At 46.7% G+C, this 52,168-nt stretch carries 48 protein-coding genes, 1 pseudogene and 1 riboswitch (1 of these 50 running past the window's edge); of the genes and pseudogenes, 21 read left to right on the forward strand and 28 right to left on the reverse strand.

What is annotated here, in order from left to right; all coding sequences use genetic code 11:
• Together PBAL39_RS07880 and PBAL39_RS07885 are read right to left on the reverse strand one after the other, a co-directional pair.
• On the reverse strand, window positions 1-704 hold the 5' portion of the coding sequence (locus PBAL39_RS07880) for a tetratricopeptide repeat protein (protein ID WP_232282913.1). 76 nt of this gene lie to the left of the window's left edge; 704 of the gene's 780 nt are visible here — the first part of the coding sequence; it begins with the start codon at window positions 702-704; the stop codon falls past the left edge of the window.
• 101 nt (window positions 705-805) lie between these two features.
• Window positions 806-1,108: an HU family DNA-binding protein gene (locus tag PBAL39_RS07885; RefSeq protein WP_008240139.1), complete on the reverse strand. Its 303-nt coding sequence runs from the start codon at window positions 1,106-1,108 to the stop codon at window positions 806-808.
• A 252-nt stretch (window positions 1,109-1,360) separates the two neighbouring features.
• Between PBAL39_RS07885 and mutY the strand changes: the two genes are divergently transcribed.
• The 4 genes from mutY to PBAL39_RS07905 all read left to right on the forward strand — a co-directional run bounded on the left by mutY (window position 1,361) and on the right by PBAL39_RS07905 (window position 4,484).
• A complete protein-coding gene (gene mutY / locus PBAL39_RS07890) occupies window positions 1,361-2,413 on the forward strand; it encodes an A/G-specific adenine glycosylase (RefSeq protein WP_008240141.1) in 1,053 nt (350 codons plus the stop codon).
• A gap of 13 nt (window positions 2,414-2,426) precedes the next feature.
• A complete protein-coding gene (locus PBAL39_RS07895) occupies window positions 2,427-2,855 on the forward strand; it encodes a single-stranded DNA-binding protein (RefSeq protein ID WP_008240144.1) in 429 nt (142 codons plus the stop codon).
• Between the two features lie 109 nt (window positions 2,856-2,964).
• A complete protein-coding gene (locus tag PBAL39_RS07900; RefSeq protein WP_008240146.1) occupies window positions 2,965-3,522 on the forward strand; it encodes a LemA family protein in 558 nt (185 codons plus the stop codon).
• Window positions 3,522-4,484, forward strand: a complete 963-nt coding sequence (locus PBAL39_RS07905) for a DUF3137 domain-containing protein (RefSeq protein ID WP_008240150.1) — start codon at window positions 3,522-3,524, stop codon at window positions 4,482-4,484. The genes PBAL39_RS07900 and PBAL39_RS07905 overlap by 1 nt, the downstream gene beginning before the upstream one ends.
• Window positions 4,485-4,526: 42 nt before the next feature.
• Here PBAL39_RS07905 and carB read toward each other — a convergent pair whose 3' ends face one another.
• Entirely contained in the window at window positions 4,527-7,343 is a 2,817-nt protein-coding gene (gene carB, locus PBAL39_RS07910) for a carbamoyl-phosphate synthase large subunit (RefSeq protein ID WP_008240151.1), read from the reverse strand.
• Window positions 7,344-7,553: 210 nt separating this feature from the next.
• Window positions 7,554-7,871 (reverse strand): carboxypeptidase regulatory-like domain-containing protein, encoded by a 318-nt coding sequence (locus PBAL39_RS07915; protein ID WP_008240152.1) that lies wholly within the window; start codon window positions 7,869-7,871, stop codon window positions 7,554-7,556.
• A 100-nt stretch (window positions 7,872-7,971) separates the two neighbouring features.
• On the opposite strand from PBAL39_RS07915, the gene pnuC reads away from it, so the two are divergent.
• The 5 genes from pnuC to PBAL39_RS07945 all read left to right on the forward strand — a co-directional run bounded on the left by pnuC (window position 7,972) and on the right by PBAL39_RS07945 (window position 13,804).
• Window positions 7,972-8,616: a nicotinamide riboside transporter PnuC gene (pnuC, locus tag PBAL39_RS07920; protein WP_232282914.1), complete on the forward strand. Its 645-nt coding sequence runs from the start codon at window positions 7,972-7,974 to the stop codon at window positions 8,614-8,616.
• Complete coding sequence (locus PBAL39_RS07925; protein WP_008240154.1) at window positions 8,600-9,139, forward strand: AAA family ATPase; 540 nt, start codon at window positions 8,600-8,602, stop codon at window positions 9,137-9,139. The genes pnuC and PBAL39_RS07925 overlap by 17 nt, the downstream gene beginning before the upstream one ends.
• A 28-nt stretch (window positions 9,140-9,167) precedes the next feature.
• A riboswitch (TPP riboswitch) is annotated at window positions 9,168-9,309 on the forward strand.
• A gap of 52 nt (window positions 9,310-9,361) precedes the next feature.
• Complete coding sequence (locus PBAL39_RS07935) at window positions 9,362-11,833, forward strand: TonB-dependent receptor (RefSeq protein WP_008240157.1); 2,472 nt, start codon at window positions 9,362-9,364, stop codon at window positions 11,831-11,833.
• 6 nt (window positions 11,834-11,839) lie between these two features.
• On the forward strand, window positions 11,840-12,472 hold the full coding sequence (locus PBAL39_RS07940) for a thiamine phosphate synthase (protein WP_008240163.1): 633 nt from the start codon (window positions 11,840-11,842) through the stop codon (window positions 12,470-12,472).
• A gap of 15 nt (window positions 12,473-12,487) precedes the next feature.
• Entirely contained in the window at window positions 12,488-13,804 is a 1,317-nt protein-coding gene (locus PBAL39_RS07945; RefSeq protein ID WP_008240165.1) for an MFS transporter, read from the forward strand.
• On the opposite strand, the gene PBAL39_RS07950 is transcribed toward PBAL39_RS07945, so the two are convergent.
• The 9 genes from PBAL39_RS07950 to PBAL39_RS07990 all read right to left on the reverse strand — a co-directional run bounded on the left by PBAL39_RS07950 (window position 13,801) and on the right by PBAL39_RS07990 (window position 21,541).
• Window positions 13,801-15,549: an ABC transporter ATP-binding protein gene (locus tag PBAL39_RS07950; RefSeq protein ID WP_039866291.1), complete on the reverse strand. Its 1,749-nt coding sequence runs from the start codon at window positions 15,547-15,549 to the stop codon at window positions 13,801-13,803. The two genes, PBAL39_RS07945 and PBAL39_RS07950, sit on opposite strands and share 4 nt — an antisense overlap.
• Before the next feature lie 83 nt (window positions 15,550-15,632).
• Window positions 15,633-16,196, reverse strand: coding sequence for a ribosome recycling factor (gene frr, locus PBAL39_RS07955; RefSeq protein WP_008240167.1), 564 nt, complete (start codon window positions 16,194-16,196; stop codon window positions 15,633-15,635).
• A gap of 40 nt (window positions 16,197-16,236) precedes the next feature.
• Window positions 16,237-16,944: a UMP kinase gene (pyrH, locus tag PBAL39_RS07960; RefSeq protein WP_008240168.1), complete on the reverse strand. Its 708-nt coding sequence runs from the start codon at window positions 16,942-16,944 to the stop codon at window positions 16,237-16,239.
• Window positions 16,945-16,967: 23 nt separating this feature from the next.
• Window positions 16,968-18,089 carry an N-acetylglucosamine-6-phosphate deacetylase gene (gene nagA / locus PBAL39_RS07965; protein WP_008240169.1) on the reverse strand — a complete coding sequence of 374 codons (1,122 nt, stop codon included), beginning with the start codon at window positions 18,087-18,089 and terminating at the stop codon, window positions 16,968-16,970.
• A 93-nt stretch (window positions 18,090-18,182) separates the two neighbouring features.
• Window positions 18,183-19,022: a translation elongation factor Ts gene (gene tsf, locus PBAL39_RS07970; RefSeq protein ID WP_008240170.1), complete on the reverse strand. Its 840-nt coding sequence runs from the start codon at window positions 19,020-19,022 to the stop codon at window positions 18,183-18,185.
• A 99-nt stretch (window positions 19,023-19,121) separates the two neighbouring features.
• Window positions 19,122-19,952, reverse strand: a complete 831-nt coding sequence (gene rpsB, locus PBAL39_RS07975) for a 30S ribosomal protein S2 (RefSeq protein WP_008240171.1) — start codon at window positions 19,950-19,952, stop codon at window positions 19,122-19,124.
• Between the two features lie 18 nt (window positions 19,953-19,970).
• Window positions 19,971-20,357 (reverse strand): 30S ribosomal protein S9, encoded by a 387-nt coding sequence (gene rpsI / locus PBAL39_RS07980; protein ID WP_008240172.1) that lies wholly within the window; start codon window positions 20,355-20,357, stop codon window positions 19,971-19,973.
• Window positions 20,358-20,373: 16 nt separating this feature from the next.
• Window positions 20,374-20,817, reverse strand: a complete 444-nt coding sequence (gene rplM, locus PBAL39_RS07985) for a 50S ribosomal protein L13 (RefSeq protein ID WP_008240173.1) — start codon at window positions 20,815-20,817, stop codon at window positions 20,374-20,376.
• A gap of 370 nt (window positions 20,818-21,187) precedes the next feature.
• Entirely contained in the window at window positions 21,188-21,541 is a 354-nt protein-coding gene (locus tag PBAL39_RS07990; protein ID WP_008240175.1) for a hypothetical protein, read from the reverse strand.
• A gap of 136 nt (window positions 21,542-21,677) precedes the next feature.
• Here PBAL39_RS07990 and PBAL39_RS07995 point away from each other — a divergent pair, with 136 nt between their 5' ends.
• Genes PBAL39_RS07995 through PBAL39_RS08005 form a run of 3 tightly spaced genes read left to right on the forward strand, consistent with a single transcriptional unit; the run spans window position 21,678 to window position 24,011 of the window.
• Window positions 21,678-21,884, forward strand: coding sequence for a YtxH domain-containing protein (locus PBAL39_RS07995; protein WP_039866293.1), 207 nt, complete (start codon window positions 21,678-21,680; stop codon window positions 21,882-21,884).
• A gap of 8 nt (window positions 21,885-21,892) precedes the next feature.
• Window positions 21,893-23,290, forward strand: coding sequence for an MBL fold metallo-hydrolase RNA specificity domain-containing protein (locus tag PBAL39_RS08000; protein ID WP_039866242.1), 1,398 nt, complete (start codon window positions 21,893-21,895; stop codon window positions 23,288-23,290).
• Between the two features lie 28 nt (window positions 23,291-23,318).
• Window positions 23,319-24,011: a bifunctional 2-polyprenyl-6-hydroxyphenol methylase/3-demethylubiquinol 3-O-methyltransferase UbiG gene (locus tag PBAL39_RS08005; RefSeq protein WP_008240181.1), complete on the forward strand. Its 693-nt coding sequence runs from the start codon at window positions 23,319-23,321 to the stop codon at window positions 24,009-24,011.
• Between the two features lie 80 nt (window positions 24,012-24,091).
• Here the strand turns inward: PBAL39_RS08005 and pepT are convergent, their stop codons facing one another.
• Entirely contained in the window at window positions 24,092-25,345 is a 1,254-nt protein-coding gene (gene pepT / locus PBAL39_RS08010) for a peptidase T (RefSeq protein WP_008240182.1), read from the reverse strand.
• Window positions 25,346-25,372: 27 nt separating this feature from the next.
• Between pepT and PBAL39_RS08015 the strand changes: the two genes are divergently transcribed.
• From PBAL39_RS08015 to PBAL39_RS08025, 3 genes are read left to right on the forward strand one after another with little or no spacing between them, the layout of a single operon-like run.
• On the forward strand, window positions 25,373-26,074 hold the full coding sequence (locus PBAL39_RS08015; protein ID WP_039866243.1) for an outer membrane beta-barrel protein: 702 nt from the start codon (window positions 25,373-25,375) through the stop codon (window positions 26,072-26,074).
• Window positions 26,075-26,083: 9 nt separating this feature from the next.
• On the forward strand, window positions 26,084-27,838 hold the full coding sequence (locus PBAL39_RS08020) for a M14 family metallopeptidase (protein WP_008240184.1): 1,755 nt from the start codon (window positions 26,084-26,086) through the stop codon (window positions 27,836-27,838).
• Window positions 27,839-28,447, forward strand: coding sequence for a rhomboid family intramembrane serine protease (locus PBAL39_RS08025; RefSeq protein ID WP_008240185.1), 609 nt, complete (start codon window positions 27,839-27,841; stop codon window positions 28,445-28,447).
• Window positions 28,448-28,489: 42 nt separating this feature from the next.
• Here the strand turns inward: PBAL39_RS08025 and PBAL39_RS08030 are convergent, their stop codons facing one another.
• The gene (locus PBAL39_RS08030) at window positions 28,490-29,458 is read right to left on the reverse strand and encodes a hypothetical protein (RefSeq protein WP_008240186.1); all 969 of its coding nucleotides are present in this window, start codon (window positions 29,456-29,458) and stop codon (window positions 28,490-28,492) included.
• Between the two features lie 90 nt (window positions 29,459-29,548).
• Between PBAL39_RS08030 and PBAL39_RS08035 the strand changes: the two genes are divergently transcribed.
• Complete coding sequence (locus tag PBAL39_RS08035; RefSeq protein ID WP_008240192.1) at window positions 29,549-30,586, forward strand: dipeptide epimerase; 1,038 nt, start codon at window positions 29,549-29,551, stop codon at window positions 30,584-30,586.
• 11 nt (window positions 30,587-30,597) lie between these two features.
• Here PBAL39_RS08035 and PBAL39_RS08040 read toward each other — a convergent pair whose 3' ends face one another.
• Entirely contained in the window at window positions 30,598-30,795 is a 198-nt protein-coding gene (locus PBAL39_RS08040; RefSeq protein ID WP_008240193.1) for a DUF6358 family protein, read from the reverse strand.
• A gap of 1 nt (window position 30,796) precedes the next feature.
• Window positions 30,797-31,114: a rhodanese-like domain-containing protein gene (locus PBAL39_RS08045; RefSeq protein WP_039866294.1), complete on the reverse strand. Its 318-nt coding sequence runs from the start codon at window positions 31,112-31,114 to the stop codon at window positions 30,797-30,799.
• Between the two features lie 123 nt (window positions 31,115-31,237).
• Here PBAL39_RS08045 and PBAL39_RS08050 point away from each other — a divergent pair, with 123 nt between their 5' ends.
• The 3 genes from PBAL39_RS08050 to PBAL39_RS08060 all read left to right on the forward strand — a co-directional run bounded on the left by PBAL39_RS08050 (window position 31,238) and on the right by PBAL39_RS08060 (window position 37,066).
• Window positions 31,238-32,335: a DUF4407 domain-containing protein gene (locus PBAL39_RS08050; protein WP_008240195.1), complete on the forward strand. Its 1,098-nt coding sequence runs from the start codon at window positions 31,238-31,240 to the stop codon at window positions 32,333-32,335.
• A 67-nt stretch (window positions 32,336-32,402) separates the two neighbouring features.
• Entirely contained in the window at window positions 32,403-33,710 is a 1,308-nt protein-coding gene (locus tag PBAL39_RS08055; RefSeq protein ID WP_008240196.1) for a M20/M25/M40 family metallo-hydrolase, read from the forward strand.
• 56 nt (window positions 33,711-33,766) lie between these two features.
• Entirely contained in the window at window positions 33,767-37,066 is a 3,300-nt protein-coding gene (locus PBAL39_RS08060) for a S41 family peptidase (protein ID WP_008240197.1), read from the forward strand.
• On the opposite strand, the gene PBAL39_RS08065 is transcribed toward PBAL39_RS08060, so the two are convergent.
• Both PBAL39_RS08065 and PBAL39_RS08070 read right to left on the reverse strand, forming a co-directional pair.
• A complete protein-coding gene (locus PBAL39_RS08065) occupies window positions 37,041-37,556 on the reverse strand; it encodes a GNAT family N-acetyltransferase (RefSeq protein ID WP_008240198.1) in 516 nt (171 codons plus the stop codon). The two genes, PBAL39_RS08060 and PBAL39_RS08065, sit on opposite strands and share 26 nt — an antisense overlap.
• Window positions 37,553-38,116, reverse strand: a complete 564-nt coding sequence (locus PBAL39_RS08070) for a hypothetical protein (RefSeq protein WP_008240201.1) — start codon at window positions 38,114-38,116, stop codon at window positions 37,553-37,555. Before PBAL39_RS08070 ends, PBAL39_RS08065 begins: the two co-directional genes overlap by 4 nt.
• A gap of 80 nt (window positions 38,117-38,196) precedes the next feature.
• Between PBAL39_RS08070 and PBAL39_RS08075 the strand changes: the two genes are divergently transcribed.
• Complete coding sequence (locus PBAL39_RS08075) at window positions 38,197-38,781, forward strand: RNA polymerase sigma factor (protein WP_008240202.1); 585 nt, start codon at window positions 38,197-38,199, stop codon at window positions 38,779-38,781.
• Window positions 38,782-38,929: 148 nt separating this feature from the next.
• Here PBAL39_RS08075 and PBAL39_RS08080 read toward each other — a convergent pair whose 3' ends face one another.
• The 7 genes from PBAL39_RS08080 to PBAL39_RS08110 form a co-directional block, all read right to left on the reverse strand.
• A complete protein-coding gene (locus PBAL39_RS08080) occupies window positions 38,930-40,120 on the reverse strand; it encodes a DUF5009 domain-containing protein (protein ID WP_008240204.1) in 1,191 nt (396 codons plus the stop codon).
• A gap of 6 nt (window positions 40,121-40,126) precedes the next feature.
• Entirely contained in the window at window positions 40,127-41,464 is a 1,338-nt protein-coding gene (locus PBAL39_RS08085) for a glycosyl hydrolase family 18 protein (protein WP_008240206.1), read from the reverse strand.
• 23 nt (window positions 41,465-41,487) lie between these two features.
• Window positions 41,488-42,480, reverse strand: coding sequence for a glycosyl hydrolase family 18 protein (locus tag PBAL39_RS08090; protein WP_008240209.1), 993 nt, complete (start codon window positions 42,478-42,480; stop codon window positions 41,488-41,490).
• A 12-nt stretch (window positions 42,481-42,492) separates the two neighbouring features.
• Window positions 42,493-44,088: a SusD/RagB family nutrient-binding outer membrane lipoprotein gene (locus PBAL39_RS08095; protein WP_198139791.1), complete on the reverse strand. Its 1,596-nt coding sequence runs from the start codon at window positions 44,086-44,088 to the stop codon at window positions 42,493-42,495.
• Window positions 44,089-44,135: 47 nt separating this feature from the next.
• Complete coding sequence (locus PBAL39_RS08100) at window positions 44,136-47,648, reverse strand: SusC/RagA family TonB-linked outer membrane protein (RefSeq protein WP_008240218.1); 3,513 nt, start codon at window positions 47,646-47,648, stop codon at window positions 44,136-44,138.
• Between the two features lie 143 nt (window positions 47,649-47,791).
• On the reverse strand, window positions 47,792-48,871 hold the full coding sequence (locus PBAL39_RS08105; RefSeq protein WP_008240220.1) for a FecR family protein: 1,080 nt from the start codon (window positions 48,869-48,871) through the stop codon (window positions 47,792-47,794).
• A 77-nt stretch (window positions 48,872-48,948) separates the two neighbouring features.
• Window positions 48,949-49,365: an L-rhamnose mutarotase gene (locus tag PBAL39_RS08110; RefSeq protein WP_008240222.1), complete on the reverse strand. Its 417-nt coding sequence runs from the start codon at window positions 49,363-49,365 to the stop codon at window positions 48,949-48,951.
• A gap of 201 nt (window positions 49,366-49,566) precedes the next feature.
• Here PBAL39_RS08110 and PBAL39_RS08115 point away from each other — a divergent pair, with 201 nt between their 5' ends.
• The gene (locus PBAL39_RS08115; RefSeq protein ID WP_008240224.1) at window positions 49,567-50,475 is read left to right on the forward strand and encodes an AraC family transcriptional regulator; all 909 of its coding nucleotides are present in this window, start codon (window positions 49,567-49,569) and stop codon (window positions 50,473-50,475) included.
• On the opposite strand, the gene PBAL39_RS08120 is transcribed toward PBAL39_RS08115, so the two are convergent.
• Together PBAL39_RS08120 and PBAL39_RS08125 are read right to left on the reverse strand one after the other, a co-directional pair.
• Complete coding sequence (locus PBAL39_RS08120) at window positions 50,472-51,896, reverse strand: alpha-L-fucosidase (RefSeq protein ID WP_008240227.1); 1,425 nt, start codon at window positions 51,894-51,896, stop codon at window positions 50,472-50,474. The two genes, PBAL39_RS08115 and PBAL39_RS08120, sit on opposite strands and share 4 nt — an antisense overlap.
• 58 nt (window positions 51,897-51,954) lie before the next feature.
• A pseudogene (locus PBAL39_RS08125) lies at window positions 51,955-52,168 on the reverse strand (hypothetical protein); the annotation flags it as partial.

The raw sequence follows: 52,168 nt of genomic DNA on the forward strand, positions 1-52,168 counted from the left end.
CTCTTTTCGTAAGCTTCGATGGCCTCAGCATCCTTTCCCAAATTCTCATAGGCCGTGGCCAGATAAAAATAAGCGTCAGGGGAAGGCTTGATTTTAATGATGTCCTGAAACCTGACGATCGCTTTATCAAACTGACCTGACTTCATGGCAAATGTTCCCAAGCTCATATTTGCTTTAATGTTCTTAGGGTCTTTCTTCACTACGCCAAGCAGCATACCGATACCCGCCATTGGCGCACCCATCCCATTTACCATGGTGATGCCCAAACCTGTTTTTGCATCGTTACTGTTTGAATCTATTGCCACTGCATTTGTATAAGCCAGATTGGCCTTCTGCAATAATGCAGGCAGCAATACACTGTCGCGGCTGTTGTCAAACGCCTTCATAAAACTATCCCCGGCGTTCAACCAGTTCGTCAGTGTCGGCTCCTTGCCGGCAACGATCTCCAGATATAACGCACTCGGAACTGCCTGCGCAACATCATCCCACTTCTTCGCCAGCACCTTCGCCTCTGCAACCTTACGGTCTTCAGCAGCACTCTTATAAGCACCCTCCAATGTGGTAATTTCAGCTGCAAGCCCCGGATTGAGTGTATTCTTGGCCACCAATGAAACCTGTTCCAGGTTAATCTGCTCTGTTGCCGGTTGGGCGGGCGCCATTTGCCCGGTCGCAGGAGCAGCACCCCTGTCTTGTTTTGGTTTCACCAAACCCTTAATATCCCTCGTAAACAAAAATCCTATCAGTAGCACAATGGCCCCTATTAGAATAAATTGTCTGGATCGGATACTGTTTATCATGAGAATGATTAAGCTTCTACGCTAACTTTTTTTGAATTATTTTTTACTTTGTCAACAAACACTTTTGCTGGTTTAAAGCTCGGTACGAAATGCTCCGGGATAATGATTGCAGTGTTTTTAGAAATATTTCTAGCAGTCTTCTGTGCTCTTTTCTTAACAACAAAACTGCCGAAGCCCCTAACATATACATTCTCTCCACCAATCATGCTGTTTTTGATGACCTTGAAAAATGCCTCAACGGTTTCTTGTACATCTACCTTTTCAATTCCTGTTTTCGTTGATATTTCTGAAATAATATCTGCCTTAGTCATATTCTCTGTTATTAATTTATAGTGTGTTATTACTTTATAAGTGTTTTGGGGTTGCAAAAGTATTGCTTTTTAATGAGATAGGAAAATAAAAGATGATTTATTTGTCTCCTGATCCATCACCGAATTGCAAGTTTTATTAAAAACACGTTAAGCCTGAGTTTAGGAATCATTAGAAATCAACCTCCATGGGCATCATTCAGCAAAAAACATTTCTTGATAAGTATACAAATAATTGCACGTATTTTTGTAGTTATGAGTTTTCAGAATGAAATCGTGAAATGGTATGAGCTGAACAAACGATCATTACCCTGGCGGAATACCCGTGACCCCTATGTAATCTGGCTGTCGGAAATCATTCTGCAGCAAACAAGGGTGGAACAGGGCCTGCCTTATTTCAATCGCTTCCTTTCACAATACCCCGGTATCACCGACTTTGCCAATGCGGAGGAAACTCAGATCCTCAAATTATGGCAGGGCCTCGGTTATTATTCAAGAGGCCGGAACATGCTGTATACTGCAAGACAGATCCGCGACAACCATAATGGGGTATTCCCTAATACTTATGATACTCTCGTTGGCCTGAAGGGCATTGGCGAATACACCGCGGCAGCCATCTCCTCTTTCTCTTCCGATGAATCCAAGGCAGTCCTGGATGGCAATGTCTTCCGCGTGCTCTCCCGCTACTTCGGCGTAGACAGCCCCATCAACAGTACCGAAGGCAAAAAAATTTTCAGTGCACTTGCACAGTCGCTCATCGCCGGCCAAACGCCATCAATATACAATCAGGCGATCATGGAGTTCGGCGCCCTGCAGTGCAAACCCAAATCACCTGACTGTCCCAGCTGCCCGGTGCATGCAGGCTGCGAAGCAAAAACAAAAGGCACTGTTGCCTTGTTGCCTGTAAAACTAAAAAAGCTAAAAAAACGCATCCGCTATTTTAATTATTTTGTATGCGAACAGGAAGGTCAGCTATTGGTGCGGAAAAGAGGTCCGGGAGATGTATGGCAGGAATTGTATGATTTCCCCCTGATTGAAACGGAAAATCATTTTACAGAAGTTCCGGAGCAGTTCTCCCACGCAGTGCAGGAATACTTTGGAAAAGAGGTAGTTATCAAACCACTTGCTGCGCACAAACATTTACTCACCCACCAAACTATATTTGTTCAATTTTTTGGTTTAGACAATTATATCATTAACTTTAAAGTAAAAGCAGATATAAAACGGGTTTCTTTAAGTGAATTTGATGGATTACCACAACCAAAGGTGATCGCAAATTTTATCGAATCCTATACAACTAAACAGTAAAAAACCAATTTTCATGTCAGGTATTAACAAAGTTATTTTAGTCGGTCATTTAGGCAAAGATCCTGAAGTCAGACATCTAGATGGAGGCGTCACTGTAGCCAGCTTTCCATTGGCGACATCAGAAACCTATAACAAGGATGGGAAACGTATAGAGCAAACAGAATGGCATAATATTGTTTTATGGAGGGGCCTGGCTGAAGTCGCTTCAAAATATCTGCAAAAAGGCAAACTGGTATATATAGAAGGTAAGCTGCGCACCAGGTCTTTCGAAGACAGAGAGAAAATCAAAAAATATGTAACTGAAGTCGTTGCAGAAAACTTCACCATACTTGGCCGTAAAAGCGATTTTGAACATACACCCGCCAGCACAGAAAATACCACACCCAAAAGTGAAGCTGAATACCTCGACCCAAGTGGCGTCGATGGTGACCTCCCCTTCTAACGATAAATCAACCGGCATTCTACATCAGCCCTATGCGTAAAAACACAGGGCTTTTTTATTTCCGGATATTTATATATTTACCATTTCAATTAACACTTAAACCACTCACATGATTATCTTCGGTATCATCATCGTCGTTCTGCTGATTATAGGCCTTAGCCTGTACAACTCACTCATCGCCAAAAAGAATCAGGTAGACAATGCCTTCTCCGCCATCGATGCCATGCTAAAAAAACGCTATGACCTCCTTCCCAACCTTGTGGAAACGGTAAAGCAGTACATGCAACATGAGGCAGGCTTACTTTCTAAAATTGTTGAGCTGCGCAGCAAGGCTTCCAACCCGGACATCAGCAGCGAAGAGCGGCTTCAGATAGACGCACAGATGAGCACAGCCCTCAAATCGGTCATGGTTACGGTAGAAAACTACCCGGACCTCAAAGCCAGCCAGAATTTCATCCAGCTGCAAAGTACCTGGACAGAAAGTGAAGAACAAATTGCAGCTGCGAGAAGAACATATAATGCCTCTGTAACGGATTACAACAATGGCATTATGATGTTCCCTGGAAGCATCATTGCAGGAATGATGAACTACAAACCAATGGCTGTACTTTCCATTCCGGAAGAAGAACGCAAAAACATCAGCGCTAAAGATCTTTTTAACCGTTAATGGAAGATCATATAGTTAAGCCCCCGGCCAGCGCATCTGTGATGCTCAATGGGCTTGAGGAACAAAGAAAAACACTCTCTGCCCTAAAGGTCCGCAGCTATATTTTCCTCGGTGCAGGAATTTTAATGATTGGCGGCGGTATTTTTCTGGGTGGCCCAATTACGGTCCTGCTGATCTGCGGCGCCATTCCGCTGATCACAGGTATCGTTATGGTGGCCAGAAACAGCTCCAGGGAAACGGAATATCAGCATCAGTTCAAGCAGACCTTCATTGCAAACGCATTGAAGGAAATCGATCCGAGCCTGCAGATTGATGCCTCAGATGGCCTCTCTGAGTCTGACTTTGTGGCCTCCAGGTTATTCTCACACCGGCCCGACCGCTACCATAGCGAAGATCAGATTTATGGTACCGCCGGCAAAACCAGGTTCAGCTTCTCTGAGGTTCACGCAGAATATAAAACCGTTACCCGGACAAAAAACGGCACTCAGGAACATTGGCATACCATCCTGAAGGGTATTGTTTTTTGTGCCGACTTCAACAAAAATTTCCGTGGCAGCACCATAGTCAGCCCCAGGGATCTTGGCGACGTCATCAGCTCCTGGATCTCCTCAGCAATACCCGTTTTTTCCAGGGATGAGCTCGTCAAACTCGAGAACCCGACATTTACCAAAACTTTCAGCACTTACTCCAATGATCAGGTAGAAGCCAGATACATCCTCACACCAACACTCATGGAGCGCATCTGTGAACTCAACAACCGCTGCAGTCAGACCATCAGCCTTTCTTTTACGGCTGACCATATATTTATCGCCTTTCCGCTCAATAAAAATTATTTTGAAGCCCCCGTATTTAAAACATTGCTTGATCCTGACTTATTACAGGAAGATCTTGCACTCATCCGTTTTATGTATGGCATCATCCATGAGCTGGACCTGAATACCCGGATCTGGGGAAAGAATTAAATTAAAAAAGGCTGTTTTCAGATGAAAACAGCCTTGCTTTTATTATTTCGACAAGTACATCGACTTATCTTTATATAACTTTCTGAAGTAAGGATCTTCCAGGTCTTTGATAAACCTGATCGCCTCACCTGTAGACTTCATCTCAGGCCCCAGCTCCTTAGCCACCTCAGGGAATTTATCAAATGAGAATACCGGTTCCTTAATCGCAAAACCTTTCAGCTTACGCTCAATGGTAAAATCTTTCAGCTTGGCGGCACCCAGCATCACCTTTGCGGCGATATTGATGTAAGGAACATCGTAAGCCTTTGCAATGAAAGGAACAGTCCTGGAAGCTCTAGGATTCGCTTCAATCACATACACCTTTTCATCTTTAACCGCAAACTGGATATTCAGTAATCCGATGACGTTGAGGGCCTTTGCAATTTTCTTAGAATAGACCTCCATGTCGTTCATCACCTTTTCAGACAAACTGAACGGCGGCAACACGGCACTTGAATCTCCGGAGTGAATCCCCGCAGGCTCAATATGTTCCATCAATCCAACAATATGCACATCTTCGCCATCACTGATGGAATCAGACTCTGTCTCTTCAGCACGGTCCAGGAAGTGGTCAATCAGTACGCGGTTACCAGGAAGATCGCCCAGCAGTTTCACTACCGCTTTTTCCAGGTCCTCATCATTGATCACAATGCTCATTCCCTGTCCACCCAACACATAACTTGGTCTTACCAGTACCGGATAGCCAACCTCATTCGCCACAACAATTGCTTCTTCTGCATTTTCAGCTACCCCATATCTAGGATAAGGAATTTCAAGCTCTTTCAGCAAGTCAGAGAAACGCCCCCTGTCTTCAGCAACATCCATGTCATTGTAAGAAGTACCGATGATCTTGATGCCATTCTCATGTAACTTTTCAGCCATTTTTAACGCGGTCTGACCTCCAAGCTGTACAATCACACCCTCCGGTTTCTCCAGATCGATGATTTCTCTTACATGCTCCCAGAATACAGGCTCAAAGTAAAGCTTGTCGGCCATATTGAAATCCGTAGAAACCGTCTCCGGGTTACAATTGATCATGATCGCCTCAAAACCACTTTCTTTCGCAGCTAGTAATCCATGTACACAAGAATAATCAAATTCAATTCCCTGACCAATACGGTTCGGCCCGGAACCCAATACAATTACTTTCTTTCTGTCTGATGGTACAGACTCGCTTTCCTCTTCAAAACTAGAGTAGTAATAAGGTGTCTGTGCCGCAAACTCTGCCGCGCAGGTATCCACCATCTTATAAACACGTTTGATACCCAGCGACCTTCTGCGTTCGTAGACCTCATCTTCCGTTACATTTCCCAGCAGATACGCAATCTGAATATCAGAGAAGCCCTTTTGTTTCAATGTAAAGAAGAATTCCTTAGGAATATTATTCAATGAGTACCTTTTCAGTTCAGTCTCCAGTTGTACCAGTTCATGAATCTGCGAAAGGAACCATTTATCAATTTTAGTGACTTTGCGGATGGACTCCAATGGAACACCCATGCTCATGGCGTCTTTGATCAGGAACAGACGGTTCCAGCTCGCATGCTCCAGTCCGTGCATGATCTCTTCAATGCTGCGGTTATGTTTACCATCCGCTCCAAGTCCCGCTCTACCGATTTCCAGACTCTGACAAGCCTTTTGCAAAGCCTCAATGAAACTACGCCCAATCGCCATCACCTCACCTACAGACTTCATCTGTAATCCAAGCTCCATATTGGCTCCTTTGAACTTATCAAAGTTCCAGCGTGGCACTTTCACAATCACATAGTCCAGTGTAGGCTCAAAATAAGCCGAGGTAGTCTTAGTGATCTGATTTTCGATTTCATCCAGGTTGTAACCAATGGCCAGCTTCGCCGCAATTTTAGCGATCGGGTAACCCGTAGCCTTACTTGCCAGTGCCGAAGAACGTGATACCCTTGGGTTGATCTCGATGGCGATGATGTCATCATTTTCAGGATTTACAGAAAACTGTACATTACATCCGCCGGCAAAGTTACCAATCGCACGCATCATCTTAATCGCCTGGTTACGCATATCCTGGTAACAACGGTCAGAAAGCGTCATCGCCGGTGCCACCGTGATGGAGTCACCAGTATGGATACCCATAGGGTCAAAGTTCTCAATAGAACAAATGATGATTACATTGTCATTACTGTCCCTCAGCAACTCCAGCTCATATTCTTTCCATCCGAACACTGCCTTTTCAACCAGCACCTCATGTGTTGGCGAAGCTTCAAGCCCGCGCTGTAAAGCATGGTCAAAATCTTCTTTTTTATGTACGAAACCACCGCCGGATCCACCGAGCGTATACGAAGGACGGATCACCAATGGATAACCAATCTGCTGGGCAGCTTCTTTACCTTCCAGGAAAGAGTTGGCAATCTTCGAAGGAGCAACACCCACACCGATGTCAATCATCAACTGGCGGAAAGCTTCCCTGTTTTCTGTTTTCTCAATCGCATCCACGTCTACACCGATCACACGGACACCGTGTTTCTCCCAGACACCGCGTTCTTCAGCTTCCTTACAAAGGTTTAATGCCGTTTGTCCACCCATAGTAGGCAGTACCGCATCAATCTTACGTTCTGTGAGGATTTGCTCAATCGAATCTACGGTCAGTGGCCACAGGTAAACATGGTCCCCAATTACCTTGTCGGTCATGATGGTTGCAGGGTTAGAGTTGATGATTGATACTTCAATCCCCTCTTCCTTCAGAGATAGGGCCGCTTGCGATCCTGAATAATCAAATTCACAAGCTTGACCAATGATGATAGGTCCCGATCCAATAATTAATACTGAGCGTATGGAGGTGTCTTTAGGCATAAGGCTTTAAAAAGTCTAAAGTTTTATATAAGTGTAATTCGTAAAAAATTGCGTTATTAAAGACCCGAGTAGTCTGGAGATTTTCTGCGCTCGTAAGTATGGAATATCCCGACTCTTCTGTCGGGATGCAAAGATACGCTTTTGCACATTACATTATGTGCTATTTTTTAAAAAACTACTTAAATAAAGAAGCGACGATTTTCATGCGATTTACTGCAGCAACCGGATCACGCCAACATCCGTCGTTGCACTGTCCACCACAGCGACATTTGAAAGGGTCACATCCTTGTAAGGCACTACAGCCTTTACCATTACACTATAGGTCCCGGCCTTCACATTGCTGAATACAAAGGTCCCTCCGTTGACCATTGTGGTCAGCGTATCTTTACCAGAAACCGCCAGCACCTGTACAGCTGCTTCCGCAGGATTCACCTTTCCCTGGATGCCTCCGGTCCTGGCCTTTGTAAAGGCCAGCAAACCCACCGATAAAAGGACAATACCCAATATATTTAACCCCAGATTTTTCATTGGTATAGAATTTAATATCAAAAATGCTCAGCCACATAAATGCAATAACGATGCCGTAATCTAAAAAATAAAGCGCCGTCATCGGTACAGACTTTTTTTAATGAGATCCACTCGTTACTTTTGGCGCATGGTCATCCTTCAATCCACCTTTTCCCAGTTTCTGATCAGCCAGTTTGAGCATACCACCTGGGCAGAATGGCTCGGTGTTATTACCGGATTCATCTGTATCTATCTTGCTGCCCGGGAAAAGGTAATGAGCTGGCCCATCTCCATCATCAGTGTTGTTGCCTATGCCTGGGTATTTTTCCAGGCCAGAATGTACGGAGATATGTCCCTGCAGTTCTATTTTCTCTTTACCGCCGTATACGGTTGGTACTACTGGAAAAAGAAAGACGGAAACAAAGAAGAACCCATCGCCAGCATTACAAAAAAACAATGGCTGATGGTCATTGTCTCCATCCCAGTACTCACCGTGTTACTCGGCTTTTTCCTGAAGACCTTTACAGATACAGACGTCCCCTTTGCCGATGGCTTCTGCACAGCGATGAGTTTTGTCGCACAGGTGCTCCTCACCAGGAAAATCCTCCAGAACTGGATCATCTGGATCATTGTCGACCTTTGTTACGTACCTCTATATATTTACAAACACCTGAACCTGAGTGCAATTTTCTACGCATTTTTAGTGATCATTGCCTTGAAGGGCTACCTGGACTGGAGGAGAACCTATCGTGAACAAACCCATTAAGATCGCCATTGTCGGACCGGAGAGTACCGGAAAGTCAACCATCACACAGCAGCTGGCAAAACACTACCGCACGCTGTGGGTGCCTGAATATGCACGTTACTACTGTGCCGCGCTCACCGCGCCCTGCGACCTGCAGGACGAGGTCAATATGTTCCATGGGCAGCTCGCCCTGGAAGAGTCCATTCTGGCCATTGCCGAACAACCCTTCATCTTTACCGACACCACTTTCCTCACGGTGAAAATATGGAGTGATGAGGTTTTTGGTGAAACGCCGCAGGTAGTGCTTGACGCCCTGCCACAACACCCATATGACCTCTATCTGCTGATGGACATCGACCTTCCATGGCAGGAAGACCCCCTCCGCGATTTCCCCAACAAACGGGAGCACTTTATGGAAGTATGGCATACCGAACTAAAAGCACTCCAGGCAAAATACGTTCTTGTCGGCGGACAGGAGCATAGATTATCCAACGCCATCAGGGAGGTTGACCGCTTCCTCGCCCCTCTTCTGAAAACAATTTAATACAGAACAAAATTTTTCAATACCTTTGCCCCATCAAAAAGGGGTGCCTTGTTTTGTAAGAAACACAAAAACAGGCTGAGAGCATACCCATTGAGATCAACGGCCACAACGGCGGATCTCATGCACCTGATCCGGATAATGCCGGCGTAGGGATTGGAGTTATGGAGTTTAACTGGGCTGTAAGTACCCCTTACTTGCAGTGGTTTAACTAAAAAAGAAACATTGAAAAAATTACTGATCATCACAGTCGCTGTACTGTTGTTCCCCGCATTTACATGGGCCCAGTTCAGCATCTCAGGAACAATTACCGAAAAATCAAATCAGGCACTTCCGGGAGCTTCCGTCAGGATTAAAAACAAAACTGCAGGAGCCACGACCGACGCACAGGGAAAATACAGCATCAGCAACCTTCCTGCCGGCAACTACACCCTGTCCATCAGCTTTATAGGATACAGGACCATCGAGAAAAACGTCAGCATCAATGCCGATCAAACACTCAACGTCATCCTCACACCGGCTACACTCATCGCCGAAGAGGTGATTGTCAGGGCCACACGCGCCACTGAAAAATCAGCTACCACTTATAAAAACATCAGCAAGGCCGACATTGAAGCGAACAACTTCGGACAAGACCTGCCTTTCATCCTCAACAACACGCCAGGAGTGGTCGTGACCTCTGATGCAGGAGCAGGAGTAGGTTATACCGGCATCAGGATCAGGGGCAGCGACGCCAGCAGGGTCAACGTAACGGTCAATGGCATTCCTTACAACGATAGTGAAAGCCAGGGTACCTTTTGGGTAAACATGCCCGATTTTGCCTCGTCGACAGACAACATCCAGATCCAGCGCGGTGTAGGAACCTCTACGAACGGGGCGGGTGCATTTGGTGGAAGTCTGAACATCCAGACCGCCAGTGCTGCAGATCAGCCATACGGGGAGCTGAACAATACCTATGGCTCATTTAATACCCTTAAAAATACAGTGAAGCTAGGTACAGGTATGATTGATAACAAATGGAGCTTCGACGGCCGCCTTTCGAGGATCAAGTCCGACGGCTTCATCGACCGCGCTGCATCAGACCTAAAGTCTTACTTCCTTTCCGGTGCCTACTATGGCAAGAAAGACCTGCTCCGCGTCAATGTATTCGCAGGAACAGAAAAAACTTACCAGGCATGGAACGGGATTCCGGAATCCAGGCTCAATGGAGACCTCGCAGGCATGGAAGCCTTCATCGGCAGAAATTTCTACGATGACCGCGCCGATCAGGATGCGGCAAATCTGCTCAACTCCGGCAGCAGAACCTACAATTCCTTTACCTATAAAGACCAGACCGACAACTATTGGCAAAATCACTATCAGGCTATATACGCCAGACAGTTTAATGAGAAATTCTCCTTTAATGGTGCCCTGCACTATACTGACGGCAAAGGATACTTCGAAGAGTTCAAGAACGACGCTTCCTTCAGCAAATATGGACTGCCAGACGTAGAATTAAACGGAACGACCATCGACCAGACCGACCTCGTCAGACGCCGCTGGCTGAACAATGACTTTTACGGACTGACTTATGCATTCAACTACCAGGCGCAATCGAACCTCAGCTTTACATTGGGAGGTGCCTACAATCAATACAGGGGTAAACATTATGGCCAGGTCATCTGGGCAGAATATGCTTCCACCGGAACGGCCGACCGACACTATTACGACGGTAAAGGCAATAAGGACGACTTCAACATCTTCGGAAAGGTCAATTATGCTCCCCTGGAGAACCTGAACCTCTTTGCCGACCTCCAGTACAGGTCTGTCAGTTACGCCATTACGGGTACTGACAAAAACCTGAGCAGCCTGGACTTCGATAATCAGTATGATTTTTTCAACCCAAAGATCGGCGCTACCTATACGCTTAACGAACAAAGCAATATCTACGGTTCCTTCAGCGTGGCCAATAAGGAACCTAACAGGGACGACTTCACCAACCTGAAAGCTGGACTGGCCGTACCCAAGGCCGAGCACCTGAACAATGTGGAAGCTGGGTACCGCTTCAAAAACAACCGCCTTGATGCCGGCCTCAATGTATATGGTATGTTCTACAAAGACCAGCTGATCTTCACCGGAGAGATCAACGAATACTCCGATGCCTACCGCCAGAATGTAGACAAGAGCTACCGCATCGGTGTGGAGCTGGACGCTGCATACGTCATCAACAGCAAGTTCGGCATCAATGCCAATGCTGCCCTGAGCAGGAACAAGATCAAAAATTACATCGACTACATCACTGAATACGATGCAGATTTCAATGAAATTGGGGTAGTTCCAACTACTTATGCGAACCCGGACATCTCCTTTTCTCCCGCTGCTGTCCTTTTCGGAGAACTGGTCTACAAACCGCTGAAGGGATTTGCAGCAGCCATCCAGAGCAAATATGTCAGCAAACAATATATGGACAATACGCAGAATGCTGCCAGGATGCTGGATGCCTACTGGATACAAAATGCCAGACTCGGTTATGATTTCCAGATGAAAGGCCTTAAAAATGTGAACATCGGGCTCCTGGTCAATAACCTGCTCAACGAAAAGTACGAAAGTAACGGTTATACCTACAGCTCATTGTCGCAAGGCGTGACCACCACTGAAAATTTTTATTTTGCGCAGGCAGGAACTAATTTTCTACTTTCGCTGAATCTGAAATTCTAATCCATTATGAAAAAGTTCATCGAAAGACTCCATTTTATTACACACGACATCCCTCAGCTCAGTCACATTGACCAGGCACGCATCGCCTGTGAGGCAGGTGCGAAATGGGTACAATACCGCTGTTTAACGAAAAATGACGAAGAACTACTCAAAGACATTCATGTAATTGCCGAAATCTGCGACGACTGGGGTGCAACCCTGATCGTCACAGACCATATCCATCTGAACGGCAAAGCCGACATTCAGGGATTCCACATCGAAGATATGGATGCTGATTTCGTCAGGATCCGCGAGCAGTTGGGCGAGGCCATTACCATCGGTGGTTCCTCAAATACGGTCGAAGGATTGCAGCGGCTCGCTACTGAGGGAGTGGATTATGCCGGGTTCGGCCCCTTCTCCCATACCGATACCAAGCCCAATTCCATGCCTCACCTTGGTATTGATGGCTACCGCAAGGCCATTGTCAGTCTTAACGACCTGAACATCGGACTTCCTGTGTTGGCCGTAGGCGGTGTTACGGCAGCCGATATAGCAGAATTGCTCGACACTGGAATCTTTGGCATCGCCGCATCTTCAGCCATCAACCAGGCCCCGGACATGCGCGAAGCCTACCTGTCATTTTATGACAAAATCATGTAACACATTTTAACACAGATGTATGCCTCCGGGCATACATTTGCGTTAAAAAATTCTCCTTTGGAAAACCAGAGCATCATCACCAAACCTGATCCTTACGCCGCACTCCGTTACAAAGAGTTCCGCTCCTATCTGGGCATGCGTTTCTTCTTCACTTTTGCTTATCAGATGCAGGCCGTCATCATCGGCTTTCACATCTATCACCTGACCAAGGATCCGCTTGCCCTCGGCCTCGTCGGACTTTGTGAAGCCATTCCAGCCATCAGCATTGCCTTATATGGTGGATACGTAGCCGATAAATCAGAAAAAAGGGGCCTGCTCATCAACATCTTCAGCGGCGTCTTCCTATGCTCCCTAATCATGCTGATCGTCACCACGAAACAAATGCATGCCTACGTGCCTGTAAGTTTTATTGTGCCCATCATGTATACGATGGTTTTCGGCATCGGCATCGCCAGGGGATTCTTCGGACCGGCAACCTTTTCCCTGATGGCGCAGATCATCCCGAAACACCTTTACCCGAATTCCAGCACCTGGAACAGCTCCAGCTGGCAGGCAGCATCTATCGCCGGACCCGCCATTGGCGGCCTCATTTATGGCTTTTTTGGAATCACCGTTACCTATGCGGTCATCCTGCTGTTCATCAGCATCGCTCTTGTCTGCATTTTCCTTCTGAAAAAACACCCGGCTACCTTTATTCCTAAGGAAAACATCATTGATGCCCTTACTGTAGGTGTAAAGTTTGTCTTCAAAAATAAAATGATGCTTGGCGCAATGAGCCTGGACTTGTTCTCGGTGTTTTTCGGCGGTGCGGTAGCGCTGCTCCCTGTGTTTGCCAACGACATCCTCAAGGTGGGTTCCGAGGGACTGGGATTCATGCGTGCCGCAGCCTCCAGCGGAGCGGTCATCACCATGCTCGCCATGACACGCTTCTCTCCCATGAACAAGCCATGGCGTAACCTCCTGATTGCGGTCACAGGTTTTGGTACCAGCATTATCTGTTACGGACTGTCCAAAAGCTTTTACCTCACCTTGGTATTTCTCTTCATGGAAGGCGCATTTGATAGTGTCAGCGTCATCATTCGCTCCACGATTATGCAGCTGCTGACGCCGGACGAAATGCGCGGCAGGGTATCTGCCGTCAACAGCATGTTCGTTGGCTCCTCCAATGAAATCGGCGCTTTTGAATCAGGGCTCACCGCAAAGCTGATGCGTACCGTACCCGCCGTTGTTTTCGGTGGCGGAATGACCATACTCGTGGCAGGAATAACCTATTTCAAGACCAAAAGTATGACCAGACTCAGCCTGCAGGAGATCAATGACATGAAGACCTAATCTTCCTTCCGCTCTCCAACCTGCTGTCTCCACATCGCATAGTAGAGCCCGTTTTCTTTCAGCAGTTCTTCATGTTTGCCCTGCTCAATGATGCGACCTTTCTCCAATACGTAAATGCGGTCCGCGTGGCGGATCGTAGAAAGCCTGTGTGCAATTAAAATGGTAATGTGACTGGTCTGTATCGAAATGTCCCTGATCGTCGCTGTAATCTCTTCTTCTGTCAGTGAATCGAGTGAAGAAGTAGCCTCATCAAAGACCAGGATGTCCGGTCGACGCAATAAAGCCCTTGCAATTGACAACCGTTGTTTCTCACCTCCGGATACCTTTACGCCGCCTTCACCGATCACCGTATCCAGTCCCTGCTCAGCCCTGGCCAGCAAGGTATGACAGGCTGCCTGACGCATCACACGCAAACATTCCTCATCCGTGGCATCCGGGCGCACAAACTGAAGGTTTTCCCTGATCGTACCTGCAAACAATTGTGTATCCTGAGTTACAAATCCAATTTTCTCCCTTAGCAGGTCCAGGTCAATGTCCTTACTGGATGAACTGTTATAATAAACATCGCCTTCTACCGGCTGATAAAGACCAACCAAGAGTTTTACAAGTGTGGTCTTTCCGGAACCCGATGGCCCTACAAAAGCAATGGTCTCACCGTTGTTAGTGCTGAAATTGATTGCATTCAGCGCATTGCTCTTACCGGTCAGGTGTTTAAAATTAACATCCTTAAATTCCAATGTAGTAATTTTCTCCAGCTTCACTGGGTTAAGCGGCTTCTGGTCCACCGGCATATTGAGGATACGCTTGAAATTACCCAGGGAAACCTCAGCCTCACGCCAAGAAAGGATCACATTGCCCAGCTCCTGCAGCGGACCGAAGAGAAAGAAGGAATAAAAAAGGAAAGAAAAATATTGTCCTGCAGAGATCGTGTTCTCGAAGATAAGAATCAGCAAAACCACCACCATTGTACTGCGTACAAAGTTAACGGTTGTGCCCTGCACGAAGCTCATGCTACGCACATACTTCACCTTCCTCAACTCCAGTCCGAGAATCTTATAGGTAGTTTTGTTCAGCCGTTCTATTTCCTGGTTTGCAAGGCCCAGACTCTTCACCAGCTCAATGTTACGCAGCGACTCCGTTGTCGATCCCGCAAGGGAAGTGGTTTCTGCAACGATGGTCTTCTGGATCGTTTTGATTTTCCTGCTGAGAAACCAGCTCAGGAAACTGATGATTGGAATTGCAGAAAAATAAATCAACGTCACCTTATAACTAACCGTCACAGAATAAACGATGACAAATACCATCCCGATCAGGCTGACAAACAGAATGCTGATAAAAGAAGTAATGAATTTCTCCGAATCCAGTCTTACTTTCTGAAGGATTCCCAATGTCTCGCCGCTCCGCTGATCTTCGAACACCTGATATGGCAGCTCCAGGGAATGTTTCAGACCATCTGCATACATCTTCGCTCCTACTTTCTGCACAATAATGCTGGTAAAATAATCCTGAAAATTCTTCGCAATCCTGGATACCATGGCCGCCCCGACACTGAGCCCTACCAGTCCGAGCACCCCCCAAATAAACTGGCTTTTGTTCAGCACATCCTTTTTATTGATGAACTCATCAAGAATCCTTCCTGTAATATAAGGATCCAATAATGAAAATCCGATGTTGATTGCCGCCAGCAGCAAGGCCAGGGCAACCACCCATTTATGTCGTTGTAAATACTGTAATAATAGTCCCATTTGAATAAATCTGCCCAAAAATAAAGAAAGGGAATGACGCCTGATGCTCATTCCCTTTAAATTACAAGTAAATTATAATACGGTTATACCGTCATGATGTCTTTTTCTTTTGCTTCCGCATGTTTATCCACCTTGATGATATAGGCATCAGTGATCTTCTGTACTTCAGCCTCACCAGTCTTAATCTCATCATCAGAAACACTTTCGCCTTTCAGCTTTTTGATTTTCTCGTTTGCATCTTTACGGATGTTGCGCACCGTGATCTTTCCACGTTCCGCTTCTTCTTTCACCTTCTTCACCAGGTCACGTCGACGCTCCTCGGTAAGTGGCGGAACCACTAAGCGGATCACCACACCATCATTTTGTGGATTGATACCGATATTCGCTTCCATAATTGCACGCTCGATCGGTACCAGCATATTTTTTTCCCATGGCTGAACAAGCAATGTGCGCGCATCAGGAGTATTGATACTGGCTACCTGCGACAGGCCTGTGGAGCTTCCATAATAATCTACAAAGATGCCATCCAACATTCCGGCAGAAGCTTTTCCTGCACGGATTTTTGTCAATTCAGATTCACAATGGTCAATCGCCTTGTCCATGCTGGCCTGAGCATCCTGTAATTGTTTCTTTATGAGGTCATTCATTTTGTGTATAATTTAACCAAAAATATAAAATTTATTAGAATCAGTTTTTAACCAGGGTACCAATTTCTTCACCCTTCGCAATTTTCATGAAGTTCCCCGTTTTGTTCATGTCAAACACGATGATTGGCAGTTCATTTTCCTCGCAAAGTGTGAACGCAGTCATGTCCATTACATTCAGCCCCTTTGCATATACTTCTTTGAAAGAGATCTCGCTGTATTTCGTTGCAGTCGGATCCTTCTCCGGATCGGCAGTATAAATGCCGTCTACACGTGTACCTTTCAACACCACATCTGCCTTAATCTCGATGGCACGCAGGGCAGCCGCAGAGTCGGTCGTAAAATAAGGATTTCCAGTACCTGCACCAAAAATCACTACACGGCCTTTCTCCAGGTGACGTACTGCTCTTCTGCGGATGAAAGGCTCACAGATCTGCTCCATCTTAATGGCAGTCAGCAAACGTGTTTTTAAACCTACTTTTTCCAATGCATCCTGCAAAGCCATACTGTTGATCACTGTTGCCAGCATCCCCATGTAATCTGCCTGTGCACGGTCCATGCCTGATTTTTCTGCGCTTAAACCTCTAAAAATGTTACCTCCTCCAATCACAATTGCAATCTCCAGACCTTCGTCATGTACCGCTTTTATGTCTTCAGCGTACTGTCTTACACGCTCATTATCAATACCATATTGCTTCTCGCCCATCAGCGATTCACCACTTAATTTCAGCAGGATCCGTTTATACTTCATGACTTCAAAAATAACTATTTGTTTTAATTTATAGGACTCAAATGTTCAACTCCGCTGACAAAAACTTTGTTTAACCCCAGACTGGGTGATAAGCACAACAGATCAGCGTGGTTACCAACACTTAATGTGCCAAATTCTGCAGAAGGCCCCATTACTTTCGCCGGATTTGCCGTAGCCATACGCAGGGCGGTCTCCAGGGGAATATCACAGTGGTTGATACAATTGCCGAGGGCTTGCAGCATGGTGATGTTGGAACCTGAAAGTGTCCCCTCAGGAGTCACAAACCTGTCGCCCCTCAATTCATGCTGATAAGGACCAATGTTACAGGGCGTTACCGCATCCGTAATCAGGAACAAGCGGTCACCCATAACTTTTGAAGTCATCCTGATCACTTCAAAATCCACGTGTACACCATCTGCAATAATACTTGCCATCGCTGTCGGGTGACTGAATACTGCTACCGGGAGGTTTGGTGCACGGTGATGAATGGAAGGCATCGCGTTGAATAAATGCGTTGTCGTACTGAAGCCCTTGTCAAAAGCAGCCGTAGCCTGTTCAAAATCACAGTCACTGTGTCCTAAGGACAAGATGATTCCTTTTTGCTTCAGAAAAAGGATCACTTCCTCATCCTGCAGCTCATCAGCAATGGTCATCATCTTTATCGTTCCTTCCGCATAATCGAGCAGTCCCTTTACTTCCTCCAGTGTAGCCTTGCACATCAGTGCTTCGGGGTGTGCACCTCTCCGCTTAGGGTTGAGGTATGGGCCTTCGAGGTGCAGGCCCATAAATCCGCTTTGCCGCGCACCATAAGCCTTCGCAGCATCGATGGCCTGGTAAACAATCTCCCAGGTATTGGTCGCTACTGTAGCCAGGAAACCGGTAGTCCCCTTGCTGCGCAGGTCAGCCTCCATTTGCTTTAGGGTCTCTGCGGTAGGATAAGCAGAGAAAAGATCTCCGCCGCTGCCATAAATCTGCAAGTCAACGAACCCAGGCGTAATGAGATCACCCTGCACGTCGATGACCTGACAGCCATCGGGCAGAGGCCCTTCAGCAATCCGGCTGATCCGGCCGTCTTCGATTAGGATGTATTGATTGGTAACGAGCTGACCGGAGTAGAAAAACTGACCGTTGGTAATGGCAATCATAATAGGAGATCTATGGGATGAAATTTTCCAAATATAACAAAAGAGGTCCCGCGGAAAACCACAGGACCTCTTTTTAAAGTATTTTATCAGGAATTAAGCGCCCAATTGAATACGTTTGAATGCAGTAACAGTTAAACCGTTAGCTGTATCATTTAAGAATTTACGAACGTCTTTAGAAGAATCTTTAACGAACTCCTGGTTCAACAAAGTGCTGTCTTTGTAGAATTTATTCAATTTACCAGCAGCAATTTTTTCTACCATTTCTTCAGGTTTACCTTCTGCACGGATTTGCTCTTTAGCGATTTCTGTTTCACGCTCGATAGTAGTTGCGTCAACATCACCTTTATCCAAAGCAACAGGGTTCATCGCAGCAATCTGCATTGCGATGTCTTTACCAGCTTCTTCAACACCAGCAACATCCTGGTTTAAAGCAACCAGTACACCTAAACGGTAATTACCGTGGATGTAAGGAACAACTTTCTCACCTGCAACAGTTTCGAATTTAGAGATACCGATTTTCTCGCCGATTTTACCAGTGTTTTCGATGATGATGTCAGAAACTTTCTGACCATCGATTTCCAAAGCAAGAAGTGCTTCCAGAGAAGCTGGGTTCTGCTCAATAGCAAGGTCAGTGAATTTGTTAGCCAAAGCAACGAAATCAGCGTTTTTAGCTACGAAGTCAGTTTCGCAGTTCAACTCAACCACAACACCACGTTTACCGTCTGCTGTTGCTTTCGCGATTACCACACCTTCGTTAGAGTCACGGTCCTGACGTGAAGCTGCTACTTTAGCACCTTTTTTACGTAGATAATCAACCGCTGCTTCGAAATCACCGTTAGTTTCGATTAATGCTTTTTTGCAATCCATCATACCGGCACCGGTTTGTTGGCGTAATTTGTTTACGTCTGCTGCAGAAATTTGTACTGTAGACATTCTGTTTCTTTTTAAGTTTTTATTAAAAGATTATGGGTTGTGCAGTGTTTGTTGCAAGCAAAACCTCCAACGTACAACGCACAACCCATATTAAATTATTTAGGCTTCTTCGCTAGTACCTTCTTCTTCAGAGGCATCAGCGCTTACTTTTTTCCTTCTTGCACCAGGAGCAGCAGCTTCAGGAGCATCAGCAGCAGCTTTAGCAGCTACAGCTTCTTTTTCAGTTTCTTCGTCTTTCTCACGTTTACGCTCATCTAAACCTTCTTCGATCGCTTTGATGATGACATCAGTGATCAGGGAGATAGATTTAGTAGCATCATCATTCGCAGGGATCGGGAAATCGATGTTCGAAGGATCAGAGTTAGTATCAACCATTGCAAATGTTGGAATGTTCAATTTCAACGCTTCGCTAACAGCGATGTGCTCTTTTTTAACGTCAATTAAAAAGATAGCAGCTGGCAAACGGTTAAGATCCGCAATACCACCTAATAAGCTTTCCAATTTGATACGCTCACGTTGGATCATCAAACGCTCTTTCTTTGAAAGAATTGAATAAGTACCGTCTTTAGTCATTTTATCGATGTTAGACATCTTTTTGATTGACTTGCGAACAGTAGCAAAGTTAGTCAACATACCACCTAACCAACGCTCAGTTACGAAAGGCATGTTTACTTTTTTTGCTTGATCAGCAACGATTTCTTTAGCTTGTTTCTTAGTCGCTACAAATAAGATCTTACGACCTGATTTTACAATCTGTTTGATTGCTGAAGCAGCTTCTTCAGTTTTAGTTAAAGTTTTATTTAAATCTATAATGTGGATACCATTGCGCTCCATGAAAATGTAAGGCGCCATTTTTGGGTTCCATTTACGGGTAAGGTGACCGAAGTGTACACCTGCATCCAATAAGTCTTGATATGTAGTTCTTGCCATTGTGTTTGTCTCCTTAGATTAACGTTTACTGAATTGGAATTTCTTACGTGCTTTCTTACGTCCTGGTTTCTTACGTTCAACCATACGCATATCACGGGTCATTAACCCTTTAGCGCGCAATGCTGGTTTTTTCTCAGCATCCAATTCCACAATAGCTTTAGCGATAGCTAAACGAACTGCTTCCGCCTGACCTTTGATACCACCACCAGCAACATTTACATTCACATCATACTGACCTACCAATTCTGAAACTTCGAATGATTGGTTAACGATGTATTGTAAAGGCAATGTTGGAAAATATACTTTATGGTCTTTACCGTTTACGGTAATGGTGCCGTTGCCTTCTTTTAAATAGATACGTGCAACAGCAGTTTTTCTTCTTCCTGAAGTGTTAGTAACTGACATTTCTTTCTTCCTTTAATTAAAGTGTAATGGTTTTTGGTGATTGTGCTGCATGTGGATGCTCTGCTCCTGCATAAACAAAAAGGTTGGTGTATAATTTAGCACCAAGTTTTGTTTTAGGTAACATACCACGTACCGCTTTCTCGATAACACGCTTAGGATGTTTCGCCATTAACTCTTTAGGAGAAATGAAACGCTGACCACCTGGATAACCAGTGTAAGAAATATAACGTTTATCGCTAAACTTATTTCCGGTCAACTTAACCTTGTCTGCATTGATAACGATCACATTATCACCGCAGTCTACGTGTGGGGTGTACTCAGGCTTGTTTTTACCACGGATGATCATTGCGATCTTCGATGACAAGCGCCCCAAAATCTCGCCTTGTGCATCAACAACAACCCACTGTTTGTTAACAGTTTTTGCATTGGCAGAGACAGTTTTGTAACTTAACGTATTCACTTGCTTGTATTTAATTTGTTAAACAATTATTTATTCACCCTTAAATTTAGGGACTGCAAAGATAGACAGAAATATTTAAATGCCAAACAGTTGAGCAAATAATATTTAATATCATAAAAGTGATGCCACCTTCACCGTAAACTGATTTCAGGAATAAAGCAGGCGTATGACGCGCTAACCAGGCCCTATACACGGGCTATATGAGGGCTAAGGTTGACAAGGGGTTAACAAGGAGTTGACAAGGGGTTGGCAAGGTTAAAAGGCCATTTTACCTTACCAACCCCTCTTCAACCCGTCTCCAGAACCCCGCCGGACCTAGCCCTCATATAGCCCGTGTATAGGACTCATTTAAAATAAATCCAACGCCAGATCAATGCCGCCAGTTCAAAAAAATTAAAATGAAATGGACCACAATACTCAGAATGAATACCGATGTCAGTAAAATATAAAACCAGCTGTTACCAAAATAGTCGTAGGTAATCGATGACTTTACGATATGCACCAGCCCAATGCTTAGAAAACCAACAAAACACAAATTAACGATGCATAGCAGATAATGTATCCAGTTAAAAGGCAACTCCTCCTGAAGACTTCTCAGGACAAGGCCATTCAGCAATGCCACAGATAGGATCCAGGCCACTACATACACGCTCCCGTTGGTCAGGAACATAACATAGTAGGCAACGGCCATTCCCAGGTTCAGATAAGAAAGTTTCTTTAACATACTTTCGTAATGATAAGAAAAACCCCGCAACTTCTGCGCCTAAACAAACCATTCGGCACCTTCTTTGTTATCTTTACTTCACAACAACAATACAAAAACGAAGCAGCGCTTCATCACCTTAAAACGTTATAACATTATGAAAAAGGAAACGAAAATCATCGCCGGAGTATTGGCAGGAGCAGCACTTGGCGCGGCCGTAGCATTGATATTATCATCAGACAAATCAGGTGATGTGAAAGACAAAGTATCAGACTGGTTCTGCGACCTGCTGGACAGCACAAAAGATAAACTTGCTGGTCTTACTGATCAGGTAAAAGATACAGTATCAAAAGTAAAAGCATAAGCCACTGAATGAAAGTCACATTTCATGGAGCGGCACGTGCCGTTACAGGTAGCAAACACCTGATTACACTAAAAAACAATACCCAAATATTATTAGACTGTGGGCTGTTCCAGGGAATGGGCGACGTTACTGAGCAACTAAACGAATCTTTCGGCTTCGATCCTTCACAATTAACTTACGTGATTTTGTCGCATGCGCACATTGATCACTGCGGTTTGTTGCCAAGGCTCGTTGCCGAAGGGTTTAGTGGTCCCATATATTGCACTCCCCCCACCATGGACCTCGCCAGGATCCTCCTGATGGACTCTGCAAAGATCCAGACCCAGGATGCAGAATATGCCAACAAGAAACTTCGAAACGGTGAGACACCGGAGCTTCCTCTGTACAGTGAAGAGCATGTGGTTCAGACACTCAGCCAATTTAAGATTGTTGCTTACAACGAAGAATTTACCATTGATCCGTCTGTTAGCCTGTACCTCAGCGATGCAGGTCATATCGTAGGAAGCGCTGCAGTACACCTGAACATCAAAGAAGATGGCAAAACCACCAGAATTACTTTCAGCGGCGATGTAGGCCGATATGGAGACCTCCTTCTGAAAAGCCCTCAACGTTTTACACAGGCCGATTACATCATCATGGAATCTACATATGGCGATTCCCTGCATAAAGACCTTGAACCCATCGAAGAAGCACTGCGGGAAATCATCCATCAGACTTGTATCCTCAGAAAAGGAAAAGTCATCATTCCCGCATTTAGCGTCGGCAGAACGCAGGAACTTCTCTTTGCCCTTAATGCTATGGAATTGAGAAATATACTTCCCGATGTTCAGTATTATGTAGACAGCCCCCTCGCCCTGCAGGCTACAGAAGTTCTACGTGATCACCCTGAGGTTTACAACAATGGTGTAAAGGAGATCATGAAAAAGGACGACGACATCTTCGGATTCAAGGGACTGAAATTTATTGAGAGTGTTGCAGAATCAAAAGCGCTGAATAGCGATCCCCGACCCTGTGTCATCATCTCTTCTTCAGGAATGGCCGAAGGGGGACGTGTCAAACACCACATCCGCAACAACATCGGCAACGCCAAAAACACCATTCTGATGGTGGGTTATGCGGAACCAAAGACCCTTGCTGGAAAACTTCTGGCCGGCGACAAAAAAGTATGGCTCTTTGGGGAAGATTACGACGTCACCGCGAAGATCAGCTCCCTGAAGTCGATGAGCGCACATGGCGACTATGAAGACCTGCTCCAGTTTATCTCTGGTCAGGATCCGGAGAGAGTTAAAAGGATCTTCCTCGTACATGGAGAATATGACGTGCAGCAACGCTTCGCCCAGCGCCTTCGCGACAAAGGTTTTGACCATATCGCCATCCCCGAATATCACCAGGAATTTGAGCTTTAAGCTTTAAAGGTTTTTTTATCTTTGCTCCATGGACGTTTTCGGCGAAGCGCTAAAAGATCAATATACCAAACCACCCGCAGAAACCCTGTGGGTGCACAACTCCTATGATGAACCGGAAGAGATGCCGGTAGACATCTACTTCAGAAATGAAAAAGAAATGCCCGACCTGGAACTGCGGGCACTGGACCTCTGCAAAGGGAAAATCCTCGATGTGGGTGCCGGCGTGGGCAGCCACGCGCTGATCCTCCAGCACCGCGGACATGATGTCACCGCCATGGACATCTCCGCACCGGCAGTCACCATCATGAAACAAAGGGGACTTAAAAAAGCCATCGAAGGAAACATCCTTACTTACAAAGGACAATCTTACGACACCCTGCTCTTTATGATGAACGGCATCGGACTTACCGGATCTATCCCAGGCCTCAAATCCTTTCTGCAACATGTGAAATCACTGCTCAATCCCGGAGGGCAGCTCATCTTCGACAGCTCTGATCTTTCCTACCTTTATCAGGAAGTACCTTTTCCGCTAAATGGATATTATGGAGAAGTCAGCTTCCGTTATGAATACAAAAGCGTGAAAGGCAACTGGTTCAAATGGGTCTATGTAGATCAGCGTACATTGAAGGAAATCGCTTCTGCCGCGGGCTGGTACACAGAAGTGGTGTTTGAAGATGACCAGGATCAGTATCTGGCTCGGTTGACATTAACAGCGAAATAAATTTACCCCTCGACAAACATAAACGGTCATGCCCTGGAGACATGACCGTTTATGTTTGTTGAACTTTTTCTTCGCGGATGTTAAGCCTTTTCTTCCCAGATGGCTGCAATGTTCAGGATGGTCTCTACCGCCTTCTCCATGTCCTGCACAGAAGCCCATTCCTGCTTTCCATGAAAAGCATGCTCCCCGGCAAAGATGTTCGGACAAGGCAGTCCCATGAACGACAGACGTGAACCATCGGTACCGCCTCTGATGCTTTGCTGCTTCGGCACAATGCCGGCGCGCCTGATCGCCTCCACACCGTACTCAATCACCTGAGGATACTGATCCAGTACCTGCTTCATATTTCTATACTGCTCGGTAATTTTGAGCTCGTAGGTTGAGTTTGGAAAATCCTCGATGATGTTCTGTACTGTAGCATCCAGCAGCTCTCCATTGGCTTTCAGCTGCTCATCATCAAAGGCACGCAAAATAAATCTCCCCTGAGCCTGCTCCACACTACCGCTGATGGACACTGGATGGATAAACCCTTCCTTGTCTTCGGTAGATTCAGGAGAAAGGCAATCTGCCGGTAAGGCGCTGATCACATCCGAAAGGATCTTAATCGCACTTTCCATCTTTCCCTTTGCAAAGCCTGGATGTGTGCTTACCCCGTTGATGGTCAGCACTGCGCCATCGGCTGAGAAAGTCTCATCTTCGATAGAACCCAGCGTCTCTCCATCCACAGTATACCCGAAATCGGCACCCAGCTTTTTCAAATCGGCCTTGTCCACACCTCTTCCGATTTCCTCATCTGGAGTAAACAGAATCCGGATGGTTCCATGTTTGAACTCCGGGTTGGCCATCAAAAATACCGCAGCTTCCATAATTTCAGTAACACCTGATTTATTATCTGCGCCCAGCAAGGTCATACCACTCGCGGTGATGATGTCATTACCGATCTGGTCCTTCAGGTCAGGATGCTCTGACATGCGCAGCACAATAGAATGGTCATCAGGTAATACCAGGTCCTGACCCTGATAGTTTTTGTGGATGATGGGTTTTACATTTGTCCCGCTGCAATCCGGTGAAGTGTCCATATGTGAGCAGAAACAGATGACCGGAACCTGCTTGTCCGAGTTGGAAGGGATGGTGGCATAAACATATCCCCACTCATCCAGATGGGCATCGGCAATACCGATTTCCAGAAGCTCTGCAACCAGCACCCTGCCCAGGTCTTTTTGTTTTTCTGTGGATGGAACTGTAGGCGAAGCAGGGTCCGACTGAGTATCGATCTGCACGTATTTTGCAAATCTGTTTTCGAGGGAATTGTTTTTATTTTGATACTTTAGCATAGTCTTAAAAAAACAAAGCTAAATATTTTGAAAACAATTATCACCGCATGTCTCGCACTTCTACTTTGTACAACGGCTACTGCGCAGAGTAATTTCTACAAAATGAGCTTTGGAGGTGGTTTCGGCATTACAACTTCTTATGCCGATGTCGAGAAACACAGCAAGGCCTTTGCGGGGAACCTGGTGTTCGACTACTATTTTACACCTTTCATAAGCCTGGGCCTGGAAGGTCAGATGGGGGAAGTTGCCGGTGGAGATATAGATACGGATCCTTATCACCGGCAGTTTATCAACCAGTTCAAAGCCTTCGCATTTACAGGCAAGGTAGCCCTCGGCGCGCTGACCGACTACGAACACAACAACTTCCTTGACAACATTAAAGGCCTATACCTTGGCAGTGGTGTCGGCCTGATCCAGAATAAAATGACAGGAATCGTACGACGAGACCCGCTGACGGATGCATATTACCCTGGCAGCGATGAGTCCAAAGACCTGCGCATCCCCATCAACCTGGGGATAGATTTTTTCTTTCCCAATAAATATGGGCAAACACGCCTCTTGCTGAACGTCAATTATCAAGGTAATATCATACTTGGTGAAGGGCTGGATGGCTACGATGACTCCTCCCGGAGGTTTCGCAGCGGAAGTCCGGACATCTACACCTTCCTTTCCATCGGGCTTCGCTACCAGTTCGGTCAGATTGGATTGTCTAAAAAGTCCTTCTTTTAATCCTGCCGTATGACTGAAAGCCGATACATCACACCCTTTTTACTGATCTTTTTTCTCGCCTTTAATATGGAATCTTCAGCACAGCAGACACCTTTTGAACGTCAGCCCCACACGACTGCCACCTATCATGAGGTCATCGCACATTACCAGCAGCTGGCAGCAGCTTATCCGCAGGCCAGACTATTGAGCTATGGCAGTACAGACTTCGGCAAACCACTGCACCTGCTGGTGCTGGCCCGGGACAAGGAGTTTGATCCGCTAAAAATCAGAAACAGCCATAAAACCGTATTGCTGATAAATAATGGCATCCACCCCGGAGAGCCTGAAGGAATTGACGCCAGCATGATGCTCGCCAGGGACCTTCTGAAGAAAAATGCAATCCCCGACAATGTCGTGATCTGTATCATCCCCGTATATAACATCGATGGCATCTTCAACAGAACAGGAACCTCACGTGCCAATCAGAATGGCCCTGATGCCTACGGATTTCGTGGCAACAGCAAAAATTATGACCTCAACCGGGACTTCATCAAGACGGACTCCAGAAACTCCCAGACCTTCCAGCAGATCTTCAACATCTGGCAGCCCGAAGTATTTGTGGATACACACACCAGTAATGGTGCCGACTACCAGTATACCATGACCCTCATCCCCACACATAAGGATAAACTACAAAAGACATTGTCGGCATACCTCACCAGGAAAATGATTCCTTCGCTATATGCCGACATGAAAAAAGTGGGTTATGAGATGATCCCCTATGTTAATTCCATTGAGGAAAGCCCCGATGCCGGCATCACAGGATTTCTTGAGTCTCCACGTTATTCCACAGGATATGCAGCCCTCCACAACACCATCGGTTTTATGCCGGAAACGCACATGCTAAAAGCATATGACAAGCGTGTAGACGCCACCTACAAGCTGCTGGAGACCTACGTTGACCTGGTTTCAAGGGATGCTGCGATCATCAGAAAGAATAAAATCCAGGCAGACCTTGAAGTGGCCGCACAGCAAGAGTTTGACATCGAATGGAAACTCAACAAGGAACAGGCAGAGCCACTGGAGTTTAAGGGTTATGCCGCAAAGGAAAAAACCAGTGAGGTAAGTGGCTTCAAACGCCTCTATTATGACAGAGCAGCTCCCTATACTAAAAACATCAACTACTGGAACAACTTTGTGCCTTCAGTAACCATCAGCAAACCCATTGCTTATATCATTCCTAAAGCCTGGGAGAGAATTGTTGAGCTGCTGAAGCTAAACAAGGTGAAGGTACAGCAACTGGCAAAAGATACACAGCTACCCGTAGAAATGTATTACATCGGCGACTTTAAAACTTCTTCAAGTCCCTATGAAGGGCATTACCTCCATTCTGCAGTACAGCTCCAGTCCAAACAACAAAACATCACCTTTTACGAAGGTGATTATATCGTATATGTAGACCAGACTGTTAACCGCTACATCATCGAAACCCTGGAGCCGCAGGCGACAGATTCCTTTTTCAACTGGAACTTTTTCGACTCCATCCTGAGCATGAAGGAACATTTCTCCGCCTACGTTTTTGAAGACACTGCGGCTGAACTGCTCAGGAAAGACCCTGCTTTACGCGAAAAGCTGGAGCAGAAAAAAGCCGGCAACGCTGATTTTGCAAAAGATGGTTCTGCACAGCTCGACTTTGTCTATAAGAACTCCGAATACTATGAATCTACACACCTGCGTTATCCTATAGCCCGGTTAATCAATAACACCCCTTTAAGCATTAAATAAATGGAATTCCTCATCAACACGCCCGTCGCGTCACTCATTTTTGTATTCACCATCGTCACCAGTCTATATGCCTTTAACGACAATAGCCTGTTTGGAAAGTTCATGCTCCACCCCTATAGTGTATCCAGGAAACATAAAGTTTATACGCTGATCACCAGCGGACTGATTCATGCCGACTGGATGCACCTGATATTTAACATGATGAGTTTTTACTTTTTTGCCTTCAGGCTGGAAAGCCTGATGGGCTCCTGGCAGTTTGGTTTACTTTATTTTGTCAGCCTCATCTTAAGCGACATCCCTTCTGTCATCAAGCATAAAGACGATATGTGGTACAACAGCCTTGGGGCATCAGGTGCCATCAGTGCGGTGATCTTCAGCTTCATCTTATTCGACCCGATGTCAAAAATGATCATCTTCCCTCTGCCAATTCCCATCTGGGCATGGTTGTTCGGTATCCTCTATCTGGCTTATTGCTGGCAGATGTCGCGCAATGCAAAAGACCACATCAACCATGACGCCCACTTATTTGGTGCACTGTCAGGCTTGATCATTACCGTATTGCTGGTGCCGGGAATCATTCCAAACTTTATTGCCCGCCTGACCGCTTAACCAATCGGGGTAGCTTAGATCCTAATGCATGAAGTCAATGTCTTAGCTGGTCGCAGGCAGCGATGCCGGCTCAAAATAGCTGATCGGATTGGTAGGATCTTTAATGATCTCAAATAACGTATGTCCCCATGGTTTCCAGAAATCCTGTAATACCTGGGCATACGTTTTATGCTGCCAATGGTCAAACAAAGGTTTGTTCAATGTTCCCCGCAGAGGCATGGCGTCAATAAAGATAGAACCCTCTACGGGCATGATGGCATATTCAGGCAACCTGTTGAATAGGTACGCAGAGTAATAAAACCTTGCACACAGCTCCTCAAACTGTGGTGCTGACAAAGGCTGTCCCTTGATCTGACCCAGCAGTTCCTCATGGAACCTTCTATTGGTGCCATTGTCCTGCAGACAGGCAATGATCCCGAAATCCTTAAGTTTCATGGAGAAGGTGATGGTATTGATCTCATCCCTGAAGCTGAAAGGGGTATCATGATCTTCCAAAGGCACAACCACAATTGACCAGGGACTGAAATCTTCATATACCACATTCAGGTAGATGCTCTGGATCATCGTATGCAAATTTCCGAACTTATGCATCAGTCCCTGCGACATGTTTACTCCGTCGGCACTGATCTGTTGCAACCTTACCGCCGCATTCATCTCAATATACAACAGGCTGTACATAAATTTACCAATCCATTTGAAAAGGGTCTCCTCCTCCAGTTGCGAGACACCCGCATACCCCTGCTCAAAAGCTGTGGCAATCTGCTCCTCCAAAGGCTGCAGGAAATGCTCCAGCACCTCAGTGTTGCAGGGTACCCTCAGCGTATTGTAAGCACGCACACTCTCATCCAACAGTTTAATCTGCTCTGCCCCACTGAAGTTGGCCATCTCCAGCAGCCACTCCGGCAGGACACTGATGTCCACAACGGGAGTACTGAAGGTATCACCACTCAGGAAACAGTTTTTATACTTGAAATCGAAGTTTTTAAAAGGTTGATATATTGTGCTATTCATACAAGGCACAATATTAAGTATATTATTTTTACATTCGCTTTGACGCTCATTTTTTAACTTTTATATTACCATTTCCAAGCACCCATACCCATGAAGGCAGCCTATTGCGCGTATCAGCTCCAGCTCAGACACCCCTTTACCATCAGTGGATTTTCACGTACCAGCACACCTTTGTTGCTGCTGAAGCTGAGCTACGAGGGGATCGATGGATACGGAGAAGCCTCTATGGTGCCCTACCTCGGCGAAAGCCATGCTACGGCAATGGAATTCCTGAAAAAGGTGGACTGGAACAGGTTCTCCTATCCTTTTATTTTTGAAGAGGTGATCAGTTATCTGGATGCAATCGACACTGGAAATGCAGCGGTAAAGGCGGCGATAGACATTGCCTTGAATGACCTCAGCGGGAAGATTGCAAATAAACCATGTTATGAGCTTTATGGTGCCGAACCGGCAAAAATGCCGGTAAGCTCCTATACTATCGGTATCGATACGCAGGAGGTGATGCGTGAGAAAGCCCTGGCTGCAAAAGACTTTAAAGTGCTCAAGGTAAAACTGGGGACGGCCAATGACAAGGACATCATCAGGACCATCAGGAGCGTCAGCAATGTACCGCTTTATGTAGATGCCAACCAGGGCTGGACAGACCGGAAGATGGCTGTCGACCTGGTGTACTGGCTGCATGACCAGGGGGTAGTGCTCATCGAGCAGCCCATGGATAAACATAATCTGGAAGGTAATGCCTGGCTCACACAACGCAGCCCTATTCCTATCCTTGCAGATGAAGCTGTGCAACGGCTAGCCGATATTGAGCGCCTGAAAGGGGCCTATCATGGCATCAACATCAAACTTATGAAAAGTACGGGAATGTATGAAGGGCACCAGATGATTGAAAAGGCACGGTCCCTGGGGATGAAGGTCCTCATTGGCTGCATGAGCGAAAGCTCCTGTGCGACACTTGCAAGTGCAGCCCTTGCGCCGCTGTGCAACTGGGCAGATCTGGATGGTCCATTTCTCAGCAGCAACAATCCTTTTGATTCCCCGCAATTCCTTGCGGGGAAATATCAGTTGAAAGACCTGCCCGGAATAGGGCTCGAGGGTATTCCTCAGGATCTGTTTACCGCGCTTTAACAGTAATGCGTTTAACTGTCCTGTTTCTTCTTTAGTGTTTTGCGCAGGTCTTTCACCAACTGCATCTTCACATAAAAGAAAAATGCGGCCGTAAGTACAAACAGCAGCACCACCAGGTATTGTTTGTTCTCATATCCCCAGAAGATCCCGAATACGGAGAGGATCAGACCCAGGTTATAGAACACATTTAATGCGATTTTCTTTCCCATACTAGTAAACAGGCATATTAGGATCAAAAGCTTCCTGCCATGCCAGAATTCCGCCTTTAAGGTTGTACAGATTGGTATAACCCAGGGCCGACTCCAGCTGCATAATTGCTGCCGCACTTCTCTTGCCACTTCTGCATTGTACAATTACAGGGATATCCTGAGAAATTCTATCTGCCTCAATCAAAACGCCGCCCAAAGGGATGTTCTCTCCATTCAGATTAGAAGTCTCATATTCGAAAGTCTCCCGAACATCAATCAGTTGAAATTCTTCCTTATTGTCCATCTTTTCTTTCAGTTCCTGGACAGTGATTTCCTTTATCATATTATTAAGCTTTTTTCAAAGATAAGCAAAGCCTAAATTATTTCAATCATATCGCTGTAACAACTTAATTCCCCGCGCGTTTAAATAGTATTCTTTACTAACTTTGGCATTTATTTCATCATGAACTCCATATCCCGCTTCTTCTGGTTTTGCTCAGGAGCACACCTCTCCACGCTGGAGAAACATCCTACCGAACACAATAAATATATCGGCATTGGCGCCACCATTTTCTTTACCGGATTGTTCGCCGCCCTCTCTGGAGGTTATGCTATGTACTTCGTTTTTAAAGGTGACGTCTCCGCGGTTTTCTTCGCCTTGTTCTTCGGACTGATCTGGGGACTGGCCATCTTCAACATGGACCGGTACATCGTTTCCAGTATCAACAAAAGCAGCAGCACAAATAAACAGATCCTGCAGGCTACGCCCAGGATTTTGCTGGCCATCATGATCGGTATGGTCATCTCCAGGCCGCTGGAGCTGAAGATCTTCGACAAGGAGATCAAAGAACGCCTGAAGGTAAGCTACCTGAACAACCAACGCTCCAAAATCGACACCCTCAATGCCGCCTTTGGCAATAAATACAAGATTGAACTCGACAAGCTGAATGCCGCCAAAGCAGAACGCGACTCCCTTGCCAGCACCATCAAGCTGGACCGCCAGAAACTGAACTTCGAAATCTTCGGCAACAAGACCACGGAGACCTCTGGGGTGATGGGTTATGGCCCCTATGCGAAAAGAAAAGAGGCTGAACTGAAACAAAGAGAACAAAACCTGGACACGCTGACAGCAGATATCAGGGCGATGGAGAAGTTTGTTGACGGCCGCAAGCAGTTTGACGGACTGATGAGCGAGAAGCTCTATACCGGAAAACAACTCGACAGCCTCACCAGCATCGCCGGTTTTGCCGACAGGAACTGGGCGCTGGGGCAGCTGAGCTTCAACACAGATGGTACCCGTGATACCAATACAGCCATCGCTGTCACATTTATCGGACTCCTTTTCATCTTCTTCGAATGCCTTCCGGTATTTGTAAAACTCATGAGCGGAATCGGCCCTTACGACCGCTCTGTCGAGAATCTGGAAACCAGCCAGGTCCACGAATCCAATAAAGAAAAAGACTATGAGATCGAAGTAGTAGACGGTGTTCACGAAACCCGGGTGTCGACAGAAATCGACCGCCGAAAACGAAAACTACAGCAGCAAATATACCAGGATTAAAAATCTGTTCATGGATGGATGCCGCTCCTCAAACAGACAAATAACAACAACCTAAACCATAAAAAGAATGAAAAAAGCCATTTACACTTTACTTGCCCTGTTCATTGCACAGCAAAGCTGGGCACAGGATATTGATAAGATCATTACCAAAGATTATGTGGACCGCCTCATCAAAACACTGAGCAGTGATGACATGCAGGGCCGGGCTACCTTCTCTCCGGGCATAGACAAAGCGGCAACATTCATTGAAAAGGAATTTAAAAGTATTGGCCTCCAGCCACTGGAAGGAAAAACATACCGACAGACCTTCTATAAATATCAGATAAAACCGCAAAGTGCCGTCCTTTCTCTTGATGGAAAGGACATTGCAGCTACCGACATCTTTGTATTCGGCAATACCTCCGCTAAGCTTTCTTTCAACCAGGAAAAAGGAAAAATCGTACAGATGGATGCCAGCAAGCCCTTCATGCAGCAGTTCCGTGCCCTCACTAAAGATGCACAGCAACAGATTGTACTTGTTGACCCCGCTTTTGCATCCGACTTCAAGCGCATCCAGGCTTATGTGGCTGGCGGCAGCGTCATTGATGAAAAGGAAATCAGCACAGAAAGCGCGGCGACCGTATTTGTGCTGACCGCGCAAACCGGACTGAAAAACTTCCAGGTGGAGCTGAACAATAACGTCGAAAAAATGCCGCTGTTTAACGTAGCAGGAATGATTCCCGGTAAATCGAAAGCAAAAGAGCTGGTGATCTTCTCCGGTCATTATGACCATCTGGGCATCATGAAAGCCGATGGACAAGACAGCATCGCCAATGGTGCCGACGATGACGCCTCCGGAACTACTGCCATGATTGCCCTGGCCAAATATTATAAAAAGCTAAACAACAACGAACGTACCCTAATCTTTGTGGCTTTCACAGCTGAGGAAATTGGTGGCTTTGGCGCCAGACACTTCTCCGAAAAGCTAAACCCCGATGATGTAGTGGCGATGTTCAATATCGAGATGATCGGCAAGGACAGTAAATTCGGGAAAAATACTGCCTTCATCACCGGCTTCGACAAGTCAGACTTCGGCACGATCCTTCAGAAAAACCTCGCCGGCACAGCGTTTACTTTTCATCCGGACCCCTACCCGCAGCAAAATCTCTTTTACAGGAGTGACAACGCTACCCTGGCGGCACTGGGTGTGCCCGCGCATACCATCAGCACAGACCAGATCGACAGCGACAAGTTTTACCATACCGTTAAAGATGAATACGTAACGCTCGATACTGACAACATCCTGTCGACCATTAAAGGTATTGCAAAGAGTGCCATCAGCATCATCAAAGGTACAGATACACCAACGAGGATCCCTAAGCTGAACAACGATTAATTCATCCAACCCATTCATTAAAAACTGATTAATTAACCTACCTCAAATCCAAACCAATGACATTAAAATCATCTAAACGTCCCTTGCTTGCTGCAGCAATTGCCCTCTCCATGGGTATGAGCTTCTCCGCAAAGGCACAGCAGGGCGAAACGCTCCTGCTCCGGAATCCTTCGGTAAGCGCACAAAACCTAACCTTTGTGTATGGTGGTGACATCTGGATTGCTGGCCGTGATGGCAGCAACCCTCGTCGCCTTACCGTTAACCCTGCTGTAGAGCAGAACCCTATATTCTCTCCCGATGGCACACAGATTGCCTTTACGGGGAATTATGATGGCAATACAGACATCTATGTGATTCCAGTGAGCGGCGGGTCGCCAAAACGCATTACTTATCACCCCAGTGCCGACGTACTCCGTGGCTGGATCGGCAACGATCAGCTGTACTTTACCTCTGTGAGAGATTATAACTTTGCGCTGAGCCCGAGGATGCACCGCATCAAGCTCGATGGCACTGCTGAGGAAGCACTGCCGATGCCAGAGGCCGCCCAGGGAAGCCCTTCCGCAGATGGCCGCTACTGGGCATACATTAAAAATGGAGATCCTTCAGAACGCGCCAACGTTGCCTTTAAACGTTACCGTGGTGGCGGCATGCCCCAAATCTGGATCTTCGACACCCAAACAAAAAATATAGAGATCATTCCCGGCCCTGGCTCCAATAACGTAAAACCGCAATGGCTGGGCAATACGATCTACTTCCTGTCTGACCGTGACCTGACGATGAACATCTACGGTTATGAGGTAGGCAGCAAAAAGACGACACAGCTGACCAGCTACAAAGATTACGATGTGAAGTCGCTGAACGCGGCTAATGGTACCGTTGCCTTTGAGCAGGCCGGTCGCATCCACCTGATGGATGCAACATCGCACCAGGTAAAAGACCTCAGCATCAGCATCCAGGCAGACGTACCGTACAAACGTCCACATTATGTAGACATGAGTGCCGATATCCGCAATTCAGAGATCTCACCCAAGGGTGTACGCGCCCTGTTTGAGAGCCGCGGAGAGATCTTTTCTGTACCAAAAGAAAAAGGAGACGCACGCAACATCTCCAATTCACCGGGCAGCTACGAAAAATTTCCTGCATGGTCGCCAGACGGAAAATACATCTCTTACCTGTCTGACAAAAATGGCAGCTACCAACTTGTGCTGGCCAACCAGGCCACAAAAGCGGCTCCTGAATACATTAGCCTGGGCAGTACGCCTTTCTACTTCCAGCCGGTATGGTCGCCGGACAGCAAAAAGCTGTTTTACGCCGATGCCCACCTCAATCTGTTCTACATCGACATCAATGCACGTAAACCGGTTCTGGTCAAAGCTGACACAGAAAGTCCCAACCCGGGAAGGACCTACAATCCCTTCAATCCTTCCTGGTCGCCGGATTCAAAATGGATTTCTTATGTGGCCACGCTGCCAAGTGGGGTGAATGCGGCATTCCTTTACAACCTGGACAGCCAGACGCATACCCAGATTACCGACGGCATGAGTGACGTTAATGCACCTACCTTCAGCAGGGACGGTAAGTACCTGTTCTTCCTCGCCAGCACCGATGTTGGCCTCACCAACAGCGGCCTGCACATGTCGGCATACCAGCGCAACGTCAACTACAATGCCTATGCTCTGATCCTTTCAAAGAAAACACCATCTCTGTATAAAACAGAAAGTGATGAGGAAAGCGTAACTCCGGAAGAGAAAGCTGCAGAGAAGAAGAAAGAAGATACTAAAAAAGAAAAAGCAAAGAAAGCAAAAGATAACCCTACCGCACCGACGACCAAATCGATTGAGGTAGACCTGGCTGACCTTGGCAACCGCATCATCTCCCTGCCGATCCCCGCCGGTTCTATTTATGGCCTTAGTGGGAATGTGGACGACCAGCTCCTCTACCTCCGTGGTGATGAACTGGGCGCACTAGACCTGAAGAAGATGGAGACCAGCACACTGTTGTCCGGTGTAAGTTCACTCAGCATCAGTGCGGATGGCAAGAGCATGCTGTATGGACTCAGAGGCAGCTATTACATCGTTGACGCCGCTAAAAAGCCCGCATCACCAGAAAGCGGCAAGCTGAAGCTGGATGGCATTAAAGTTTATGTAGACCCGGCAGCAGAATGGCAGCAGATGTTCAACGAGGTATGGAAGATGGAAAAAGATTATTTCTATGCCGAGAACATGCACGGTGCCGACTGGCCTGCCATGAAGATAAAATATGAGAAGTTTCTGCCTTATGTGAACCACCGCTCAGACCTCGCTTACGTGTTCAATGAGATGATGGGCGAGATGGTAGTGGGGCACAACTACATCTACCCTGGTGATGAGCCTATGGCTCCTGCCATTGGCGTAGGTATGCTCGGGGCCGATTATACCGTAGAAAACGGCTTTTATAAGATTAAAAAGATGTACAGTCGCCTGGACTGGAACCCTTCCTTTAAAGCACCATTAATGGAGCCCGGCCTCAACATCAATGAAGGTGATTACATCGTCGCCATTGAAGGGGTGCCACTTACTTCAGAGACCTCCATTTACAGCCTTTTCAATTTCAAAGCAGGCAAGCAGGTAGCCATTAAGGTGAATAGTAAACCATCTCTTACGGGTGCCAGAGAAGTCGTAGTGGTACCCATCTCCTTTTCTTCAGAGATGGAACTCCGGAAAATGGACTGGGTGGAGCGAAACCGCAAACGTGTAGACCAGCTGAGTAACGGCCAGATTGCTTATGTGTACATGCCAAATACAGGGCCGGATGGTTATACTTATTTCAACAGGTATTATTTCTCACAGATGGATAAAAAAGCACTGCTGATGGACGAGCGTAACAATGGCGGCGGTTGGGTTGCAGATTACGTGATCGACTTGTTGAGCCGCGATCTGGTGAGCTACTGGGCAATTCGTGATGGCAAGAGCTTTACCACTCCTGGTAATGGCATCTTCGGTCCGAAGGCGATGGTGATCAATGAAAACGCAGGCTCCGGGGGAGATATGATGCCTTACATGTTCAAGAATAAGGGACTAGGCAAACTCGTTGGCAGAACTACGATGGGCATCCTGGTTGGCATCAGCGGTTATCCAAGTCTGCTGGATGGCGGCAGCATCACCTCACCAAACTTCGGCATCTATGACACGAAGGGAAACTGGATCATTGAAAACGAGGGCGTAGCTCCCGATATCTTCGTAGAACAGACACCTAAAGACCTGCTGGAAGGCAGAGACCCACAGCTGGAACGCACCATCAGCCTGCTTCAGGAAGAAATGAAAACGTATAAATATCCGGATGTAAAAAAACCTAAAGACCCGATTCGGGGCCACTAAGGGGCTTTTCCATCACATAATCATTCATAAAGAAACCGTTGCCGATATCAAGGTCGACGGTTTCTTTTATTTTAAAGCCCGCGCTAAGGTAAAAGTCCTTCGCCTTGTTATGTCGGTTTACATTCAGCTCAAGGCTGCTGCCTCCTGCCGTCTTGACTTTATCAAGTACCTCGTTAATGAGGAGCTTGCCAACCCCCTTGCCGTGCACCTCGGGAAGCACATAAAGCTTGTGCAGTTTATAGATTTTTCGTTCAGTATCCTCGACAGAATAGGCTGCAAAACCAACACTTTTGCTGCCCAGCTCCGCAATCAGGAAGACATAACCACCAAGCAATTGCTCCAGTAAAACCCCTTTGTTATACATCTGTTCCAGCATATAATCTACCTGCTCCTGACCGATAATCGGCACATAAGTAGGTGCCCAGGTGATGCGTGCAATTTCCTGGATGGCGTCGATATCACTTTCTTTTGCTTTTCTTAAAAGTATCATAATAATTCACTGATGATGAGGTGTGGGGTGGTAAAATTAAACTGTACAAATCCATCATTGATGACTACAAAGTCTTCATCTTCATTTGCACGCAGGTTGCTGGTCTCAAAGTAAGAAAGCACCTGGATCTTGAAAATGCTGCCTGCAGGTTTCCAAACGCTGAAGCCAGGTTTCACGGCATACGCTTTTTCAATAGCAGTGAACACCACGATGTCGATTTCGGATAGGTAGGGTGTAAGGTCCAGGAGGTTATTCTTCTTGTCGATGACATTCACCGCAGGATATTTTTCCATAATGAGATAGTCCATCACCGCAGCGAGATCATCACTCACCCCGTGTACGGGCCTGGTATTTTCCTGAAGGAGCATCCCTGCCGGGGGGTTGATTACCAGGTCGACCTTCAGGCCAAGGCTGATGGCTTTTTCATACTCCTGTGCATTTACAATTAATGTCGGGCTCCATTCCAGCAACTGCCCAAGATATTCTTCGTTAAAGTTACCCAGATAATGGATATACAGTGCTGGTTCCTGTTTTTCGCGAACGATATGATGTGATGACATAAGGCAAATATATCCTATTTTTTTTCTTATTTTCGTTAAGCTACCTCAGGATCGGTGACAGGAGGAAAGCAGCTCAATCTATGGACGATCGTCAGCAAGGTATTGTTAAAAACTGGAAACTGCTTGCCGAAGGCGAGAAGCAGGGACTATACGCATGTTTCTCCATTTTTTATGATGACCTGTACCGTTTTGGCCTTTCCCTCTACAGGGATCCGGAGCTGATCAGGGATAGTATACAAAACCTGTTCATTGAGTTGTGGAGCATCCGCCATAAGCTGTCGGACGTGAATAATATCCAGCAGTACGTGTTTACGATCTATAAACGCATCATTTACAAGACGCATCAGAAGGGGATCATACACAAAGGCGAACATCATCTGCCATTAGAAGCAGCCGGCGATCAGCACATCATCGTAGGTTCCTATGAATCGATTTTAATTGCCAGTCAGGAGGACGAGCAGCTTAAAAAGCGGCTGCAGCACGCAATGGAAAGCCTGAGCCCCAGGCAGAAGGAGATTGTGAAGATGCGTTATTTTGAGTGCCTGTCATTCAAAGAAATCGCTGAAAAAACGTTGCTTACGGAGAGAACAGTGTACAATACCTTGCACAATGCAGTGAATGTATTGCGCGATGTCTTGCTGTCCTTTTTTATTTTTATCGTATAAAGCAGGCTTACGCATCAGAAGATCCCCACTTTGCTTGTCAGGAAGGCGGTATACTGCTAAGGCTGCGCAGAACGGTACAGATAATGAAAGTCGCCCTCACGCCTCTCGTTATTCCAGTCATCTTGTGCTATCTCAGCAAATTAAGCCCTCATATTTTCAGTCGCACCCTTAATTTCCCCAGCAGACCGGTGAGGGTAATGATCAACAGTGCATATAATAATGATTTGCCGAGCCCTACAGCACCAGTGCGCCAAAAAACCGGCAACTGCGGCAAGCTGAATAAGCCGATCAGCGCATAATGCAGGTAAGGCAGCAGGTAACATGTCAGTGTGCTTGTTCCTGCGGGTTTGATCAGGTCATACCATTTGCGTTTTCCAAGCGTTTCGGTCAGGTATACCATCAGCATAAAAGCAAGTACTGTAACGCCTGCACAGATACTTGTCCAGGAAGGTGTAGCCCTGATTTTCGAGATGCCCCAGAATGGATTCGTCAGCCAGCCAAACAGGAGCAGAACCGCAGCAAAGGCAACAGTACTCAGCCAGAAGGCAGGACTTGAAGATCCATATTTTTTGTATACCAAAGCGATCACAATGCCTGCAATCGGCAGCGCCGCCATGGCACCATTTTCTGAAAACCAGACATACTCGCGGAGCTCATACAGCCCCTCCAGCCAACCCAGGTGATTTGCTGAGCTGAAGGAAAGGAAAAACACAAGCGCCAGAAGTTGCACGAGGAGGTTTCCTTTGGAGAAAAGAAAGATACAACTGGACACAAAATAGCCCCATCCAATCAGACCGAGGATCCCCCACCATTGTACCCTCATCGCGAGGATGCCTGAAGCATCGGCGCTTTTATATAGCGTTGCCAGGGTCAGCAGCAGCAGGACCCCAATCATTTTGAGACTACGGCTGACGGCTGGTTTATAGCTGGAGTAATCCAGCCAGATCAGAAAGAAACTAATCGTCACCAGGATCTGCCACAATCCTTTGCTGAGCACCGCTCCATCTCCATAAGTTTCCATGTTGACATGAAAAAAACCCATGACCAACAAGGCAATCGTCCGGTAAACGATATGGAGGAAGATGGCACGATTGCCATCTCCCTTCCTGCGCCGGCTATCAATGGCATAAGGTACCGACAAACCTACAATGACAAGAAAAGCGGGAAAAACGACATCTGCAAGCCCCATATAGTTGGCATCGCCCGGAGCATGTTCCAACCATCCGGGGATGTCAATAAGCGACCAGAGGTCGTTTACAAAAATCATCAGCAGCATCACCAGCGCGCGCAGGGCGTCGATGGACACCAGGCGCTGCTGAACATTTTTATTGGCGGTCATCAATCTTTAGTTTAGCGTGCTGTAAACTGCCGCCATTAACGAGTTCGTACCAATCACATCGTAGTCTCCGGCATAGAGATATGCCCCCTTAAAACCATTGGCCTTGAGGTACTCCGTCTTCTGATCTACCAATGGGATGCCGTTGAAATAGATTCCCTCTGCACTATTGATCATCTCTTTACCAAAAGCAGTCGCATCAATGCCAAGAATATCTTTATAAGTTACATAATCATAAGAACCCCAGCTCGCATTATTACCAGCCTCATTGATGGCATTATAACGCAGACCGAATGCAGGAATTCCTACAACCAGCTTACTCTTTGGCAACTTAGCCGCCCAGATGTTTGCTCCGGCAGTCATGAAGGCCAGGCTTGAAGGCTGTCCACGCGGTGCATCCGGCCCCACATGAACACCATCTTCAAAAGCATGCACATTCACCCAGTCGGCAGCGGAGAGGTCTCCATAATTCCAATGCAAGTAATTGGTGGTCACGGTTACCGTAAATGTCTTTCCTGGTAACGCCGCTTTCAGGAGTGCCAGAAAAGGCGTAATCGCCTGCATATGACTTGCGGAGACCGCTTCGCTGTCATTCCCGATATCTGTCATCAGTACGTCGACACCGTCGAGCCTGTGTGCGGTAACGTATTCAATAATGGAGGCTGATAATGCCGCCCGCAGTGTAGGGTTGATCAGGACGCTGCCAAAATCGGCGCTACCATAAGTTGACCAGCCATCGACGCCGGAAAGGGTACCGGTAACACCGAGCAACACCGGAACGCCGTTGTTGTGTGCCCGCGCAACCATTACATCCAGGTTCTGGTTGAGGTTACCTCTCGAGAAATCAACTGCTCCGGAAGGCGTCACACGGGCACCCGTATAGGCGATGTGTGTGACCTTCGAGAAATCGACACTTGCCACTGTAGCATTTTCTGTAAGGTACGCAAGTGCAACATTGGTAAAAGCCTTCGGTGTATAAGTATCAGGGCTGACGAGTACTGTAGAGATCCTGGTAGAAGTTTGTCCATTGTAAGTCGCTTCGACCTTGATGACGTATTCTCCGCCAGCTGTAGGCGTAAACGTAAAGGCTGTATCCGTAGAGACCACTTCATCATTCACCTTCCAGCTGATCTTACTTTTCTCAATCGGCTTTGGCGAGAAGGTAAGGCCGTTGTAGATTGCCGACTGTCCCTGAAAGATCATTCTATTGGGAGTGGTAAACACGCCACCATTGTCTATGATCCGCGGATGGAAGTTGTCGTCCACATCAGCTTTCGGTTCTTTCTTGCAGGAGGCCATGACCACCAGGAGCAAGAGGGAGCAAAAGGTATATTTTAGGTATTTCATTTGAATTCGTTTAAGAGTAAGTCTTATAAAATTTCTTTGTGGATGGTGTTGAGCAGAGAGTATTCCCCTGCCGCATCCCCCAACAGCTGCCAGATCATCACCCCACCTGCCTTTCGTTTCATGGCAAAGGCGACTTTCTTCCTGATGGTTGGAATGCCGTTATAGTAGAAAGTTCCCTTGCCTGGCAGCACCCAGAGGTCTTCTTTTTCCGCCCCGGGATAGGTCTGCACCAAAGCACCATAGCTCATGTCCTGGGCAATGTCCGGTCCGAAGCCATAACCATAAAAAGGAAGTCCAAGGATCAATTTTTCCGCAGGAAGTTTGCGTGTGACCTGCCAGTGGTCAAAATCAAGGACGGCATCTTCATAAGCCGAATGCGGCCCTGGCTGGTCTTTCCTCCATGGTCCGGTATGGTCATAGGCCATAATATTGATCAGGTCAAAAAGCGCCAGTGCTTTGTCGGAGTACGCCGCGGAGTTCCATGTGGCCACAGCAGCCGTCATGAGCTTATTTTCTTTCTTCAGCGCCGCGGATAGCTCCACGACGAAAGCCTCATAATCTTCATTCACAAAGTCCCCTTCGAGGTCTACATCAATGCCATCCAGGTTATAACTTCTGGTCAGGTTGAGCAGTCCATCTACGAGTGACTTTCTCTTATCAGCTTTCATCATTTCCTTGAGGTACGCCGGCGGATCCCCTCCAGCAAAAGCAGCAAGGATTTTAACATGGTTATCGTGTGCCTTTTTTGTCAGCTCTGCCAATCCTGTCACCGCGCCAAAAGTTCCTGACGCGTCCGGATTGAGGAAGGCAATATTGAGGTGGCTGATCTTGCTGAAATCTACGCCTGCAGACTGCGCCAGCAGATCGCCGGAAGCAAACATATAACCCACTACGTTGACCGCCCTTTTAGGCGTTTGCCCTTCTTCAGGTGCTGAGGCCTTCACATTACTTTTGCCACATCCGGACAACAGCAGTACCAGGCACAGCACACGGCTTAATATTTTTATCTTTTTCATGTCTTTGCCTTTTTATTCTTTGTCCCACCATACACGTTTGTTCCAGCTGTCGACCCCACCAAGAGCAGGCAGCACCTTATCGAAGTTGACTTTGTTCTGCTCTTCCTCAGTAAATGGATATTCAAACCTTCTTGGAATGGTCAGGCTTTCTCCTGTTTCGGAGAATCCTACCGCCGGCAACAATGCCGGCCATCCCGACCTCCTCCAGTTGGCGTAAGCCTCAGGACCATTCAGGAACAATGTGATCCATAGTTGTTTATTGATGACCTCCAGCTCTCTTCCAGGCAATAGTCCGTTGCCGGCAATGAAAGTATTGATTTCCGATAGTGGTACTGTTGGCCCACCGGGAAAAAGACTGAGCTGCTGTAAAGCTGCAGTCACTCCTTTCTCGTAATGTGAAGCCGCCGTCCCCCCAAAGGTGGCACCAAAGCGAACGGTTGCTTCAGCAAGCAGCAGCTCCACTTCGGAGTAGGTGAGGTGGAGAAAAGGCGCATTAAAGCGGAGCAGAAAATTGGCTGGCTGTGCTTTGAGGTCGTTGCTGGTGGTGGTATATGTAGCCCCGCTCGGAAGTGTCAGATCTACAGGATTTGACCATTCGTCCCAGATGTAGCTGCCCACATTCAGGCCGGTATACCCTTGCATGGCCACGAGGGGAACCGTCAGATCAAGTCTGTTCTGTGGATTGCCGGCACCCGTGCCATCAGCATAGTATTTCACCATGTATTGGAGCCTTGGATCATTGGTAGTCCGCAGCTGGTTCAGAAAAGGAGTAGTAAAACGCCCCGGCACCGCACCACCGTTGAAAAACGAGGCAGAAACGGCATTACCACGGATATTGCCCTTTCCATCATCATACGGATTTTGGATGTCCTCATGCTCCAGTTTGCAGAGTTGGTTATTGGCCGTGAAAACACCTTCATTATAGGCAATCTGCGCTTCTGCCTGTGCCTTTGCGGGATCTCTTTTTACCAGTCGCATAGCCAGTCGCAGGTGCAGAGAACTTGCAAAGCGCTTCCAGTCGTCAATAACACCGTTATAGAAAACGTCACCATTCACGGCATCCTTAGCAGCATCGAGCTGTGCCCTTGCGGCACTCAGCTCTGTGAAAAAGCTGTTGTAAATGGCTTCCTGTGTATCAAAGGCGGGTTTCACGCCCATGCCTGCCTGGCTGTAAGGGATGTCGCCATACAGGTCGGTCATCCTTGCAAAGGTATAGACCTTCATGATGCGGCATACCGCATTGATGTTCGCTTTTTCAGGCACATCTGTGGTTCTTTTTACAGCATCAATGATGTTGACCAGGTCGTTTGCGTAAGAGTCTTCCCACAGCACCCCCATCACATTAGGATTATTGAAGTAGATCCCTCCCCAGCGGTTGCTGTAGGAGCCACCAATATGCTGTACCAAAGGCATGGTCATCATAAAAGAGGTACGTTCATTCACATTTAGGTCTCCGGAAAAGCGGAGCTGCACGAGCGTCAGCTGTACAGACGGATCGAGATTGGATGACCTTGAAGGGTCAATATTGGTATCTCCGAACTTCTTACAGGAGCTGCCAACGGCCGCTACGAGAAGAAATAAAAGAGTGGACTTTACGATCTTTCTCATCACATTATTTTTTTTAAAAGTTCTGAAGGTTGTGATTATCGGTTCCATTAGAATCTGAAGTTTAAGTTGAAACCAAAACTACGTCTGCCAGGCAGAGAGCCATATTCTACACCCTGACCATTTCCATTGTTATAGTTGGAGTCCGGGTCAACATTGGGTACATTTTTCCAGATGATGAATGGATTACGACTAACAACAGCCACCTGAACATCTTTCACACCCCATTTGCTGGTCAGCGATGTCGGAATGCGGTAACTCAGGGTGATTTCTCTCATTTTCACGTAAGAAGCATCATAGATGTACGGTTGTGCGACAGAATTGGACACATCAAGGATAGCACCCCAATATACCGAAGGGTCAACCGCTGTTGTATTCTGCGTATACACAGGACTCCCGTCAGGATTTGTCCCGGTCTGGACCACACCTTTTGGCACCAATCCGCGAACTCTGCCGGCAGCGGTCCATTGCTGGATGGTCTGCCCTGCGGCAAGACGTTCTTCCTCCGACTGGATCCATTCAGCACGTCCTTCAAGTGTCGTCTTCAGACTTCCCGTTCCTGCAGCAAAATAATTGGTGAGCGACAGCAGGTCGGCTCCATACTTCACATCAAAGATGGTACCCAGGCTGAAGTTTTTGTACCTGAAGGTACTGCTCAGACCTCCGGTCCAGTCGAAGATCCCCTTCCCGACAATCTGTCTGGTGGGACTCAGGACCGGCTGTAGGTCTATAGGGCTCAGGATAATATTCCCTTGAGGATCACGCTGGTAGTCGAAAGCGAGAATCGATCCATACGTTTGTCCCGGCTGGGCCACTACAGACACACCCATCCAGCGGGCATCAGAAAGCGTGAGGAACGGTGTTCCCTCCGCCAGCGATTCTACCTTATTGACGTTTCTGGCGAAGCTGATGTTGAGGTCCCAGCTGAAATCCTTAGAGACTACCGGTTTGGTCAGGATGGCCACCTCAATCCCTTCATTGGTAATCACACCAGCATTGAGGATCTGGTTTTTATATCCGGAGGAAATTGCTGTTGGCACAATGTTCAGCTGATCCTTGGATTTCGAGTTGTAATAGGTCACATCCAGACCGATGCGTTCCTTAAAGAACTTCAGCTCTGTACCAAACTCATAAGAGCGGGTGGTCGTCGGCTTCAGGTCTGTGCTTGGTTGAGTCAGGGTAGATAACCCGCCAAAGGAAAGCCCCTTGAAGGGTAAAGGCGAAGTTGCATAATAACTGTTGATCAGGTAAGGGTCGGTATCAGAAGCCACCTGTGCAATGGACGCCCTGAACTTACCAAAGGAAAGGATCTTCTGATCCATCTTAAAGGCATCCGTAAACACAAAACTACCACTTAAAGATGGGTATAACTTACTGTTGTTACCCGGCAGCAACGTAGAGAAAACATCCTGACGCAATGTCGCATCAACATATAAGTATCCCTTATACCCTGCTGCAAGTATCCCATAAACGGAGTTAAAGCTTTTTGCATAAGGTGTTGCCTGGACAGACTGAGAGGTATAACTGGTTGGTGTGATCGCATCGAGTACCGTCTGGTTGGTAAACTGCATCAGGTAACCGTCTGATTTGATGCGTGTGATACTACTTCCTATCCTGGCGGATAGGTTTAGCGAGGGGGTAACCTGCTTTTCGGCCGTCAGGAGTGCATCTGCCTCCAGCGTATTGTAAGTCCTTCTGATTTGATCAAGTGTACCGGTCAGGGCTCCTGGCGTGGTGCGTGGACTAAACTTATCGAATTCAAGCTGGGTACGGTCGTTCGACAGACGCCCCTGCAGGTTCAGCCAATCCAGGATTTTATAGTTGGCCTGTAAGGAGGATAATAGACGATTTTTTGTCGTCTCGTTTTTCATTTCATTGATCACCCAATAAGGATTCAGCCGATATTGGTTGCCATTGTTCCAATCGAGATATGTACCATCCGCATTTTTATACTCTGTGGCAAAACGCTTCTGATCTACAGTATTGGCCAGCGAAAGGAAGCTATTCCCGATATTGGCGGGATCATCTGCCAGTGATGGCCTGTTGTCTACATTTTCGTGCATATAAAATGCCCGTGCCTCCAGAGTTATGCGGGGCCCGAACTTGGAGCTGCCATTGAAGGTGAAGGAGTTTCTGTTCATGCCGCTTGCAGGAATGATGTCCTTATTGTTCAGGTTGGATGCCGAAAACCGGAAAGATGAATTTTCTGTGGAGTTGGTAAAAGATAGGGTATTCGTGAAGGTGTTACCTGTTCTGAAAAAACCATCAATGTTGTTCGGCACAAAAGCATAAGGCACCCGCTTACCTGTTCCCGTGATGACGGTCAGGTCCGGATCGATACGCGCACCAAAGCTTTGGTTCAGCGTGTTGTAATCCTGAATGGCCTGCGTATTCAGCAGCTGTTTGGTACCCTGCCCATACAAAGACTGGTAACCGTCGTAACTGGTCAGCTGGCTTTCAATGGAGGAAGTGCTGTTGAACTCTATACCGAGGTCTTTATTGCCTGTTCCTTTTTTTGTAGTGATGAGGATGACCCCATTGGCAGCCCTGGCACCATACAATGCGGAGGCAGAAGCGCCTTTCAGCACACTGATCTTTTCTACATCATCGGGGTTGATGGCCGAGATGGCATCACCAAAATCCATCCCCGAAGCATATTGACCTGAGCCCGTACCACCGTAATTGGAGTTATCAATAGGCACGCCGTCTACCACATATAATGGTTGGTTATTACCCGTTACGCTGGTACTTCCGCGGATGATGACCCTGGAAGATCCTGCAGGTCCCCCTGCTGTACCCGTGATGATCAACCCCGGAACCTTTCCGGCCAATGAATTGATCACATTGATCTCACGGGCTTTTTTAAGGTCTTTACCATCTACCTCAGACACCGAATAACCCAGTGATTTTTGCTCCCTTTTAATACCCAGGGCAGTCACCACTGCTTCCTTCAGCTCCTGAACTTCTTCTTTCAGCACGACGGATACCGTACTCTGCTGTTCATTGGCCACAATGGAGCTCTGCTGAAAGCCCAGCATCCTGAAACGAATGAGGTCTCCCTTTTCCGCCTTAATGGAGAATACACCCTGGCTGTTGGTGCTCACGGTAACACTCGTTGTCGCGTTGGTTACCGTCACCCCGGGGATGGCTGCATTGTTGACATCCGTCACCTTACCCGAGAGCGTAAAAGCCAGTCTTCCTGCCGGTTTAACCTCCGGAGTATAAGACTGGATCATAATCGTTTGACCATTGATCTGGTATTTGATGTGGATCTTTTTGGAGATGGCATCCAGCACCTCATGGATTTTCAGCTTTTCTACCTTCAGGTCAATCCGCATGCCCACGTTTAGGTCTAAAGGGTTATAAGAGAAATGCACTTTTGCTTCTTTCTCGATCTCCTTGAAGGCATTCAGGATGGTGGTGTTTTTCCAGTTGAAAGAATACACTCTGTCGCGCTCCTTGGATTGTGCATATACCGATGCGGTCAGGATCAGCATCAGGCACAAGGAGGCTCTGAATATCAATCCGTAGAAGAAATAATACGCAGGTAAGTTTCTTTTCATATTTGTTTGGTTTAGGTGGTTGGTTTTGTATTCGGTTAGCTTGTTCTGTTGGTGTTTTTCTGTCTTTTCTGTAGTACTAATAAGGTTTTAAAGGTTTATGAATAAGTGCATATGGGGCCGGTGGCGCTGAATGCCGCGGTATGCTATTGGTCAAAGCGGAGCACCACCTGATCCTGGTCTATGGTATAGGTAAAATGGTTGGAAAACCCAATGGCCGTTAATACTTCCGTGAGGCTCTCATTTTCAAAGTCGCCGGTAAAGGCAATCGGTTTTTTTGGCTGATTGATACTACTGATTTCCACCCCATAAGTCTGCTTCAGCACAGCTTTGATCGTGGCGAGGGATGCCACGGCGAAGCTGATCTTACGTTTTGTCCAGTTGTCGATTTCTGAAACATCAAAGGTAGAACGTGCATACTGGTCCTGATTTCCGGACACTTGCACCATCTCTCCCGGTAGCAGCTGCAGGGCCTCGGCAACTTCAGATCCGCTTACACGGCCAATGCTGACCTTGCCCGTGCCGAGCATCACGGATACCTGACCGTTATTACCGTAATTATTAACCTTGAAAGCAGTCCCCAGGGCGGTGGTGGTTGTCTTTCCTGACACTACGATAAAAGGTTTTTCTTTGTTTTTTGCGACCTGAAAGTAAGCTTCACCGTTCAACCAAAGTACCCTGTTTTGCTGATTGTAGTGTTCATCAACCTCTAACGTACTGAGCGCATTCATGACAACGGACGTTCCATCAGCAAGGGTCACTGTACGGCGCTCATCTACTCCCGTTTTATAAATTCCATTATTGTTCTTGATGTTAGCTAAAGGAATAGGTGATGTTGAGCCATTGTTGCGCTGGAGGATGGCATAGGTACCGATGCAAAGGAGTACTGCCGCTGCCGAAGAGAACCAGGCAACTCTCAGCTTGCTGAACATACGGCGAGGAGCTGCTACTGTTTCCACAGCGCGAGGATATTGATGGTTATTATCTTCCTGCTGCTCGATGACAGCCTGTAGTTTCTGTAGCTCCCGGACTTTCATCTGGGGGTCTACACCTAGAGAGAGCAGGACAAACAGTTGCTCAGCCTGCCCCATATTGGTAGCCAGTTCAGGATGTTGTGTCTTCAACTCATTCCAGAACTGAACATCACCGGCCGGTGCGCCCTTACAGTAGTTGATGAAGGTGTCATCGGTCAGAAAATCTTCAATGGTATAGGATAAATATTTCATTCAGGATGTTGTGTATTGATTTATACCAACAAGTGCAGGAAACATCTCCCTTTTACCAAGGGTTTATGAAATATTTTTTACGGGGTATGAAAAACCTCTTCCATGTCGCTCCAGATCTTACCTTTAGCAGCTGCATCAGGCAGCGGCTGCTGACAAGGATCTGTTTCCCTCCACCAGCGTTGGGTAGTAGTATCTGCAGCCATTTTCTTCATATCACCGTCCAGGTCGGTCCCTGTATATTCAAAGTAGCTGAACAAATAGGGCTGTCCATTGATTTCTTTCAGGTAGATGGAATAATTCCGGATGTGGCATTCCTTTATTTTGTCGAGCACCGCCGGCCAGGCATGGGCATGCAGCTCCTTGTAATAAGCCATCCTATCAGGTTTCAGTCCCGTTACTGAAGCAAAACGTTTCACCGAAGGATCGGTGGGGGTTTTGTCGGCACAGGCCAGCATCATCGCAGTTATAAAAAGAAGGAATAGTTTATTTTTCATTAGTATATCTTTTGTTTTTATTGATCAGCCCATCATGATTCAGTCACCTGAACTTTTTTGAGAACAATGATGTTCCCTATCCATACGAAATTAACGGATATGAGACCGCTAAAAATAGCTTATTCCATGATAATGATGGATTATTCTGTTATTTTTAGCTAATTTTAACTCAATGAAGCGCATTGGAAAGAAGAGCTGTTTATGAATACAGAAACACACAAGCGAAGAGATGGTTTCGAGGGTCAGAAGCTGATCAGCCTCCCCAATTCCTTTTACAGGGTACAGTTGAACGATCCGATGACCAGCCAGTGTTTCATCACACAGATCGGATACTTCCCGAAAGCCTCCTATCATTACCGTGAGCGCGTACTTGGGTGTATCGACAACATCCTGATCTATTGCGTCAGCGGCCGGGGCTGGTACATCATTGAGCAGAAAAAGTACGAAGTTGGCCCGGGCCAGTTTATACACATTCCCGCAAATGACCTCCATATCATTTATGGAGCCGATATTGAAGAACCATGGACGATTTACTGGGTGCACTTCAGCGGCGGCAATATGAAGAAATACAACAACTCCATAGGCATTACGGCATATGATGGTCCGAAGCCCGTAGCTTTTAATGAGAAGATCATTAAGACCTGGACGGAAATATATCAAAGCCTGGAGATGGGCTACAGCCTCAACAACCTGCGGAATGCAAATTTATGCCTTTATTATTTCCAGGCTTTATTTTATTATCCTGAGAACCACCTGGAGAATGATGTAGAGCGCATGCAGGATGTAGTCACGGAGACGATTGTGTTTATGAGGAGCAAGTTTTCGGAGAAACTTACAGTAGAAGTCCTGGCGCAACGTTACCAGCTGTCGACCTCCCATTTTTCAAGCATCTTTAAAAAGTCTACCGGCATGTCGCCGATAGACTATTTTATTCAGTTGAAGGTTCAAAAAGCATGTCAGCTGCTCTACAACCCGGTGGTTAAGATTAAAGATGTGGCGAAGGCCGTTGGCTATGAAGATGCCTTTTACTTTTCGCGGATCTTTAAAAAACTGATGGACATCTCTCCTGAGCAATACCGTGCCCAGTGGCAGCGGGATGGCAATGGTTAGCGTCTTTCGTTAAAAACCCCGATTTCAGCAATTGCGGGTGGGTTTTTAAAGGTATTGAATTTGATCCTCACCTGTTGTGCCCAGATCCTGTCAAAGCGGTGTACCTTAATTCTCGATGCATTTTTGCCTTCCTGCAGAGAATGCCATTTGTTGTTGGCGAAATACTCCAGGGTATAGTCGGATACATTGGCTTTATTTTCGGTAATGACCACCATGTTGATGGCCGTTTCATTACCAAGGTCCACAGCGATCCATGGATTTTTCACCGATGGATGCGACAACCATTCTGTGCGGAAGCTATCATCAAAAGCAAAATCCATCAATGACATGTCATTGCTCCAACTGGAGGTGGCCGCAGCCTTCTTGGCCAGGTTGGAAGAAATGATCGGCCCGTCATTGGCCGGCAGTTTTGGCGAGCCGGAAGGCCCCTTATATAGTTTACCTATTTCTTTCAGGGCGGCAACGGCGTTATCGTCAATCAGCCCATCACGATTCGGGGCCACATTGAGAATGAAATTGCAATAAGCCTTGCTCATCGGCAAGATGTTTTCATTTACGAGTTGCTCAGGAGATTTCACAGGGGTGGAAGGAAATGATGTTTTCCAGAACCAGTTCTGGTTGATTGGAAGACAGGAGAGTGCAGGTAGCTTATTGGTTTCCTTACCGATGTGCTGACCTGCGCCTTGTTCGTAAGATTTGATATCCGTATAGAACAATGCTTCAGAAGGATATTTGGCAGCGTTGAGGTCCATCACCAGGCAGTTCGGCTGTATGGATTTGATGAGGTTATAAACCTCCTCAAAAGGAACATCATCATAAGAGATTCTGGACCATGGTGCATCCCATCCGTCGATGATGAGTGCGGAGATCTCACCATAGTTGGTCAGCAGCTCCGTCAGCTGGTCTTTTACCATCTGGATGTGGCTTGGTGTGATCTGCCCTACGCGTAGCTTGTGGTGGGTATCCAGGATAGAATAATACAACATCACCTTTAAGCCTTCTTTGCGGAAGGAGTTTACATATTCCCTGACCACGTCTTTTTTCAGGGGACTGTTCATTACATTGTAAGGCGTAGTTTTAGTGTCCCAGATGGCAAAGCCACTGTGATGTTTGGTGGTTAGGCAACCGTAGGTCATGTTGGCCGACTTCGCCGCCCTGGCCCATTGGTCGGTGTTCAATTTCTTAGGGTTAAAGATAGCGGGCAACGCATCCGGATCCGCCCAATCGTCATCCATATAGGTAGGAATGTTGTAATGGATAAACATGCCGAAGCCCAGGTCTACAAACTCCTGCTGGAGCTGTGGAAGAGGGGCCTGGGTAGTTTTTGCTGTCTGGGCAAAAGCCGCACCTGAATTCATCAGGCTGCCCGAGCACAAGGCCAGGGCAGTCATGAATAAATAGCTTAGTTTTTTTGTTGTCATTGATTTTGTTGTTAACGTTTTATTGTGTGTTAAAAGTTTACATGGTTTAATGCAGCAACTATTTGCGCCAGAAGGTAACCTCGCTGATATTGCTGTCTGAATTGCTTCCGCTGGCAACCTTCGTGATGCGCAACCTAATATACCTGATGTTGGCCGGAGTTTCATCGAGCAGCACCTTATATGGCTGGATGCCATCTCCAGATCTTACCACACGTTTCAGTAAAGTCCAGTTCTTACCAGCTCCAGTATAAGGTAATACCAAAGGTGCGCCA

The sequence above is a fragment of the Pedobacter sp. BAL39 genome (genome assembly GCF_000170795.1).
GTDB lineage: Bacteria > Bacteroidota > Bacteroidia > Sphingobacteriales > Sphingobacteriaceae > Pedobacter.

What these genes read in the sequence shown, in the direction of transcription:
- PBAL39_RS07885 (WP_008240139.1), bottom strand. Translation starts at nt 1,108, where the DNA reads ATGACTAAGGCAGATATTATTTCAGAAATATCAACGAAAACAGGAATT.
- mutY (WP_008240141.1), top strand. Translation starts at nt 1,361, where the DNA reads ATGAGTTTTCAGAATGAAATCGTGAAATGGTATGAGCTGAACAAACGA.
- PBAL39_RS07895 (WP_008240144.1), top strand. Translation starts at nt 2,427, where the DNA reads ATGTCAGGTATTAACAAAGTTATTTTAGTCGGTCATTTAGGCAAAGAT.
- PBAL39_RS07900 (WP_008240146.1), top strand. Translation starts at nt 2,965, where the DNA reads ATGATTATCTTCGGTATCATCATCGTCGTTCTGCTGATTATAGGCCTT.
- PBAL39_RS07905 (WP_008240150.1), top strand. Translation starts at nt 3,522, where the DNA reads ATGGAAGATCATATAGTTAAGCCCCCGGCCAGCGCATCTGTGATGCTC.
- carB (WP_008240151.1), bottom strand. Translation starts at nt 7,343, where the DNA reads ATGCCTAAAGACACCTCCATACGCTCAGTATTAATTATTGGATCGGGA.
- PBAL39_RS07915 (WP_008240152.1), bottom strand. Translation starts at nt 7,871, where the DNA reads ATGAAAAATCTGGGGTTAAATATATTGGGTATTGTCCTTTTATCGGTG.
- pnuC (WP_232282914.1), top strand. Translation starts at nt 7,972, where the DNA reads ATGAGATCCACTCGTTACTTTTGGCGCATGGTCATCCTTCAATCCACC.
- PBAL39_RS07940 (WP_008240163.1), top strand. Translation starts at nt 11,840, where the DNA reads ATGAAAAAGTTCATCGAAAGACTCCATTTTATTACACACGACATCCCT.
- PBAL39_RS07945 (WP_008240165.1), top strand. Translation starts at nt 12,488, where the DNA reads ATGTATGCCTCCGGGCATACATTTGCGTTAAAAAATTCTCCTTTGGAA.
- PBAL39_RS07950 (WP_039866291.1), bottom strand. Translation starts at nt 15,549, where the DNA reads ATGGGACTATTATTACAGTATTTACAACGACATAAATGGGTGGTTGCC.
- frr (WP_008240167.1), bottom strand. Translation starts at nt 16,196, where the DNA reads ATGAATGACCTCATAAAGAAACAATTACAGGATGCTCAGGCCAGCATG.
- pyrH (WP_008240168.1), bottom strand. Translation starts at nt 16,944, where the DNA reads ATGAAGTATAAACGGATCCTGCTGAAATTAAGTGGTGAATCGCTGATG.
- nagA (WP_008240169.1), bottom strand. Translation starts at nt 18,089, where the DNA reads ATGATTGCCATTACCAACGGTCAGTTTTTCTACTCCGGTCAGCTCGTT.
- tsf (WP_008240170.1), bottom strand. Translation starts at nt 19,022, where the DNA reads ATGTCTACAGTACAAATTTCTGCAGCAGACGTAAACAAATTACGCCAA.
- rpsB (WP_008240171.1), bottom strand. Translation starts at nt 19,952, where the DNA reads ATGGCAAGAACTACATATCAAGACTTATTGGATGCAGGTGTACACTTC.
- rpsI (WP_008240172.1), bottom strand. Translation starts at nt 20,357, where the DNA reads ATGTCAGTTACTAACACTTCAGGAAGAAGAAAAACTGCTGTTGCACGT.
- PBAL39_RS07990 (WP_008240175.1), bottom strand. Translation starts at nt 21,541, where the DNA reads ATGTTAAAGAAACTTTCTTATCTGAACCTGGGAATGGCCGTTGCCTAC.
- PBAL39_RS07995 (WP_039866293.1), top strand. Translation starts at nt 21,678, where the DNA reads ATGAAAAAGGAAACGAAAATCATCGCCGGAGTATTGGCAGGAGCAGCA.
- PBAL39_RS08000 (WP_039866242.1), top strand. Translation starts at nt 21,893, where the DNA reads ATGAAAGTCACATTTCATGGAGCGGCACGTGCCGTTACAGGTAGCAAA.
- PBAL39_RS08005 (WP_008240181.1), top strand. Translation starts at nt 23,319, where the DNA reads ATGGACGTTTTCGGCGAAGCGCTAAAAGATCAATATACCAAACCACCC.
- pepT (WP_008240182.1), bottom strand. Translation starts at nt 25,345, where the DNA reads ATGCTAAAGTATCAAAATAAAAACAATTCCCTCGAAAACAGATTTGCA.
- PBAL39_RS08020 (WP_008240184.1), top strand. Translation starts at nt 26,084, where the DNA reads ATGACTGAAAGCCGATACATCACACCCTTTTTACTGATCTTTTTTCTC.
- PBAL39_RS08025 (WP_008240185.1), top strand. Translation starts at nt 27,839, where the DNA reads ATGGAATTCCTCATCAACACGCCCGTCGCGTCACTCATTTTTGTATTC.
- PBAL39_RS08030 (WP_008240186.1), bottom strand. Translation starts at nt 29,458, where the DNA reads ATGAATAGCACAATATATCAACCTTTTAAAAACTTCGATTTCAAGTAT.
- PBAL39_RS08035 (WP_008240192.1), top strand. Translation starts at nt 29,549, where the DNA reads ATGAAGGCAGCCTATTGCGCGTATCAGCTCCAGCTCAGACACCCCTTT.
- PBAL39_RS08040 (WP_008240193.1), bottom strand. Translation starts at nt 30,795, where the DNA reads ATGGGAAAGAAAATCGCATTAAATGTGTTCTATAACCTGGGTCTGATC.
- PBAL39_RS08050 (WP_008240195.1), top strand. Translation starts at nt 31,238, where the DNA reads ATGAACTCCATATCCCGCTTCTTCTGGTTTTGCTCAGGAGCACACCTC.
- PBAL39_RS08055 (WP_008240196.1), top strand. Translation starts at nt 32,403, where the DNA reads ATGAAAAAAGCCATTTACACTTTACTTGCCCTGTTCATTGCACAGCAA.
- PBAL39_RS08060 (WP_008240197.1), top strand. Translation starts at nt 33,767, where the DNA reads ATGACATTAAAATCATCTAAACGTCCCTTGCTTGCTGCAGCAATTGCC.
- PBAL39_RS08065 (WP_008240198.1), bottom strand. Translation starts at nt 37,556, where the DNA reads ATGATACTTTTAAGAAAAGCAAAAGAAAGTGATATCGACGCCATCCAG.
- PBAL39_RS08070 (WP_008240201.1), bottom strand. Translation starts at nt 38,116, where the DNA reads ATGTCATCACATCATATCGTTCGCGAAAAACAGGAACCAGCACTGTAT.
- PBAL39_RS08075 (WP_008240202.1), top strand. Translation starts at nt 38,197, where the DNA reads ATGGACGATCGTCAGCAAGGTATTGTTAAAAACTGGAAACTGCTTGCC.
- PBAL39_RS08080 (WP_008240204.1), bottom strand. Translation starts at nt 40,120, where the DNA reads ATGACCGCCAATAAAAATGTTCAGCAGCGCCTGGTGTCCATCGACGCC.
- PBAL39_RS08085 (WP_008240206.1), bottom strand. Translation starts at nt 41,464, where the DNA reads ATGAAATACCTAAAATATACCTTTTGCTCCCTCTTGCTCCTGGTGGTC.
- PBAL39_RS08090 (WP_008240209.1), bottom strand. Translation starts at nt 42,480, where the DNA reads ATGAAAAAGATAAAAATATTAAGCCGTGTGCTGTGCCTGGTACTGCTG.
- PBAL39_RS08095 (WP_198139791.1), bottom strand. Translation starts at nt 44,088, where the DNA reads ATGAGAAAGATCGTAAAGTCCACTCTTTTATTTCTTCTCGTAGCGGCC.
- PBAL39_RS08100 (WP_008240218.1), bottom strand. Translation starts at nt 47,648, where the DNA reads ATGAAAAGAAACTTACCTGCGTATTATTTCTTCTACGGATTGATATTC.
- PBAL39_RS08105 (WP_008240220.1), bottom strand. Translation starts at nt 48,871, where the DNA reads ATGAAATATTTATCCTATACCATTGAAGATTTTCTGACCGATGACACC.
- PBAL39_RS08110 (WP_008240222.1), bottom strand. Translation starts at nt 49,365, where the DNA reads ATGAAAAATAAACTATTCCTTCTTTTTATAACTGCGATGATGCTGGCC.
- PBAL39_RS08115 (WP_008240224.1), top strand. Translation starts at nt 49,567, where the DNA reads ATGAATACAGAAACACACAAGCGAAGAGATGGTTTCGAGGGTCAGAAG.
- PBAL39_RS08120 (WP_008240227.1), bottom strand. Translation starts at nt 51,896, where the DNA reads ATGACAACAAAAAAACTAAGCTATTTATTCATGACTGCCCTGGCCTTG.